54 protein-coding genes (2 of these 54 only partly in view) are annotated in these 55,815 nt (G+C 73.5%); 21 read left to right on the top strand and 33 right to left on the bottom strand.

The annotated features are described in order from the left end of the window. A protein-coding gene (locus tag CK505_RS07915) for an MDR family MFS transporter (protein WP_095650717.1) crosses the window boundary here: on the top strand, nt 1–1,529 show its 3' portion. It extends 163 nt beyond the left edge of the window; 1,529 of the gene's 1,692 nt are visible here — the last part of the coding sequence; its start codon lies off the left edge, out of view; it ends in the stop codon at nt 1,527–1,529. 110 nt (nt 1,530–1,639) lie between these two features. Next, nucleotides 1,640–1,843 (top strand): DUF2945 domain-containing protein, encoded by a 204-nt coding sequence (locus CK505_RS07910; protein WP_095650716.1) that lies wholly within the window; start codon nt 1,640–1,642, stop codon nt 1,841–1,843. A gap of 64 nt (nt 1,844–1,907) precedes the next feature. Here the strand turns inward: CK505_RS07910 and CK505_RS07905 are convergent, their stop codons facing one another. After that, nucleotides 1,908–2,255, bottom strand: a complete 348-nt coding sequence (locus CK505_RS07905) for a hypothetical protein (protein ID WP_017831906.1) — start codon at nt 2,253–2,255, stop codon at nt 1,908–1,910. A 350-nt stretch (nt 2,256–2,605) separates the two neighbouring features. On the opposite strand from CK505_RS07905, the gene CK505_RS07900 reads away from it, so the two are divergent. Next, complete coding sequence (locus tag CK505_RS07900) at nt 2,606–2,797, top strand: hypothetical protein (RefSeq protein WP_035930325.1); 192 nt, start codon at nt 2,606–2,608, stop codon at nt 2,795–2,797. Between the two features lie 15 nt (nt 2,798–2,812). Here CK505_RS07900 and ppgK read toward each other — a convergent pair whose 3' ends face one another. Next, a complete protein-coding gene (gene ppgK, locus CK505_RS07895) occupies nt 2,813–3,673 on the bottom strand; it encodes a polyphosphate--glucose phosphotransferase (RefSeq protein ID WP_017831904.1) in 861 nt (286 codons plus the stop codon). A gap of 230 nt (nt 3,674–3,903) precedes the next feature. Between ppgK and CK505_RS07890 the strand changes: the two genes are divergently transcribed. After that, nucleotides 3,904–5,283, top strand: coding sequence for an MFS transporter (locus tag CK505_RS07890; RefSeq protein WP_095650715.1), 1,380 nt, complete (start codon nt 3,904–3,906; stop codon nt 5,281–5,283). A 106-nt stretch (nt 5,284–5,389) separates the two neighbouring features. Here CK505_RS07890 and CK505_RS07885 read toward each other — a convergent pair whose 3' ends face one another. After that, on the bottom strand, nt 5,390–5,989 hold the full coding sequence (locus tag CK505_RS07885; RefSeq protein ID WP_095650714.1) for an XRE family transcriptional regulator: 600 nt from the start codon (nt 5,987–5,989) through the stop codon (nt 5,390–5,392). 47 nt (nt 5,990–6,036) lie between these two features. Between CK505_RS07885 and CK505_RS07880 the strand changes: the two genes are divergently transcribed. After that, complete coding sequence (locus CK505_RS07880; RefSeq protein ID WP_095650713.1) at nt 6,037–6,894, top strand: trans-aconitate 2-methyltransferase; 858 nt, start codon at nt 6,037–6,039, stop codon at nt 6,892–6,894. Between the two features lie 26 nt (nt 6,895–6,920). After that, entirely contained in the window at nt 6,921–7,889 is a 969-nt protein-coding gene (locus CK505_RS07875) for an NAD(P)/FAD-dependent oxidoreductase (protein WP_095650712.1), read from the top strand. Nucleotides 7,890–7,924: 35 nt separating this feature from the next. Here the strand turns inward: CK505_RS07875 and CK505_RS07870 are convergent, their stop codons facing one another. The 3 genes from CK505_RS07870 to CK505_RS18660 are packed head-to-tail and all read right to left on the bottom strand — an operon-like array spanning nt 7,925 to nt 10,997. Next, nucleotides 7,925–8,710 carry a DeoR/GlpR family DNA-binding transcription regulator gene (locus tag CK505_RS07870; RefSeq protein ID WP_095650711.1) on the bottom strand — a complete coding sequence of 262 codons (786 nt, stop codon included), beginning with the start codon at nt 8,708–8,710 and terminating at the stop codon, nt 7,925–7,927. A 35-nt stretch (nt 8,711–8,745) separates the two neighbouring features. Then, entirely contained in the window at nt 8,746–9,789 is a 1,044-nt protein-coding gene (pdxA, locus tag CK505_RS18665) for a 4-hydroxythreonine-4-phosphate dehydrogenase PdxA (RefSeq protein ID WP_217987535.1), read from the bottom strand. Next, on the bottom strand, nt 9,786–10,997 hold the full coding sequence (locus CK505_RS18660; protein WP_217987534.1) for a four-carbon acid sugar kinase family protein: 1,212 nt from the start codon (nt 10,995–10,997) through the stop codon (nt 9,786–9,788). The genes pdxA and CK505_RS18660 overlap by 4 nt, the downstream gene beginning before the upstream one ends. A 191-nt stretch (nt 10,998–11,188) precedes the next feature. Between CK505_RS18660 and CK505_RS07860 the strand changes: the two genes are divergently transcribed. The 4 genes from CK505_RS07860 to CK505_RS07845 all read left to right on the top strand — a co-directional run bounded on the left by CK505_RS07860 (nt 11,189) and on the right by CK505_RS07845 (nt 15,454). Beyond that, entirely contained in the window at nt 11,189–12,607 is a 1,419-nt protein-coding gene (locus CK505_RS07860; RefSeq protein WP_176475308.1) for an Nramp family divalent metal transporter, read from the top strand. 68 nt (nt 12,608–12,675) lie between these two features. Beyond that, nucleotides 12,676–13,626 (top strand): phosphoglycerate dehydrogenase, encoded by a 951-nt coding sequence (locus CK505_RS07855; protein WP_217987533.1) that lies wholly within the window; start codon nt 12,676–12,678, stop codon nt 13,624–13,626. Nucleotides 13,627–13,673: 47 nt separating this feature from the next. After that, nucleotides 13,674–14,651, top strand: coding sequence for an aldo/keto reductase (locus tag CK505_RS07850; protein WP_095650710.1), 978 nt, complete (start codon nt 13,674–13,676; stop codon nt 14,649–14,651). Nucleotides 14,652–14,686: 35 nt separating this feature from the next. Continuing rightward, on the top strand, nt 14,687–15,454 hold the full coding sequence (locus tag CK505_RS07845) for an HpcH/HpaI aldolase/citrate lyase family protein (protein ID WP_095650709.1): 768 nt from the start codon (nt 14,687–14,689) through the stop codon (nt 15,452–15,454). Nucleotides 15,455–15,534: 80 nt separating this feature from the next. Here the strand turns inward: CK505_RS07845 and CK505_RS07840 are convergent, their stop codons facing one another. From CK505_RS07840 to CK505_RS07830, 3 genes are all read right to left on the bottom strand, one after another. Beyond that, complete coding sequence (locus CK505_RS07840; protein WP_217987532.1) at nt 15,535–16,212, bottom strand: SDR family NAD(P)-dependent oxidoreductase; 678 nt, start codon at nt 16,210–16,212, stop codon at nt 15,535–15,537. Further along, complete coding sequence (locus CK505_RS07835; RefSeq protein WP_095650708.1) at nt 16,209–17,408, bottom strand: exo-alpha-sialidase; 1,200 nt, start codon at nt 17,406–17,408, stop codon at nt 16,209–16,211. Before CK505_RS07835 ends, CK505_RS07840 begins: the two co-directional genes overlap by 4 nt. A gap of 77 nt (nt 17,409–17,485) precedes the next feature. Beyond that, a complete protein-coding gene (locus CK505_RS07830) occupies nt 17,486–18,865 on the bottom strand; it encodes an Nramp family divalent metal transporter (RefSeq protein ID WP_095650707.1) in 1,380 nt (459 codons plus the stop codon). Nucleotides 18,866–19,247: 382 nt separating this feature from the next. Between CK505_RS07830 and CK505_RS07825 the strand changes: the two genes are divergently transcribed. Continuing rightward, nucleotides 19,248–19,961: a TSUP family transporter gene (locus CK505_RS07825; RefSeq protein WP_095650706.1), complete on the top strand. Its 714-nt coding sequence runs from the start codon at nt 19,248–19,250 to the stop codon at nt 19,959–19,961. Nucleotides 19,962–19,988: 27 nt separating this feature from the next. Here CK505_RS07825 and CK505_RS07820 read toward each other — a convergent pair whose 3' ends face one another. Continuing rightward, nucleotides 19,989–20,495, bottom strand: a complete 507-nt coding sequence (locus CK505_RS07820) for an Lrp/AsnC family transcriptional regulator (RefSeq protein ID WP_095650738.1) — start codon at nt 20,493–20,495, stop codon at nt 19,989–19,991. A gap of 115 nt (nt 20,496–20,610) precedes the next feature. On the opposite strand from CK505_RS07820, the gene ald reads away from it, so the two are divergent. Continuing rightward, a complete protein-coding gene (gene ald, locus CK505_RS07815; RefSeq protein ID WP_095650705.1) occupies nt 20,611–21,732 on the top strand; it encodes an alanine dehydrogenase in 1,122 nt (373 codons plus the stop codon). An 86-nt stretch (nt 21,733–21,818) separates the two neighbouring features. Further along, the gene (locus CK505_RS07810) at nt 21,819–22,919 is read left to right on the top strand and encodes an alanine racemase (protein ID WP_095650704.1); all 1,101 of its coding nucleotides are present in this window, start codon (nt 21,819–21,821) and stop codon (nt 22,917–22,919) included. A gap of 82 nt (nt 22,920–23,001) precedes the next feature. Here CK505_RS07810 and CK505_RS07805 read toward each other — a convergent pair whose 3' ends face one another. Both CK505_RS07805 and CK505_RS07800 read right to left on the bottom strand, forming a co-directional pair. Continuing rightward, nucleotides 23,002–24,549 (bottom strand): PTS ascorbate transporter subunit IIC, encoded by a 1,548-nt coding sequence (locus CK505_RS07805; RefSeq protein ID WP_095650703.1) that lies wholly within the window; start codon nt 24,547–24,549, stop codon nt 23,002–23,004. Between the two features lie 14 nt (nt 24,550–24,563). Next, on the bottom strand, nt 24,564–25,385 hold the full coding sequence (locus CK505_RS07800; RefSeq protein WP_095650702.1) for a PTS sugar transporter subunit IIA: 822 nt from the start codon (nt 25,383–25,385) through the stop codon (nt 24,564–24,566). 185 nt (nt 25,386–25,570) lie between these two features. Here CK505_RS07800 and CK505_RS07795 point away from each other — a divergent pair, with 185 nt between their 5' ends. Together CK505_RS07795 and CK505_RS07790 are read left to right on the top strand one after the other, a co-directional pair. Next, nucleotides 25,571–26,785 (top strand): MFS transporter, encoded by a 1,215-nt coding sequence (locus CK505_RS07795; RefSeq protein WP_095650701.1) that lies wholly within the window; start codon nt 25,571–25,573, stop codon nt 26,783–26,785. A 184-nt stretch (nt 26,786–26,969) separates the two neighbouring features. After that, entirely contained in the window at nt 26,970–28,193 is a 1,224-nt protein-coding gene (locus tag CK505_RS07790; protein WP_095650700.1) for a chorismate-binding protein, read from the top strand. 51 nt (nt 28,194–28,244) lie between these two features. Here CK505_RS07790 and CK505_RS07785 read toward each other — a convergent pair whose 3' ends face one another. Further along, nucleotides 28,245–28,784 carry a hypothetical protein gene (locus tag CK505_RS07785; RefSeq protein WP_095650699.1) on the bottom strand — a complete coding sequence of 180 codons (540 nt, stop codon included), beginning with the start codon at nt 28,782–28,784 and terminating at the stop codon, nt 28,245–28,247. A 187-nt stretch (nt 28,785–28,971) separates the two neighbouring features. Then, nucleotides 28,972–29,346, bottom strand: coding sequence for a hypothetical protein (locus tag CK505_RS07780; RefSeq protein ID WP_095650698.1), 375 nt, complete (start codon nt 29,344–29,346; stop codon nt 28,972–28,974). Nucleotides 29,347–29,565: 219 nt separating this feature from the next. Between CK505_RS07780 and CK505_RS07775 the strand changes: the two genes are divergently transcribed. Both CK505_RS07775 and CK505_RS07770 read left to right on the top strand, forming a co-directional pair. After that, complete coding sequence (locus CK505_RS07775) at nt 29,566–30,969, top strand: hemolysin family protein (protein ID WP_229587810.1); 1,404 nt, start codon at nt 29,566–29,568, stop codon at nt 30,967–30,969. Next, nucleotides 30,966–32,012: a hemolysin family protein gene (locus tag CK505_RS07770; RefSeq protein WP_095650697.1), complete on the top strand. Its 1,047-nt coding sequence runs from the start codon at nt 30,966–30,968 to the stop codon at nt 32,010–32,012. The genes CK505_RS07775 and CK505_RS07770 overlap by 4 nt, the downstream gene beginning before the upstream one ends. Here CK505_RS07770 and CK505_RS07765 read toward each other — a convergent pair. Continuing rightward, a complete protein-coding gene (locus CK505_RS07765) occupies nt 32,009–32,332 on the bottom strand; it encodes a hypothetical protein (protein ID WP_095650696.1) in 324 nt (107 codons plus the stop codon). The genes CK505_RS07770 and CK505_RS07765 overlap by 4 nt on opposite strands. 750 nt (nt 32,333–33,082) lie before the next feature. Here CK505_RS07765 and CK505_RS07760 point away from each other — a divergent pair. Then, nucleotides 33,083–34,312 carry a heparan-alpha-glucosaminide N-acetyltransferase domain-containing protein gene (locus CK505_RS07760; protein WP_369680086.1) on the top strand — a complete coding sequence of 410 codons (1,230 nt, stop codon included), beginning with the start codon at nt 33,083–33,085 and terminating at the stop codon, nt 34,310–34,312. Between the two features lie 23 nt (nt 34,313–34,335). Here the strand turns inward: CK505_RS07760 and CK505_RS07755 are convergent, their stop codons facing one another. From CK505_RS07755 to CK505_RS07700, 12 genes are all read right to left on the bottom strand, one after another. Further along, a complete protein-coding gene (locus CK505_RS07755) occupies nt 34,336–35,415 on the bottom strand; it encodes a cell wall metabolism sensor histidine kinase WalK (protein ID WP_095650694.1) in 1,080 nt (359 codons plus the stop codon). Between the two features lie 53 nt (nt 35,416–35,468). Continuing rightward, entirely contained in the window at nt 35,469–36,191 is a 723-nt protein-coding gene (locus CK505_RS07750) for a response regulator transcription factor (RefSeq protein ID WP_095650693.1), read from the bottom strand. Between the two features lie 52 nt (nt 36,192–36,243). Then, nucleotides 36,244–36,609, bottom strand: a complete 366-nt coding sequence (locus CK505_RS07745; RefSeq protein WP_255250914.1) for a helix-turn-helix transcriptional regulator — start codon at nt 36,607–36,609, stop codon at nt 36,244–36,246. After that, the gene (locus tag CK505_RS07740) at nt 36,593–37,849 is read right to left on the bottom strand and encodes an MFS transporter (RefSeq protein WP_095650692.1); all 1,257 of its coding nucleotides are present in this window, start codon (nt 37,847–37,849) and stop codon (nt 36,593–36,595) included. The genes CK505_RS07745 and CK505_RS07740 overlap by 17 nt, the downstream gene beginning before the upstream one ends. 141 nt (nt 37,850–37,990) lie before the next feature. Continuing rightward, entirely contained in the window at nt 37,991–38,998 is a 1,008-nt protein-coding gene (locus CK505_RS07735) for a metal ABC transporter substrate-binding protein (RefSeq protein WP_095650691.1), read from the bottom strand. Between the two features lie 59 nt (nt 38,999–39,057). Next, nucleotides 39,058–39,447 (bottom strand): Fur family transcriptional regulator, encoded by a 390-nt coding sequence (locus CK505_RS07730; protein WP_109222976.1) that lies wholly within the window; start codon nt 39,445–39,447, stop codon nt 39,058–39,060. 2 nt (nt 39,448–39,449) lie between these two features. Next, a complete protein-coding gene (locus tag CK505_RS07725) occupies nt 39,450–40,361 on the bottom strand; it encodes a metal ABC transporter permease (RefSeq protein ID WP_035924571.1) in 912 nt (303 codons plus the stop codon). 2 nt (nt 40,362–40,363) lie between these two features. Next, nucleotides 40,364–41,185 carry a metal ABC transporter ATP-binding protein gene (locus tag CK505_RS07720; RefSeq protein ID WP_017831879.1) on the bottom strand — a complete coding sequence of 274 codons (822 nt, stop codon included), beginning with the start codon at nt 41,183–41,185 and terminating at the stop codon, nt 40,364–40,366. 73 nt (nt 41,186–41,258) lie between these two features. After that, nucleotides 41,259–43,118: an ABC transporter permease subunit gene (locus tag CK505_RS07715; RefSeq protein WP_095650735.1), complete on the bottom strand. Its 1,860-nt coding sequence runs from the start codon at nt 43,116–43,118 to the stop codon at nt 41,259–41,261. Nucleotides 43,119–43,138: 20 nt separating this feature from the next. Beyond that, nucleotides 43,139–44,689 (bottom strand): ABC transporter substrate-binding protein, encoded by a 1,551-nt coding sequence (locus tag CK505_RS07710; protein WP_095650690.1) that lies wholly within the window; start codon nt 44,687–44,689, stop codon nt 43,139–43,141. Beyond that, nucleotides 44,689–45,522 carry an ABC transporter ATP-binding protein gene (locus CK505_RS07705; RefSeq protein ID WP_255250913.1) on the bottom strand — a complete coding sequence of 278 codons (834 nt, stop codon included), beginning with the start codon at nt 45,520–45,522 and terminating at the stop codon, nt 44,689–44,691. The genes CK505_RS07710 and CK505_RS07705 overlap by 1 nt, the downstream gene beginning before the upstream one ends. Beyond that, nucleotides 45,519–46,334 (bottom strand): ATP-binding cassette domain-containing protein, encoded by an 816-nt coding sequence (locus CK505_RS07700; protein ID WP_095650689.1) that lies wholly within the window; start codon nt 46,332–46,334, stop codon nt 45,519–45,521. The genes CK505_RS07705 and CK505_RS07700 overlap by 4 nt, the downstream gene beginning before the upstream one ends. A 133-nt stretch (nt 46,335–46,467) precedes the next feature. On the opposite strand from CK505_RS07700, the gene CK505_RS07695 reads away from it, so the two are divergent. Further along, nucleotides 46,468–46,893 carry a hypothetical protein gene (locus CK505_RS07695; RefSeq protein WP_017831874.1) on the top strand — a complete coding sequence of 142 codons (426 nt, stop codon included), beginning with the start codon at nt 46,468–46,470 and terminating at the stop codon, nt 46,891–46,893. Nucleotides 46,894–47,153: 260 nt separating this feature from the next. Continuing rightward, the gene (locus tag CK505_RS07690; protein ID WP_017831873.1) at nt 47,154–47,561 is read left to right on the top strand and encodes a four-helix bundle copper-binding protein; all 408 of its coding nucleotides are present in this window, start codon (nt 47,154–47,156) and stop codon (nt 47,559–47,561) included. Between the two features lie 88 nt (nt 47,562–47,649). Here the strand turns inward: CK505_RS07690 and CK505_RS07685 are convergent, their stop codons facing one another. The 6 genes from CK505_RS07685 to CK505_RS07660 all read right to left on the bottom strand — a co-directional run bounded on the left by CK505_RS07685 (nt 47,650) and on the right by CK505_RS07660 (nt 54,401). Then, a complete protein-coding gene (locus tag CK505_RS07685) occupies nt 47,650–49,152 on the bottom strand; it encodes a multicopper oxidase family protein (protein WP_095650688.1) in 1,503 nt (500 codons plus the stop codon). Then, entirely contained in the window at nt 49,149–49,424 is a 276-nt protein-coding gene (locus tag CK505_RS07680) for an SHOCT domain-containing protein (protein ID WP_095650687.1), read from the bottom strand. Before CK505_RS07680 ends, CK505_RS07685 begins: the two co-directional genes overlap by 4 nt. Before the next feature lie 79 nt (nt 49,425–49,503). Beyond that, entirely contained in the window at nt 49,504–50,175 is a 672-nt protein-coding gene (locus CK505_RS07675) for a DUF305 domain-containing protein (RefSeq protein WP_017831870.1), read from the bottom strand. Between the two features lie 70 nt (nt 50,176–50,245). Next, nucleotides 50,246–52,459, bottom strand: coding sequence for a heavy metal translocating P-type ATPase (locus tag CK505_RS07670; RefSeq protein ID WP_095650686.1), 2,214 nt, complete (start codon nt 52,457–52,459; stop codon nt 50,246–50,248). Between the two features lie 98 nt (nt 52,460–52,557). Continuing rightward, nucleotides 52,558–53,703, bottom strand: coding sequence for a cell wall metabolism sensor histidine kinase WalK (locus tag CK505_RS07665; RefSeq protein ID WP_095650685.1), 1,146 nt, complete (start codon nt 53,701–53,703; stop codon nt 52,558–52,560). Next, nucleotides 53,700–54,401, bottom strand: a complete 702-nt coding sequence (locus CK505_RS07660; RefSeq protein WP_035924157.1) for a response regulator transcription factor — start codon at nt 54,399–54,401, stop codon at nt 53,700–53,702. The genes CK505_RS07665 and CK505_RS07660 overlap by 4 nt, the downstream gene beginning before the upstream one ends. A gap of 198 nt (nt 54,402–54,599) precedes the next feature. Between CK505_RS07660 and CK505_RS07655 the strand changes: the two genes are divergently transcribed. Continuing rightward, nucleotides 54,600–55,815, top strand: the 5' portion of a protein-coding gene (locus CK505_RS07655; protein WP_255250912.1) for a phenylacetate--CoA ligase family protein. 197 nt of this gene lie beyond the right edge of the window; the window shows 1,216 of its 1,413 coding nt (coding positions 1–1,216); it begins with the start codon at nt 54,600–54,602; the stop codon falls past the right edge of the window.

Raw genomic sequence — 55,815 nt, 5'->3', positions numbered from 1 at the left:
AGATGCTGTGGGTGATCACGGCCTACATCCTGGCCTCGACGATCATGATGCCCGTGTACGGCAAGCTCGGGGACCTGATGGGCCGCAAGCCCCTGCTCCTGGGCGCGATCCTGGTGTTCATGGCCGGCTCCGTGGTCGGCGCGCTCGCCGGCACCATCGAGGTCCTCATCGCGGCTCGCGCGATCCAGGGTCTCGGCGGCGGCGGGCTGATCATCCTCTCCCAGGCCGCGATCGCCGACGTGGTCCCGGCCCGGGAGCGCGGCAGGTACATGGGCGTCATGGGCGGGGTGTTCGCGGTGTCCTCGGTGGCCGGGCCGCTGCTCGGTGGCTTCTTCACCGAGGGGCCCGGCTGGCGCTGGGTCTTCTGGATCAACATCCCGCTCGGGCTGCTCGCGTTGGCCGGGGCCGTCCTGTTCCTCAAGCTGCCCCGGCACAGCGGCCGGCCGCGCCTGGACATCGGCGGCATGGTGCTGCTGGCCGTGGCCACGACCTGCCTGGTCCTGTTCGCCACCTGGGGCGGCGGCAAGTACGCCTGGACCGACCCCGTGATCCTCGGCCTGATCGCCGGGACGCTCGTGACCGCCGCGGCGTTCGTGGCCGTGGAACGGCGCACCGCCGAGCCCATCATCCCGATGCACCTGTTCCGCGAGCGCAACTTTGTCCTCACCACCCTCGCCGGGCTGCTCACCGGCGTGGCGATGTTCGGGGCCCTCGGCTACCTGCCCACCTACCTGCAGATGGTCTTCGGCGTCGACGCCACCCGGTCCGGGCTGCTGATGGTGCCGATGATGGGCACGATGCTCGTCACCTCGGTGCTCGCCGGTCAGGCCGTGAGCCGGACCGGGCGCTACAAGTGGCTGCCGGTGACCGGCAGCGTGATCGTGGCCGCCGCCATGGGGCTGCTCGCCACCCTGACCTCCGAGCAGGGGGTGTGGCACGTGTGCCTCTACATCGCGGTCCTCGGCCTGGGTCTGGGCCTGTCCATGCAGGTGCTCGTGCTGATCGTGCAGAACACCTTCCCCCTGCGCCAGGTCGGCACGGCCACCGCGGCGAACAACTTCTTCCGCCAGATCGGCGCCACCCTCGGCTCGGGAGTGGTCGGCAGCGTCTTCGCGAGCCGGCTGGCCGAGCTGATGGCCGAGCGCGTCCCGGCGGCCGCGCTCGAGGGCGGCGCCGGCGGGGCCAACTCGCTCACCCCCGCCGTGGTCGCGTCCCTGCCGCAGGCGCTGCAGGACCCGATCGTGACCTCCTACAACGACGCCCTGACGCCCATCTACCTGTGGATCATGCCCCTGGGCCTGCTGGCGGCCGCCGTGCTGTGCTTCGTCGCCGAGGAGCCGCTGGCCACCACGATCGAGCAGGACGTCGAGCCGGAGGCCCTCGCCGAGGGCCGCTTCGTGGTCACCGCCGACGAGCCCGCCGCGCCGCGCGTCGACGACGAGGACCGGGACGCCGACGACGACGCGCGGGACGCCCGCGATCCGCGCGAGGACCCGGCCGCTCTCGAGCCGGCCGCCGCGGCGCGCTAGCCGGGACGCGGAGCGCTCCGTAGGCTGAGGACGGCGCACGGCCGGCGGCCCCGGGGCGCACGCGCACCGGACCGGACGAGCTCCGGAACCGACGAGCAGAGGAGCAGCGGATGAGCCTGAACAAGGGCACCAGGGTCACGTGGAACACCCCGCAGGGCAGGACCGAGGGGAAGATCGTCGAGAAGAAGACCGAGGACTTCGAGCTCGACGGACGCACGTACCGCGCGAGCACGGACGATCCGCACTACATCGTGGAGTCCGACAGCTCCGGGGCCCGCGCGACCCACAAGGCGGACGCCCTCACCGAGGCCTAGCCGGAGACCGGCCCCGCCGCGGGCCCGAGGACGGGCGCGGCGGCAGTCGGGCGGGACGCGGCGTTCAGCCGCGGACGCCGGGAGTGCCCCAGACGAACGGGCCGAAGGACGGGCCGGCCGGTTCGAGGTACTCGACGTCGGACGCCGGGACCAGGGCGCCCGGGCTGTACCCGTCAGCCTCGCAGCGCACCAGGACGACCATGCCCAGCTCGACCGGGTCGTAGGGCGCGCACAGCACCATCTCGCCCGCCCGCAGGTTCAGCCCCGCGCGGTCGGTGCGCATCCGGTAGCGCGCCACGTGGGAGACGGTGATGGACGAGATCGGGTCGACCACCGGACCCACGCCGATGCCGGGGAGGACGTCGAGGGGTCCCGTGTCGTCGGGAACAGGGGTCAGTTCGGAAAGGCTCATGGCGGGGATCTCCAGTCGTGCGAGCGCATCGGGAGCTGCAGAAGGTCCCGGTGCCGGGCGGGTGTGCTCGACCACGCTGTCCCTTCCCATGATAGAGAGCCACGTCACACAGGGGAAGAGTCCTTCGCATCGGTCCACGGCCCGCCGGCCGCGGTGCACGAACTTGCAGACGCCGGCGTCCCAGCCGTCGCCGGGCGTCACAGAGTCACAGTTCCCGAGCACGTGACCCCTTTCTGACTTGGGCGGACAGGCGACACAGCCGAGTGTGACGCACGGAACGCCCCGAGGTCTGCGCCGCGGCCCTGCCGCGCGCCTACATTCACTGACATGAGCTACGAGGGGTCGATGCCGTGATCACGATCAACATGAACAACGCCGCGCTCTGCCGGCTGGAGCAGCAGGACCGGGGGCGGCCCGGCGCGCTGCCGGACCGGCGGTCCACCGCCGCGGGCACCGGCCCGCTGGACGCCCGGAAAACCGTCCGGGAGACCACCCTGCGGCCCGAGGCGGCGCCTCCGATGCCGGAGCACACCAGGGGCTGATGCCCCCGATCCGGCTCAGCGGCTGCCGACGAGACCGGACGCCCGCAGGGCGCCGAGGTGGGCCTGGCGGCCGGCGCCGACGATGCCGGCGGCGTTGCGCAGCTGCGCGGGGGCCACGCGGGCGCGCAGCCGCAGGTGCGGCAGGAACTCCTGGTGCCGTTCGCTGATGCCTCCGCCGAGGACGATGAGATCCGGGGAGATCAGGCGCTCGAGGTGGGACAGGTAGCGCTGGAGCCGGTCCGTGTAGGTCGGCCAGTCCAGGGCCTCCTCCATCCGGGCGGAGGCGCCGGCCCAGCCGTCCACGTCCCGGCCGTCCAGCCACACGTGGCCGAACTCGCTGTTGGGGATCAGCTCCCCGTCCAGGAACAGCGCCGAGCCGATCCCGGTGCCCAGCGTGATCACCAGCACCGTCCCGCTCGCGCCCCGGGCGGCGCCGAAGCGCACCTCGGCCAGCCCGGCGGCGTCGGCGTCGTTGAGCACCGCGACCTCGCGCCCCAGTCCGGCGGCGAGCAGCTCCCGGGCGTCCGTGCCGATCCAGGAGTCGTCGAGGTGGGCGGCGGAGCGGGCGATGCCGTGGTCGATGATCGCCGGGACGCCCACGCCGACCCCGGCCAGGGGCCCGCCCGGCCCGGGCGCGCGCTCCAGCTTCTCCAGGACCCCGCGCAGGACGGCCACCACCGCGGCCGGGGTGGCCGGCGCGGGCGTGGGCACCCGGCGCACCGGGCCCACGGTGGTGCCGCGGACCGGGTCCACCACCGCGTACTTGATGGTCGTTCCGCCGATGTCCACCCCGAGGCAGCGGGCGTCGTCGTCGCCCCCGGCGGAGACGGGCGGGACGGTCGGGGGCGTCCGGACGGACGGCAGGGCACAGGTCATCTCACGGTCCTGGATCGAGGCGGGGACGGCGCGCCCTCGAGCGGGCGGCGCCTGTTCGACTGTACAACCGGGCGGGGACGGCAATTATTCGCACCGGCCCCGCCACCCGTCCGGCGCCACCGTCCCGCCCCGGGCGTTCCCTAGAATCGAGGGGTCCCGGTCACCCCGGCGAGCGCCCGCGCCCCGCCCGGCGCCCCGGCGTCCCGCCGCCTCTCGAAGGGCTTCCCCGCATGACCACTCCCACCACCGCCGCGTGGCCCGTCCCGCCGAGGACCACCAACCGGGTGCTGCTCGCCTGCTGGCTCGCGATCCTGGCCGAGGGGTACGACGTCGGCGTGCTCGGCGCCGTGCTGCCCGCCCTCGCGGAGCACCGGGAGTGGGACCTCACCCCGCTGGAGCTCGGCGGCCTCGGCTCCTACGCCCTCGTCGGCATGCTCATCGGGGCCATGGTCATCGGCACGCTCTCGGACCGGATCGGCCGGAGGAGGATGCTGCTGGTCTCGATGGCCATCTTCACCACCATGCAGCTGGGCGCCGCGCTGGCCCCCACCCCGGAGGTCTTCGGGCTCTTCCGGCTGCTCGGCGGCCTGGGCATGGGCGGGATCATCCCGGTGGCCGCGGCCCTGACCATCGAGTACTCGGCACCGCGGCGCCGGTCCTTCAACTACGGCGTGATGTACTCCGGCTACTCCCTCGGCATCCTGGCCGCCGCGCTCGTGGCGATCGTCCTGCTGCCCACACTGGGCTGGCGCTGGGTGGTCGGCGTCGGGTTCCTGCCCGTGGTCCTGCTGCCGCTGGTGGCCAGGCTGCTGCCCGAGTCCCTCGAGTACCTCATGGGCAAGGGCCGCCGCGAGGAGGCCGCCCGCCTGGCCGCGCGGCTGCACGTGACACCGTTCGTCGAGGGCGACTGGACGCCGGTGCGCTCCGAGGAGGCGAAGGCGCGGTCCGTGGGCTGGAAGCAGTCCCTGGCGGCGATGTTCTCCGGCGGCTACCTGACGGCCACGGTGTTCTTCTGGGTCTCCCTGTTCTGCGGCATGGTCCTGGTCTACGGCCTCAACACGTGGCTGCCCTCGATCATGCGCTCGGCCGGCTACGAGCTCGGCCCGGCCCTGACGTTCCTGGTGGTCTTCAGCCTCGCCTCGGCCATCGGCGGTATCGCCCTGGGCCGCGCCGCGGACGCCTACGGCAAGAAGCTGATCCTGGTGGTCTTCTACCTGCTGGGCGGGGCGGGGATCCTGCTGCTCATGTTCCCCAACAGCATCGTGGTCAACTACGTGTTCGTGGCCCTGGCCGGCATCGGCTCGATCTCCACCTCGCTGGTGCTCACCGGCTGGGTCGCCGAGTACTACCCCGCCCACTCCCGTGCCACCGCCACCGGCTGGGCCCTGTCCTTCGCCCGCATCGGCGCGATCTCCGGCCCGCTCATCGGGGGCTGGATCGGCTCGATGGCCCTGCCGTTCCAGTGGAACTTCATCGTCTTCGCCGCCGTGGCCCTGGTCGCGGCCGGGTCCGTGGCGCTGATCCCGCAGTTCCCGGGCCCGGCCGGACCGGTCGCGCGGCGCAGGCGGCCGGGGCGCGCCGCGACGGCACCGGCGGCGCCGGGCCCCTGACCCGAGCGGCCCGCCGTCCGGGCGCCCCGGCCCCGTCCGCACCGCACACGGCCCCGTCCGCACCGCACACGGCCCCGTCCGCACCGCACACGGCCCCGTCCGCACCTCACCCGGCCGGGTCGGGACCGGCCCGGCCGTCCGCGTGCAGGTGGGCGCGCTCGCCGTCGTGGTCGAGCACGGTGAGGATCTCCACCGGTCCGCCCTGCGCCACGATGGCGTGCGGGACCATCGTGGAGAACTGCGCCGCCTGACCGGCCTCGACCACGATGACCCGCTCGCCCAGGTGCAGACGGGCGGTCCCGGAGAGCACGGTGAACCAGTCCCGGCCCGGGTGCACCGCCAGCCGGTCCGGTGCGGGGCGCGGACCCGGCAGGATGCGCATCTTGGCCACGGTCATCCCGTGCAGGGCCCGCTCGGAGGACAGCAGCCACGTGGTCAGCCCCGGCGTGCTGCTGGGCTGCGGGCGGATCACCACGTCCTCGTCCTCGGGGGACTCGACGAGCTGGTCGAGCGAGGTGTCGAGCGCCCGGGCGATGGGCACCAGCTGGTCGAGAGCGATTCTGCGGTGCCCGGTCTCGAGCCGGCTCAGCGTGGACGGGCTGAGGTGGCACCGGGCCGCGAGCGCGTCCAGGGACCAGCCGCGCGCCAGCCGGAGACCGCGAATGCGGCGCCGAATCACAGCGTCCAGGTCGAGTTCTTGCGTCATGGGCAAGAGTGTATGCCTTGAAGGCATTCCCCGCCTACCGTGGAGGCATGACACCGCACGACTCCCCGCACCCGACGGCGGGGCACCACACCCACCCCGAGCAGCACGACGACGACGGACTGGCCGAGCTGCTCGAGCTGGACGCCGAGATCCTGGGCCCGCTGCTGGAGGACGTGCTCGACTGGGTCGCCCAGCACGTCTACGGCACACCGGGCACGGTCGCGGACATCGGCGCAGGCACCGGGCCCGGCAGCCGGCTCCTGGCCCGCCGCTTCCCGTCGGCGCAGATCGTCGCGATCGACCGGGCGGCACCGAGGCTCGAGCGGCTCCGCGCCGCGGCCGGCGCACCGGGCCCGTCCGACCGGATCCGCACGCTGCAGGCCGATCTGGACACCGCCTGGCCCGAGGTCGGGGCGGTCGACCTCGCCTGGGCGGCCTCCTCGCTGCACGAGCTCGCAGCGCCGGACCGGCTGCTGCGCGAGCTCCATGCCGGGATGCGCCCCGGCGGACTCCTGGCGGTCGTGGAGATGGATGCGCTGCCGCGGTTCCTGCCCGAGGACATCGGGATCGGCCGCCCGGGCCTGGAGCGCCGCTGCCACGAGGCCCTAGCCCGCGCGGACTGGAACGCCGTGCCCGACTGGGGACCTCGCCTGGAGGAGGCCGGCTTCCGGCCGGCGGGGCGGCGCCGGTTCGGCGTCGAGGCGCGGCCGGCCCCGCCCGGCACGGGGCGCTGGGCGGATCTCTCGTTGCGCCGCGCCCTCCCGGTCCTCGCCGGCCGGCTGGCCGCCGACGACCTGCTCGCCCTCGAGCACCTGCTCACCGAGGACTCCCCCGGCGCGGTCCTGCACCGGGAGGACCTGGTGCTGCGCGCCGGACGCATCGTCTGGGCGGCGCACCGGGCATGAACCACCAACACGAGAGGAAACAGACCATGAACAGCATTTCCGCGTACGACGTCGTCGTCGTCGGAGGCGGTGCGGCCGGCCTGAGCGCCGCCGTCGCCCTGGCGCGCTCCCTGCGCTCAGTGGTCGTGGTGGACGCGGGCGAACCCCGCAACGCCCCGGCCGGCGGCGCGCACAACCTCCTCGGCCGGGAGGGGATCCCGCCGCTCGAGCTGCTGGCCGCCGGCCGGCGGGAGGCGGAGCAGTACGGGGCGGAGATCCTCCGGGACCGCGCCGTCACCGCCCGGGCGGAGGAGGAGGGGTTCACGGTCGGTCTCGCCGGCGGCGGCGTGCTGCGCGCGCGGCGGCTGCTGCTCGCCACCGGACTGGTCGACGAGCTGCCCGACGTGCCCGGCGTGGCCGAGCTGTGGGGGCGGAGCGTGCTGCACTGCCCCTACTGCCACGGGTGGGAGGTCCGCGGACGGCGCATCGGCGTGCTCGGCGCGGGACCCATGAGCATCCACCAGACGCTGCTGTTCCGGCAGCTCAGCGAGGACGTCACCTTCTTCCCGCACCGGATGCCCGATCCCGGCCCCGAGGCCTGGGAGCAGCTCTCCGCCCTCGGGGTGGGGGTGGTCGAGGGGACCGTGCAACGGCTGCGCTCCGACGGGGACGTGCTGCGCGCCGTGGTCCTCGACGACGGGCGGGAGGTCCCGGTGGACGCCCTGGTCGTGGCGCCCCGGTTCGCGGCCCGGGCCGAGCTGTACGAGCAGCTCGGCGACACCCTGACCGACCACCCGGCCGGGGCGCTCATCGCCACGGGCCCGATGGGCGCCACCGGGATCCCCGGGGTGTGGGCGGCCGGCAACGCCGGCGACCTCTCGGCGATGGTCTCCTCCGCGGCGGGGGCGGGGGTCGGCGCGGCCGCGGCGATCAACGCGGACCTCGTCGCCGAGGAGGCGGCCGCCGCCGTGCGGGCCCGCCTTTCAGGCGCGCCCGGGACGCCCCGGCGCGCCTGAGGGCCCAGGGGGCGGCGCGGGGACGGCCCGCCCGGTCAGTTCCGCGCCGGGTGGGGCTCGACCAGTTCGACGACGACGCCGCGCTCCCGCATCTCCGCCACCTGGTCCGCGGGGGCGTCCGGGGTGGTGACCAGCGTCCAGGGCAGCGGCAGGCTCGCCCACGCGTGGAACGGGCGGAGCCCGATCTTGGCGCCGTGCGCGAGCACGTACACATGCGTGCTGCGCCCGGCCATGATCTCCTTCAGGCGGGTCTGCAGGTGGTCCGCCTCGCAGATCCCGTGCTCGGCCGTCACGGCGTCGGCGCCGAGGAACACGCGGTCGAAGGTCATCCGGTCCAGCCCGAGCTCCGTCAGCGGACCGTAGAAGCTCTGGCTCGTCTCCCGCAGCTGCCCGCCCAGGCAGAACAGCCGGATGCCCGGGCAGCCGTTGAGCTCCTGCAGCGTGTTGATCCCGATGGTGGTGACATCCAGGTCCTGGTGGCCGCGCAGCCGGTGGGCGAGCGCACCGACCGTCGACCCGCCGTCGAGCAGGACGTGCTCCCCGGGGCGGACCCGGGCGGCGGCCCAGCGGGCGAGCGCCTGCTTCTCCTCGTAGGCCTCCCCCACCCGCTGCCGCAGGGACGCCTCCGGGTGCGGGTCGAGGGGCATGGCGCCGCCGTAGGTGCGGGCCAGCCGCCCCTGCTCGTTCAGCAGCGCGAGGTCCCGCCGGATGGTCGAGGCCGTCACCTGGAAGCGGGCCGACAGCTCCTCGACGGAGGCCAGGCCGCTGGTCTTCGCCAGGTCGTAGATCTGCTCGCGCCTGGCCTTCGCCGGCAACGTCATGGGGGGCTCCGCTCGTCCTCGGGAGGCTCGTCCGGTCAGCGGGTCGCCATCTCGGCGGCCTGGTGGAGTGCCTCGACCATGCTACGAGAGTCGGCGATGTTCTTGCCCGCGATGTCGAACGCGGTCCCGTGGTCCACGGAGGTGCGGATGACGGGCAGGCCCACGGTGATGTTGACGCCGGCCTCGATCCCCAGGACCTTCACGGGCCCGTGCCCCTGGTCGTGGTACATGGCCACCACCAGGTCGTAGTCGCCGCGGCCCGCCAGGAAGAACAGGGTGTCGGCGGGCAGCGGGCCCACCGCGTCCACGCCGTGGGCGCGGGCGGCCTCCACACCCGGGGCGATCTTCTGGGCCTCTTCGTCGTAGCCGAACAGGCCGTTCTCCCCGGCGTGGGGGTTGATGGCCGCCACTCCGATCTTCGGCTCAGGAATGCCGGCCCGGACCAGCGCCTCGTGCCCGCGCTCGATCGTGCGCTGCACCAGGCCCGGTTCGATCCTGGCCACGGCGTCGATCAGACCGATGTGGGTGGTGACGTGGATGACCCGCAGCTTCGGGGTGGACAGCATCATGGAGACCTCCTCGGTCTCCGTGAGGGCGGCCAGCAGCTCGGTGTGCCCGGGGTAGAGGTGCCCGCCGGCGTGCAGGGCCTCCTTGTTCAGCGGGGCCGTGCAGATGGCCTGCACCTTCCCGGCCATGGCCAGCTCGGAGGCCACCTTGATGTACTGGTAGGCCGCGTCCCCGGCCACCGGGGACAGCTCGCCCCAGGGGAGGTCCTCGGGCAACAGGCCCAGGTCGATCACGTTGACGGTGCGGCTGTCGAAGACGGCGTCCTCGACGTCCTCGACGGAGCGGATCTCGACGGTCGCGCCGATGCTCCGGGCGGCCGCGCGCAGGCGGGCCGCGTCACCGACGACGACCGGGCGGCACTCGGCGAGGATGGACTCCTCCACGACGGCGGCCACGGTGACCTCGGGACCGATCCCGGCGCCGTCGCCCATGGTGACGGCGACGTAGGGGAGGCTCGAGGCGGAGTCCTGCCGGTGCGGTGCGGTGGCCACGGAGGCGGAGACGGTGCTCATGAGGGGACCTTTCGGGTGGAGTGCTGGAGGGACTGCATGGCGGTGAGGATGTCGAGGAGGCTGGTGGGGGCCCCGTAGCTGCCGGGGCGGGTGGTCACGAGGCGCCCGCCGGCGGTCGTGCTGACCACCGCTCCCGGGTGGGCCTGGACGAGGGGGTGGAGCGTCGTGATGCCGAGCGCGGTCAGCACCGCCTGGGCGGTCTCCCCGCCGCTGAGCACGAGGTGCCGGTCGCCGTGGTGCCGCACCGCCAGGGCGGTGAGCGCCGCCGTCACGTCCCCGGCCCGGGCCGGGTCCACGGGGCCCTCGACGAGCACGGCGAGCGTGCCGTGCTCGTCGACGGGGTGGTCCGCGACCCGGTCCGGCGGGAGCCGGAGCACCGGCACGCCGGCGGCCTCGAGCAGATCGGCCTGCCGGCGCGCGGCGCTGCTGGCGGTGCCGAGGACGAAGAGGGTGTCCCGGCGCGCGGGGCGTGCCGGCGACCCGCCGGCGTGCGGGGTCCCGAGGGGGAGCCGGGCGGCGGCGGCCGCGGCCAGGCCCGCGGCGCCGGCCAGGACGAAGCCCTGCGCGAGGCCGGCGGCGGCGATCCGGTCCAGGTCGGCCGCGGACTCGGCGTCGCACACGGCCACGGCCCCCTCCTCGGCGCTCCGCCGCAGGGCGACCGCCAGGTGCCGGCCGCGCACCGTCGCCAGGTCGAGGTGCCGGGTCCTGGCCGGGGCCAGCTGTTCCGCCACGGTGGCGGCGGGCGGGCGGGCCTCCGCGTGCCACAGCCCGGTCTCGGAGAGAGGGACTCCCTCCACGACCAGCACCCCGTCCCGCACCGTGCGGCCGAGGGCCGGGACGGCCGGGCAGAACAGGACGGGTGCCACGTCCTGCGCCCCCTGCAGCTGCGGGCCGACGGGGCCGCGGAGCAGGGAGTCGAACTTCAGGAACAGCTGCCGGCCCTTGCCCGCGGGAGCGGCGGCCAGGGCCCGGCGCAGCTGCTCCCGGGCGGTTCCCCCCGGGAGGCGGCGGCTGTCCGTGTCCACGACCGTGACGTCGTCGTCCCCGGCGGCGTGCGCCGGCACGGTGAGGTGCACGGTGACCGACCGGGACGGCGAGTCCTGCACGTCGCGCGCATCCTCGGCCGCGGAGCGGTCGGGCAGTCCCGCGAGCAGGGCCGCCACCTCGGCGGCGCCCGACAGGTCGTCGGCCAGGGCGAGCATCCGCATTCCGGCACCTCCTCATCTTCGTTTGTTTGCGTGTTTCACGCTAAGGGAGTTGCGCACTTTGCGCAAGTGTGGAAACGTGACCGACGCGACACCACAACTTCTCGGCTCCGGGACGCGCCAGCACGACGAACGGACCTCACCGGTTGTGGGCATGCGTTGCCGACCCATCCAACACGTCGAGGGAGACTGTTGTGTCCAGCACCACCGAGACCCGCGCGGCGGGCCGACTGAACCTGGCGGATCCGTACGAGCTTCGCCCGGAGGACGTCCGGGAACCACCCCGCACTCTTCGAGGCCGGTCCCGTTACCTCGGCCCCGGACTGATCCTCTCCGCCGCCGTCGTCGGCTCCGGAGAGCTCATCACCACCACCGCACTGGGGGCTCAGGCGGGCTTCGTCCTGCTGTGGTTGGTGATCATCTCCACCGGGGTCAAGGTGTGGGTGCAGATGGAACTGGCTCAGTGGGCCATCCTCTCCGGAAAGACCGCGCTGGAGGGCTACAGTCAGGTCGGTCCGCGCACGCAGCGCGGCAGCTGGATCAACTTCCTGTGGGTGTTGATGGACGTCGCCAAGGTCCTGCAGCGCGGGGGCATCATCGGCGGCGCCGTGGCGGCGGCGTCCATCATGTTCCCCGTCGGCAGCGAACCGTTGGAGATGCCCTCCCTCGTCTTCTGGACCGTCGTCGTCATGGCTTCGGTGATCACACTGCTCATCAGTGGTCGGTACGGCGTGGTGGAGCGAGCAGCATTCGTGGCCGTCGTAATCTTCACGCTCATCACCGTGGCCCTCGCGCTCGGCCTCCCGTTCACCCCGTATGCCTATGGGGGGTCCGAGCTCATGGACGGTCTGAGCTTCTCGCTGCCTGCCGGGGCCCTGGGTTTCGCGGTCGCCATGTTCGGGCTCACCGGGGTGGGCTCCGACGAGATGACCACCTACACCTACTGGTGCCTGGAGAAGGGCTATGCCCGCTGGACCGGCCCTGAGGACGGCACCGAGGAACGCGCTCGCCGCGCCGAGGGGTGGATGAAGGTCATGCGCCTCGACGTGCTCGTCTCCTGGGTCATATGCACACTGTGCACGCTGTCCTTCTACGTGATCGGTGCTGCCGTCCTCCACCCCCAGGGCCTGGTCCCGGCGGGCAACGAGATGATCGCCACCCTCTCCCGCATGTACACGGACACCATGGGCCCGGCCGGGCACTGGATCTTCCTCATCGGCGCGTTCGGTGTCCTCTATTCCACCCTGATCGCCTCGACTGCCTCCGTGCCGCGTCTGTGGACCAACACCCTCGCGATCCTCGGCTTCTTCGACTGGAAGGACGTCGCCCGACGTCGACGGATCATCTCGACGCTCACCGTCGTCATGCCACTGATCTGGGCGGCCAGCTTCCTGGTGATCAAGTCCCCGGTGATCATGGTCATGATCGGGGGCATGGCCTCCGCGGTCTTCCTCGTCGCCGTGGTCATCGCTGTGTGGGTGCTGCGCCGCCAGGTTGATCGGCGCTTCCGCAGCAGCCCGGCTTGGACCGTGCTACTCATGCTAAGCAGCATCGCGATCGCCTCCATCGGCATCTACTCGGGCCTCGAACTCTTCGGCCTCGGCCTGGAGTGACCGACGTGCCCACGATGCGCAGACCGCGCGTCGTAAGAACCCCTGACACAACGGACGAGAGGATCCCCGTGGAGGTCTTGATCACCACGCCCAGCTTCGGCAAGCAGTCCGCAGAGCCGTGGGAGGCGCTGGCCCGGGCCGGCCTGAGCCACCGGTCGCCCTCAGGGGTGCACCCCCTCGACGCGGCACAGCTCTCCCACGAGGTCGCGAGGAGCTCCGCGCTGATCGTCGGCCTCGACACCGTCGACGCCGCGGTCTTCGCCGCTGCTCCTCACCTCAAGGTCGTGGCCAAGCACGGCGTGGGCGTGGACAACATCGACTGTGCAGCGGCCGCGGCGGCCGGCGTCCGTGTGGTCAACGCGCCCGGATCCAACTCCGGCGCGGTGGCGGACCTGACGCTCGGCGCCATGATCGCAGTGGCCCGACGGCTCGTGCCCGCGCACCTGTCGATGCTGGACGGGCGCTGGGACCGGTTCCCCGGCGTGGAGCTGGCCGGGCGCACCCTCGGACTCGTCGGATTCGGCCGCATCGGCCAGGCGGTCGCCAAACGGGCCCATGCCTTCGACATGACCGTGGCCGCCTATGATCCCTATCTTCCCGCAGAAGTGTTCACGACCCACGGTGTGAGCCAGGTCGAGCTGGCCGAGTGCGTGGCAGGTGCGGACTTCCTCAGTCTGCACATGCCCGGCGCCCCTGGTTCGACCGCGCTGCTGGACGCCGTCCTCCTGGGCTCCATGAAGCAGGGCTCCTATCTGATCAACGCCGCGCGCGGCGGACTCGTCGATGAGGCCGTCGTGGCGACCATGCTGACCCAAGGGCATCTCGCGGGAGCCGCACTCGATGCTTTCGCCAGCGAGCCGCTTCTTCGGGACGCCCCCTTGCTCACCGCTCCGAACGTCCTTCTCACGCCGCACATCGGCGCCTACACCGACCGCGCCAATGCCGCCATGGGCACCATGGTGGTGGCAGACATCGCCCGTGTCCTGCACGGCGAGGAACCCCTCAACGCTGTCGTATGACGACATCGACTCCGTCCCGACCCGACCACCCAGGAGAGACCCACACCATGGAGACCGTCCACCTCAACGGCACTGCCACCCCGATGTCCACGCTGGTGCTGGGCACCATGACCTTCGGCGACACCGTGGAGCGGGACGCCGCCGCCGCGATGCTGGACGCCGCCCTGGAGGCCGGCGTCACCGCGGTGGACACCGCCAACGGCTACGCGGGCGGCGCCACGGAGACGATGCTCGGCGACCTGTTGGCCGGCCGCCGCGAGGGGGTCGTGCTCGCCACGAAGGCGGGCATGCCGCACCCCGACGCCGGGGCGCACTCCCCCCTGTCCGAGCGGGGCCTCCGGCTCGCCCTGGAGGGCAGCCTCCGGCGGCTGCGGACCGAGCGCGTGGACCTCTTCTACCTCCACCAGCCGGACCGCCGGGCGAGCCTCGACGAGACCATGCAGACCGTCGCGGCCCTCGTCGAGGAGGGCCGGATCGGCGCCCTGGGGGTCTCCAACTTCGCCGCCTGGCAGATCGCCGAGGTCAACGCGGCGGCCGACCGCAACGGGGCGCCGCGCCCGGTCGTCGCCCAGCAGCTCTACAACCTCCTGGCCCGGCGGATCGAGGAGGAGTACGTCGAGTTCGCCCGGACCACCGGGCTGCACACCATGGTCTACAACCCGCTGGGCGGCGGCCTGCTCACCGGCAGGCACCGCTTCGACGCCGCCCCGGAGGACGGGCGGTTCCAGGGCTCCCGCCTCGCGGAGATGTACAAGGAGAGGTACTGGGACGAGCAGCTCTTCGACGCCGTCGGCCAGCTCTCCCGGATCGCCGACGACGCCGGGATGCCGCTGATCGAGCTGGCGCTGCGCTGGCTGGTCTCCCGTCCCGCCACGGGCTCGCTGCTGCTGGGCGGGTCCAAGCCGCACCAGCTCACCGCGAACCTGGAGGTGCTGGCCCGCGGCCCGCTCGAGGACTCCGTGCTGGAGGCCTGCGACCGGGTCGGCTCGGCCCTGCGCGGCCCGATGCCCGCCTACAACCGCTGAACCCGAACCCACCGGACCGAAAGACAGGCACTCCCGTGAACCACCCCGCACACGACGTCATCCGCAAGGCCAGGAACAAGGAGGTCACGCTCGGCTACTGGTCGGTCCTCGACTCCCCGATCTCCAACGAGCGGCTGGCCATGACCGGCTACGACTACATCGCCCTCGACGGCCAGCACGGCCTGATGGGCTACTCCGGGATCCTGCACAACCTGATGGCGGTCGACGCCGGGCACGGCCCGGCGGGCATCGTCCGGGTCGAGGCCAACAACGCCGCCGTGATCGGCCAGGCCCTCGACGCCGGCGCCCGGGGCGTCATCGTGCCCATGGTGGACACCGCCGAGGAGGCCGCGGCGGCCGTGCGCGCCGCCCGCTACCCCGGGACCGGCACCCGCTCCTACGGCCCCATGCGCTCCGGCCTGCGGGTGGGACCCGTGCCGGCCGAGGCGGACGCGGCGGTCCTGGTGCTCGTGATGATCGAGACCCCGCAGGGCCTGGCGAACGTGGAGGAGATCTGCGCCGTCGAGGGCGTGGACGGGGTCTACATCGGCCCCTCCGACCTGTGCCTGGCCGTCGGCGGGAGGTTCCCCAACGACCCCGAGGTGAAGGACGTCTTCGACGCCGCGATCGACCGCGTGCTCGCCGCGGCCCGGGCGGCCGGCAAGATCCCGGCGATCCACACCCCCGCCGGTGAGATCGCCCGGCAGCGCATCGCGCAGGGCTTCACCTTCGTCACGATCGCCTCGGACCTCACGCACCTCGAGCAGGCGGCCCGGCAGCACCTCGACGCCGCGCGCGGCTGACCGGACGACGAACGGAGGGCCTGCCCCGGATCCCGGGCAGGCCCTCCGTTCGTCGTCGACGCCGTTGGAATCGGCAGTGCCTACAGGGAGGCCCCGCCGCAGACGGTCAGCACCTGACCGGTGAGGGACCTGCCGTGCGGACCCAGCAGGAACCCGGTCAGCGCCGCCACGTCCCGGGGGTCCACCAGCTCGCCGAGCGGCGGCACGGCCGGCGGGACGGCCGCGCGGCCGGGGTCGTGCAGCATGGGGGTGTCGGTGGGGCCGGGGGCGACGACGTTGACGGTGATCCGCCGCGGCGCCAGCTCCATCGCCCAGCTGCGGGACATGCCGACCAGGGCCGCCTTGGTGGCCGCGTACTGGCTCTTGCCGGCCGCCCCGGTGGCGGTCCGGCTGCCGATCAGCACGATCCGGCCCCCGTCCTCGATCCGGTCCGCGAGCGTGTCCACCAGCGCGGAGGCGGCCTCGACGTGGACGGCGAGCATGCCCCGCAGGTCCTCGTCCTGCATCCCGCCCAGCGGCTGGGCCCGCTGGAACCCCGCGGCGTGCACCACCGCACGCAGGGGCCCGACGTCCGCCACCGCGGAGCGCAGCTCCCGGGTCCGGGAGAGGTCGGCGTGCCGCCATGTGAGGTCACCAGTCAGCTCCGGCCGGCGCCGGCTGAGCCCGGTCACCCGCCAGCCGTTCCCCAGCAGCTCCTGGGCGACGGCCCGGCCGATCCCTGAGCTGCACCCGGTGACCAGGGCGTGCGGCGCCCTCACACCCCGGCCCGGTCCAGCTCGAGCCGCACGTACTTGATGGCCTGCCGGTGGTAGGTGTAGGCGATGTGCAGCGCCCCGTCCGGGCCCTGGTGGATGCTGGGGTAGGAGAACTCCCGGTTCAGCCCCTCCCGCGAGTTGTTGGACAGGCAGTACCCGTCCCCCACGTCGAGGTCCCGGAGCACGCTCCAGCTGCGCCCCTCGTCACCGGAGAGGGCGAGGGTTATGGGGGCCCGGGGGGTGCCCCAGAACGCAGTGCGCTCGCCGTCCACCGGGACCGGCTCGACGGCGGCGGCCTGCTCGGGCGCCAGTCCGTCGTCGTCGATCTCGTCGTAGAGGGACAGGCGCCGCTCGGTGGAGGCCTCGGCCCGCCGGTGGTTGTAGATCAGGGCCAGCCGGCCGTCGGCGAGCCGGACGTACTGGATGGAGGAGTTGTTGTTGGGCAGCTCCGTGGGGGTGGGCGCGTCCCACGTCTCGCCGCCGTCCCGGGAGCGGGAGGAGTAGATGGCATCGGCCCAGCGGCTGCGGAACAGCGCCAGCAGCGTGCCGTCGGCGAGCTCCTGGACGTTCATGTGCACGCACCCGGTGCTGTCCGGCAGCAGCACCTGGCGCCAGGTGACCCCGGCGTCGTCGGAGATCATGACCGCGCTGTCGTCGAGGTCCCCCACCCACTTGCGCCCGGGCACCGAGAGGCAGCGGAAGACGGGGATGATCCACCGTCCCGAGGACAGCACCACCGGGGGCTGGCGCACGAAGACGCCCCCGGCCTCGCTCGGCGGGAACAGCGTCTCGACGGGGCCCCAGGTCTCGCCGCTGTCGGAGGAGATCCGGCGCCGCACCTCCGCGGTGTCCTGGTTGCCGGCGTGCTGGGCGGTGTAGAGCAGCCAGAGCTCGCCCTCGGGGGTGGGGAACAGGATCGGGTTCTGCTCGGAACGGGTGGGGTCGTCGGAGAGCTGCCGGGGCGCGGACCACTCCTCGGCGCCCGGGGCGAGGGTGGAGAACCACACGCTGATGTCCGGGACGCCCTCCTGGGTGCCGCCGAACCACACGCAGCCCAGCCGGCCGTCGGGCAGCGTCATCAGGTTGGCCGCGTGGCTCTGCACGGTGGGGGCGGGCAGATAGGCATAGGTGAGGTCGCCCTCGGGGCGCAGCCGCCCGTCGGTGGTGATGGTGTCGTAGGCGCCGGTCGTGGTGCTCATGGCAGGGGGTGTCCTCTTCTGGTCGGTGGAACGGACGCTGGACCTCCCGCGGTGCGAGAGGTCCAGCGGGTGGGGTGCTACTCGCCCGAGAAGGCCGTGGCGAACATGTCCGGGATGTTCATCGCGATCTGGAAACCCACCACGATGGCGATGATCCCCAGGACGGCCAGCAGCGCGGTCTGCCACCACTTGTTCACGGCGTAGTCGGCCATGAACTTCTTGCTGCCGGTCAGGACGAGGATCCCGACGACGATGAACGGCAGGCTCAGCACCGTGGAGACGCTGGTGCCCACGATGTTCAGGGCGATGAGGTTCGGCGCCGCGGGGAGGGAGGCCAGCAGGGGCAGGACGATGAAGCCGATGACCTGGATCTTCTTGAACAGGGGGTCCTGCTCGTCGCGGCCGCCGAGGAACTTCTGGCCGCCCCGGGTGCTGAGGTGGATGCCGTTGACGGCCAGCTGGGCGAAGCCGCGGGACTGGGGCGGGAAGCTGGTCATGGCCGCCAGGAAGATGCACAGCCACAGCAGGATGGGCCCGATGGGACCCACGGCGAGGTTCATCATCTGCGACAGGTCGTGCTCGGTGTTGATCACGAAGCCGGGGTTGTCGCGGGAGAACTCCGCCGCGACGATCCAGAACAGCAGGTTGATCACGAGCAGCGGGGCCATCCCGGCCACGAGGTCCAGCTGCTGGATGCGGCGGTAGCGCGGGCCCACCCAGCCCTTGTCCTTCATGAACCCGGAGTAGAGCATGTTCGGCATGTTGCCGGCGATGGTGCCGATGGTGGCGCTGGCGATCACGATGGGGGCGAAGGCGCTGTCCAGGGAGTTCGGGGGCATCTCGAAGGCCATGCCCCGCACGAAGCCGCCCACGTCGAAGTGGCCGATCTGCACGAGCGCGTAGAGGAAGGCGAGGATCATCGCCACCGAGGCGAAGCGGGCGAAGTACTCCAGGATGACGAAGGACCGCTTGCGGGTGACCATGAACAGGGTCACCCCCATCACCACCAGGGCGCACACGAAGTTGCCCCAGGACCCGCCCCAGCTGCCGCCGGTCAGCTGGTAGAGCCCGATCGCGGAGGCCTTGAGGAAGGTCGCCTGGGTGACGAAGCCGGCGATCAGCACCACCACGGCCATGAAGCCGGGCAACCAGGGCAGGATGCGCTTGAAGCCCTCGAGGATCTGGGTGTCCCCGAACCGGTTCATCAGCGTGTACTTGGCGATCGCGGAGATGATGAAGGTGCGGGCGATCAAGGACAGGATCAGCGTCCACAGCAGTGCGTAGCCGTAGTTGGCCCCCGACACGGAGGAGCTGACCAGGTCCCCGGTGCCCAGGAACGTCATGGCCAGCACCAGGCCCGGCCCGAGCGAGGTCACCAGACCGAGGCCCTTGGGCAGGGCGTGCTGTTCGGGGTAGAGCTGCGCGGGCGAGGGTGCGGCTGGGGTCTTCGTCGACATGGTCGGTCTCCTTGCGAAACGTCACTGCGGGCGGTTCGGGCGCGCCGGGCGGGTGAACTCAGACGGTGCGCCACCAGGACGGGTCGACGTGATGCCGATCACCTGCTTGCGCGATCTGAGTAGGATCCTGGCACAACTGCGTGATGTGCGCAACACGAGACGGGGATTTTTCCGGAGTGTCCGGCGAGCGGCCTCAGCGCCTGCACCCTGCTTGCGCGGCTCAACGCGCACAGTACGCGGCAGGGACCGCGCACTCGTCGGGGCGGCGCACCCGGCAATTCCACACACCCGGGGCGACATGTTGCGCGAAACGCGCAATACTGTGGGGGTGCGCCCGTCTGCACGCAACCTGCGCACTCCCCCCTCGACCGGAAGGTGCCCGATGACCGGCATGGAGCTCGCCCTCGTAGTGCTCGTGGTGACCGTGGCCTCGTGCCTCCAGGGCGCCATCGGTTTCGGCCTCGGCCTGCTCGCCGCTCCGGTCGTCGCCCTGTTCGACCCCTCGCTGCTGCCCGGCTCCCTCATCCTGCTCGCCACGGGGGTCACCGTGCTCGGCGTGGTGCGGGACCGGGGCTCCGTGGATCTCAAGGGCACCGGCTGGGCCCTGCTCGGCCGGGTCCCCGGCACCGCGGCGGGCGCCCTGCTGGTGGCGGCGCTGCCCGCGCAGGCGCTGGCCCTGGCGCTCGCCGGCACCGTCCTGCTGGCCGTGCTGCTGAGCGTGTGCGGCTGGCAGCCCCGCCCGCGCCCCGCGGCGGTCGCCGCGGCCGGTGCGGCGTCGGGTCTCCTCGGAACCGCCACGTCGATCGGCGGCCCGCCCATGGCCCTGGTCTGGCACGGCTCCTCGCGGGCCCGGATGCGGGGCACCATGAGCGCCTTCTTCCTGGTCGGCGCCCTCATGTCCCTGACCGCGCTGACGGCGGTGGGGGCGATCGACCGGCGCACGCTGGTCTTCGCCGGCGTCCTGGCTCCGGCCATGGTGCTGGGCTTCGCGCTCTCCGGACCCGTCAACCGACGGATCGACCGCAGGCTGGTGCGCCGCCTGGGCCTGGGGGCCTCCACGCTCGGCGCGGTCCTCGTCCTGGTGCAGGCCCTCTGAGCGGCGGCGGCACCCCGGGCTCAGGGCTCAGATCTCCACGGACCCCTGGACGTGCTCGAACACCAGGCTGGTCTGTGTGGCCGCCACCGCCTGGTTGGAGGACAGGTGCTCGAGGACGAACTGGCGGATGTGGTCGGTGTCCCGCGCCGTGACGTGGATCAGGAAGTCGTCCGAGCCCGCCAGGAAGAAGAACTGGGACACCTCGGGCACCGACTTCAGCCCCTCACCGAACGCGGACATCAGGTGCCGGGCGCCGGGCCGCAGGCGCACGCTGATGAGGGCCTCGATGGTGCTCCCGAGCGCCCGGGGGTCTACCTCGACCGTGAACCGGCGGATCACGCCCGAGCGCTGCAGACCCTTCATCCGGGCCAGACAGGTGGACGGCGCCACCCCGAGGGCCTCGCTGAGCGCCTGGTTGGTGGCCCGGGAGTTCTCCCGCAGCAGCGCGAGCAGCCGCCGGTCGAGATCGTCCAGCTCGGGGGCCGGGCGCAGATCCTGCGACGGGCGCCGCGTGTCGTGGCTCACATTGTCCATCATTCCGCCACTTCTCGGTCGATTGCCGAAGGATCGGCGAAAAAGCCCACGGACACGGCCGCAAACCGTAGCTTGATTCCACCCAGTCTACGTTTCCTGCGGAAGAAGGACCCCGATGATCGTCTCCGTCCCCCGTGAAGTGAAGAACAACGAGCACCGCGTGGCCATCACCGCCTCCGGGGTCCACGAACTGGTCGCCCACGGCCACCGCGTTCTCGTGGAGGCCGGCGCCGGCACCGGCTCGGGCATCCCCGACGAGGACTACACCGCCGCCGGGGCCGAGCTCGTGGCCGACGCCGACGAGCTGTGGGCCCGCGCCGACCTGGTGCTGAAGGTCAAGGAGCCCGTGGCCTCCGAGTACCACCGGTTCCGGCGGGGCCTGGTGCTGTTCACCTACCTGCACCTGGCCGCCGAGCCCGAGCTCACCGCGGCGCTGCTGGAGTCCGGGGTGACCGCCATCGCCTACGAGACCGTCCAGACCGCCGACCGGCGGCTGCCCCTGCTGGCCCCCATGAGCGAGGTCGCCGGCCGGCTGTCCGTCCAGGCCGGGGCCGCCGCCCTGACCGCCCCCGCCGGGGGCAAGGGCGTGCTGTTGGGCGGGGTGCCGGGGGTGCGCCCGGCCAAGGTCACCGTGATCGGCGCCGGGGTGGCCGGCACCAACGCCGCGGCGATGGCTGTCGGCCTGGGCGCGGAGGTCACCGTCCTGGACGTGAACGTGGACCGCCTGCGCGAGCTCGACGACCGGTACGCCGGCCGGTTGCGCACGGTCGCCTCGAACAGGTTCGAGATCGAGCGCTCGGTGACCGAGGCGGACCTCGTCGTGGGCTCCGTGCTGATCCCCGGCGCCAAGGCCCCGAAGCTGGTCACCAACGAGATGGTCGCCCGGATGAAGCCGGGCAGCGTCCTGGTGGACATCGCCGTGGACCAGGGCGGGTGCTTCGAGGACAGCCGCCCCACCACCCACCAGGACCCGGTCTTCACGGTGCACGACACCGTCTTCTACTGCGTGGCGAACATGCCCGGCGCGGTGCCGAACACCTCGACCTACGCGCTGACCAACGTCACGCTGCGCTACGCCGTGGCCCTGGCCGACCAGGGTGTCACCGCGGCGCTGGCGGCCGACCCCGCCCTGGCCGCCGGGCTCAACACGATGGCCGGGCACGTGACGCACCGCTCGGTCGGCGAGGCCCACGGCCTGGAGGTCGTCGACCGGTCGGAGCTGCTGCCCGCCGCCTGAGCCGCACGCCCGCGCCGGGAGCGTGGGCCCGCAGGTCCTAGCATGGGCAGAGCGCAGCAGATCAGCATCCCGGCACGAGGAGCCCCATGCACCGCATCCCCGACGAGGTCGACACCCCGGACGTCCTGATCGACCGGGACGTGCTCGAGCGCAACATCGCGCGGATGGCCGCGGCCGTGCGCGAGCGGGGCCTGCTGCTGCGCCCGCACGCCAAGACGCACAAGGTCCCGGAGATCGCGGCGCTGCAGCTCGCCGCCGGCGCGGCCGGGCTGACCGTGGCCACGCTCGGGGAGGCCGAGGTCTTCGCCGCGCACGGGGCCGAGGACCTCTTCGTCGCGTACCCGCTGTGGGTCGGCCCGCGCCAGGCGGAGCGCCTGCGCCGGCTGAGCGCCGCGGCCCGGATCAGCGTGGGGGTGGACTCCGCCGAGGCCGCCGCCGTCATGGGCGAGCGGCTGGGGGGCGCGGCGGGGGACGTCGCCGTGGTCGTGGAGATCGACAGCGGCCACCACCGCAGCGGGGTCCGCCCGGAGGACGCCGCGGACGTCGCCCGGGCCGCGGCCCGGGCCGGGCTGCGCGTGGAGGGCGTCTTCACCTTCCCGGGCCACAGCTACGCCCCGGGCATGCCGGTCGAGGCGGCCGCGCAGGAGCAGCAGGCCCTGGACCGGGCGGCCGGGCAGCTGGCTGCCGCGGGCTTCGAGGTGCGGCGCCGCAGCGGCGGCTCCACGCCCAGTGCGCTGCTGACCGACAGCGCCACGGCCACGGAGGTGCGGCCGGGGGTCTACGTCTTCGGCGACGCCCAGCAGCTGGAGCTCGGCCGGTGCGCCCTCGAGGACATCGCCCTCACCGTGGCCGCGACCGTGGTCAGCCGGCACGAGGGCGGCAACGGGGTGCCGCGGCGGACCGTCCTGGACGCCGGCAGCAAGGTCCTCGGCAGCGACCGGCCCGCCTGGGCCACCGGCTGCGGGCGGCTGATGGACCACCCGGACGCCCGGATCACGGCCCTGTCCGAGCACCACGCCACCGTCGTCTGGCCCGAGGACGCCCCGCTGCCCGCCCTCGGCGAGCGCCTGCGCGTCATCCCCAACCACGTGTGCCTGACCATGAACCTCGTCGACGACGTGGCCGTGGTGCGCGAGGGCGCCCTGCTGGAGCGCTGGACCGTGGCCGCGCGGGGCCGCAACTCCTGACCCCGCGGCCCGCCGGGCGCCCGCCGAACGATCCCGGGCACGGCGGATCGGCGCGAGGCTGCGGCGGAGCCGGCCCGGCGGCTCAGCGCGGGGGCGGCGGCGGAGCGGGCGCGCCCTTCGGCGGCGCGATCTTGGGGAACGAGCGGGCGGCCCCCGGGGCCGCCGCGTCCTCGGTCTCCGGGGCGCCCGCGGTCCCGGGCCAGGCGCGGCCGGCGGCCGGGTCCCAGTGGGCGTCGACCACCTTGCGCTGCACCACGATCGCCAGCACCAGCACCCCGAGCCCGATCAGGGAGATGACCACGATGCCGCCGACGGATCCGATCTTGGCGGCGGAGCCCACGGCGATCCCGAACCAGCCGAAGTCGGCGTCGCCGAAGGTGGTGTTCTCCTCCCCGAAGGCGCCCAGGACGGAGAGCAGGAACGCGGGCAGGAACGTGATGATCAGGCCGTTGACGAAGCCGCCGGCGAGGGCCCCGCGACGCCCTCCGGTCGCGTTGCCGTAGACGCCGGCCGCGCCGCCGGTGAAGAAGTGGGGCACCAGCCCCGGCAGGATCAGGGCGAGGCCGATGGCGGGGTTGAGCCAGACGGAGAGGACGAGCAGCCCGATCAGGCCTCCCACGAAGCTGGAGATGAAGCCCAGCAGCACGGCGTTCTGCGCGTAGGGGAAGACGATCGGGGCGTCGAGGGCCGGGATGGCGCCGGGGACGACCTTGGCGGCGATGCCCTGGAAGGCCGGGACGAGCTCGCCCAGGATGGTGCGCACGCCGAAGAGGATGACCGCCACGGCCACGCCGAACTGCAGGCCCTGGGTGATCGACATCATGATGTAGTTGCCGACCCCGGTGGCGCCGCCCTCGAACGCGGTGAAGGCCTCCTCGGTCCCGGCCCGGGCGAGGAAGAGCACGGCGAGGACCACGTACATCAGGGCCATGGACAGGGCGGTGGCCACCATGGAGTCGCGGAGGAAGCGCAGTCCCTCCGGCAGCTTCGTGTCCTCGGTGGACCGGCTCTTCTTCCCCACGACCTGGCCCACGGCGCCGGCGGCGATGTAGCCGGCGGTGCCGAAGTGCCCGATGGCGACGCTGTCGTCGCCGGTGATCCTGCGGGTCCACGGGTGGGCGAGCGCCGGGAGGGAGACCATGAGGATGCCGAGGAGCACGGCGCCCAGCACCACGGTCACCCAGCTGCCGTACCCGGCGGTGGCGAGGATGATGGTCAGCATCGTGGCCATGAACAGCACGTGGTGGCCGGTGAGGAAGACGTAGCGCAGCGGGGTGAAGCGGGCGAGCAGCAGGCTCACGGCGAAGCCGAGGATCATCAGCCACGCGACCTGGGCCCCGTACTCGGCCTGGGCGATCCCGGCGATGGCCTCGTTGGTGGGGATCACGCCCTGAGCGCCGGTGGCGCCCAGGATCATGGCGCCCAGGGGTTCCAGGGAGGCGACGACGAGGGTGGCCCCGGCGCCGATCAGCAGGAAGCCGAGGGTCGCCTTGATGGCGCCGCCGATGATCTGGCCGGTGCTCTTGCGCAGGGCGGCCAGGCCCACGGCGGTGATGATGCCGATGAGGAACGCCGGGACGGCGAGGATCTCGCTGACCAGGAACTCGGGGATGCTGACGAGCCAGTTCACGGGAACACCTGCTTCTAGACGTCGTAGAGCTCACGCAGGGCGGCGTCGAGCTCGGTGGTGCTGGTGAAGTTCTCGATCACCTTCACGGGGACGCCGACGTCCCCGAGGGTGCGGGCGATCTCCCCGGAGGTGAGGATCAGGTCGGCCTCCTTGGCCTTGCCGCGGGCCGAGATGGTGTCGGTCGCCTCGACCGTGAGGTACTTGCCCCACCCCCAGTGGTCGAGCACCTGCTCCAGGGTGTTCTTGAGGAACAGGCTGGTGCCGAGACCGTTGCCGCAGACGGTGAGGATCTTGTTCCGGCTGTCCGCGGCTGTCTCCGCCGCCGTCGCCGCCGGCTCCGCGGCCGGCGCCTCGTCCGTCGTCGACGGTCGTCCCGACGGCGCCGGGGCCTCCTCCGTCAGCACGGCGAGCACCTCCTCCGGGGTCCTCGCCTCGTCCAGGGCGGTCCGGGTCCTCGGCGAGCCCAGCAGCGTGGCCAGCGTCCGCATGGCCTGGAGGTGCTCCTTCTGGTCCTTCGCGGAGAGGGCGACGACGAGGGTCACGGGGTCGTTCGCCGCGTGCCCGAACTCCACCGGCCGGGCCAGCCGGACCCAGGACATCGCGGTGCGGTGGACCGCCTCCGAGGGCCGGGCGTGGGCGAAAGCGAAGCCCGGCGCCACCACGATGTACGGGCCGTTCTCCTCGACGCTGGTGATCATGGCCTGCGTGTACTCGGCACTGATGGCACCCTGGCGCTCGAGAAGTCCACCGGCCAGCGCGATGGCGGCCCGCCAGTCCTCCGCCGGTTCGTCCAGGCAGATCGATCCGAGGTCCAGCAGCCGGCTGAGGTGAGACATACCTGACATGGTATCTCATATCCGCCCGTTTATGTGATCCACATCACATTCATTTTGGCCGATGCATGCGGGAACAGGGGAACCCGTCCCGAGGCCGGGCCCGGATCTGGCAGGCTGACAGGAGCACCTGCCCCGCCGGCAGGAGATCACTGCACCAGATCACCGCACTGTCGGGGAGGACCGAGATGAGCCAGCGCTCCGTGCCCGCGCACGCCCTGCCGTGGGTCGTCGTCGGCATCGTGCTCGTCGCACTGAGCCTGCGCGCCCCGATCATCGCCCCGACCCCGGTGATCACCCAGCTCCAGTCCGACCTCGGGCTCTCGGCGGCGACCGCGGGCCTGCTCACGGGGCTGCCGGTGCTGCTGTTCGCCCTGGCCACCCCGCTGGCCTCGAAGCTCATCGGACGCTTCGGCCCGGAGGCCGCGGTCCTGGTGTGCCTGACCGGGGTACTGGCCGGGACCGTGGTCCGTTCGGCCGGTCCCGCCCCGGTGGTCCTGGCCGGCACCGTGGTCATCGGTGCTGCGATCGCCGTCGGCAACATCGTGGTCCCGGTGATCATCCGCCGCGACGTCCCCTGGCGCCGGATCCCCACGGTCACCGCCGCCTACACCGCCGCCCTCAATCTCGGGTCGATGATCACCGCCCTGGGCACCGCCCCGCTCGCCGCGCTGGTCGGCTGGCGCTGGGCGCTGGCCTCCTGGGGCGTGCTGACGCTGGCGGCCCTGGTGTTCTGGCTGGTCGTGGCGCGCCGCCGGGCCGGCACGCCGCGCACCACCCCCGCCCCGGCCGAACCCGACACGGCCACCGGGGCGCTGCGGCAGGCCCGGGGCACCACGCAGATCCGGCGCATCGGCTGGTGGCTGACACTGACCTTCTGCGGGCAGGCCATCGCCTACTACTCCGTCACCGCCTGGCTGCCCACCCTGCTGGCCGACACCCGCGGGCTGAGCCTGGCGGCCTCCGGGGCCGGGGCCTCCCTGTTCCAGGTCGCCGCCATCGCCGGGGCCCTCGGGGTGCCCCTCCTGGCCGCCCGCGCCCCGGCGTGGGCGCCGGTGGCCGTCATCGGGGCGCTGTGGATCACTCTTCCCGTCGGGCTGCTGATCGCCCCCGAGTACTACCTGGTGTGGTCCGCCGTCGGCGGCGTCGCCCAGGGCGGGGGGTTCACCACGATCTTCTCGATCGTCGCGCGCATCGTCCGGACCGACGCCGAGGCCGCGGCGACCTCCGCCCGCATCCAGGGCAGCGGCTACCTGGCCGCCACCGTCGGCCCGCCGCTGATCGGGGCGTTGAACTCCGGCACCGGCGGGTGGACCGTCCCACTGCTGGTCGTCCTGGGCGCCACCGTGCTGTTCCTGGTCGGGGGGCTCCTGGCGGTCGCGGAGACGCGACGCCGCCGATAGGGGCACCACGAGCAGCCCGCCGCCGGGCACCGGGGACCGCGGGACGGCCGCGCAGCCGAGCACGCGGCCCCGGCTGCCGAATTAGGGCAGAGAAGTGTCAGCTAATCCGTGGACGGACTGCTACAGTCGAGCCACGAACCACTGAGGGTACCCTTACCCGTCCGCTCGACCGAAGGCTCCGCCCATGCTCCGTGGCACGACGCCCCCCGCCGGCACGCCCGTTCCCCTGCCCCGGGACGAGGCAGGGAGCGGCGCACGGGGCCTCGAGGGCGACTTCGCGTTCGCGGGCCGCCACGGGATCCTCCTCGCCCGCCGGGACCGGGAGCTGCCCGCCGGACGGATCACGGACGGCGGCGTGGATCCGGTCCTGGCCCGGCTGGACGAGGTCACTCGCGCGGTGGCCGGCACCCGGGCCGGCGGGGAGGCCCGGCCGGTGCTGTGCGGCACCATCCCCTTCGATCCGGACGAGCCGGCCGACCTGTTCCTCGCCGAGCGGCCCGTGTGGGCGCCCCGCCCCGCGCCCACGGCCCCGGTGCCCCTGGCGCGGCAGCTCGTGCCCGCCGCCCCGGCGCCGGACCCCGACCACCACGAGGCGCTCGCCGAGGCCCTGGACCGCATCGGCCGCGGCGCCGCCCCGCACCTGGTGCTGGCCCGCGCCCTGGACCTGCAGCTCTCCGCACCCGCGGACCTGGACCGGCTGTGGGAGGAGCTGGTGGCCCGCGCCGCCGGCGGCCACGCCTTCCTGGTGCGCCCCCGGGACGGCGGCACGGTCCTCGGTGCGGGCCCGGAGCTGACGGCCGAGGTGCGCCCGACCGGCTTCGCCTCCCACCCCCACACCGGCTGCGCCGCGCGCCACCCCACGGTCTCGGGCGACTCGGCCGCCCAGCAGTCCCTGCTGCGCTCCCCCGCCGCCCGGCGGCGGCACCAGCACGTCGTCGAGCACCAGGCCCGCCGCCTGGCACCGCTCGCCGCGTCCCTGCACGTGCCCGGGCAGCCCAGCGTGCCGGGCACCGACGCCGCCTGGCACCTGGCGACCCGTCTCACCGGCAGGCTGCACCGGGGCACCAGCGCGCTGCACGCCGCGGTGGCGCTGCACCGTGCGGCCGCCGGCGCCCCGGACCGGGAGACCCTGTCCCTGATCCGTGAGCTGGAGCCGCGGCCCCGCGGGGTCTTCGCGGGTCTGGTGGGCTGGACCGACGCCGCCGGGCACGGCCAGTGGGTGCCGGTCCTGCGCAGCGTCCACCTGCACGGCACGCGCGCCCGGCTGCACGCCGCCGCGGAGCTGGACGCCGCCTCCACCGTGGACGGTGCGCTGGCGGAGACGGCGGCGAACTTCGGCACGGTGCGGGCGGCGCTGGCGGCCGCCGGCGCGCCGGCGCGGACCGGCGCGGTCCCGCACGCCGCCTGACCCGTCACACCCGGGGAGCGGCACCGGCCCCCGTCACCGAGGGGTCGGCGGTCAGTCGAGCTCCACCACGGTGACCGGCAGGGGCAGGGACTCGGCGGTGAAGGTGGTCTGCTCGGAGAAGGGCACCCCCGCCTCGTCCCGGCCGAAGCACAGGGCGAGCACCTCCCCCGGCTCGGTGCCGGCCATGAGGGTCCAGTGCTGGCCGGCCGCGTCCACGGCGTGGGCCTGGTGGTCGAGGTCCGCCTCGCCCTCGACGTCGGCGAAGCGGGCCCGGTAGGCCTCCAGCTCCTCGGGGGTCTGGAGCACCCCGGCGGAGACGACCGCCTCCTCGTCGCCGGTGACGGCCGGGGCCACCGGATAGGCGATGCGGAACGGCGGCTCGAGGACCTCCAGCAGCTCCCGGGCGGGCGTGGCGTCGTCGCCGCGCAACCACAGCCGGCCCGTGCCGTCGACGAAGCCCGTGTACTCCTCGTCGTTGGGGTAGAAGCAGAGGAACCCCGAGCCCGGGATGCGCGCGGCCAGCCCGGTGAGGTCCGCGGCGTGCTCCACGGTCAGGAAGCGGGTGAGGGGCTCCAGCAGCAGGGGTTCCACGGGTGATGTCTCCTAGCGGGGCGGCGGGGCGGTGGGACGACGACGGGGCGGTCGCGCCCGGACGCTCTACGCTACGCCGCCGCCGCCCGGTCGTGGGACGACCCCGCTCGGCGCGGCCCCGGGAGCCGTGGTGGAGGCGGAGAGGCTCGCCGGGAGGAAGCGGACCGCGGCACGAGGCGGACGCGGCCTACGGCAGCACCGGCATCAGCAGTCCCAGGAGCACCAGGCCCGCCCCGCAGACCGCCAGCACCCAGACCGGGCGGTGCGGGGTGCTCAGTCTCCACTGCTCGGGGTGCCGGGAGTGGAACCAGACGACCACCTCGGCCCCGTGAGCAGGGACGGGCACCGGCGGGTGGTGCCAGGGCTCCTCGTGGATCTCGTAGCGCGTGGTGTGCCAGCGCAGGCAGTGCGCCTCGTCCCGGAGGATGTGGATCGCCTCGGTCCGGTGCCACCGGGCGTGCAGGCAGCGGATGATCACGGCCGCCGCCACCAGGGCCAGACCGGCGTTGGTCGCGGCGGCGCTGAGCACCTCGAGCAGGGCCGCTCCACTGAGTCCGGTCACGGCCCGAGCCTACTGGCGGGCTGCGCCGGTTCTCATCCGCCTTTCATCTTTCCCAGCCTTCTCCCGGCTGGGATTGCTAGATTTCCTGGTTCCTGCGGCCCTGTTGCTGGACCGCCCTGTGCACGAGTGAGATACGGAGATCATGAGCGCCCACTGCGACGCGCCCTGTGACAGACCCCGGCCTTCGGGCCGTGCAGATGTGACGAGGTGGTGGGGCGGATGGAAGTCCTGTCGATCCTCCTCGGGGTGGCCCTGATCGCCGCCTGCGGGGCCTTCGTGGCCGCCGAGTTCTCGCTGATCACCGTCAACCGCAACGACGTCGAGGCCGCAGCGGCCACGGGTGACCGCCGTTCGGGCGGGGTGCTGCGGGCGATGAAGACCCTGTCCACGCAGCTCTCCGGAGCGCAGCTGGGCATCACCGTGACGAACCTGGGCATCGGCTTCCTGGCCGAGCCGGCCATCGCCGCCCTGATCGTGGGCCCGCTCACCGACGCCGGGCTGTCCCCGGTGGCGGCCCGCTCCACCTCCATCGTGCTGGCGCTGGTGCTGGCGACCGGCCTGACCATGATCTTCGGGGAGCTGGTGCCCAAGAACCTGGCCATCTCCAAGCCGCTGGCCACCGCGCGTGCGGTGAGCGGGTTCCAGCGCGGTTTCACCAGAGCTCTGGCCTGGCCGATCCGGCTGTTCAACGGCAACGCCAACCGCATCGTGCGCGCCCTCGGGGTGGAGCCGCAGGAGGAGCTGGCCTCGACCCGCTCCCCCGAGGAGCTCGCCGGGCTGGTGCGCCACTCCGCCGAGCGGGGGGCGCTGGCCGCGGCCACCGCCGAGCTGGTCGAGCGCTCCTTCGCCTTCGGCGACCGCCGCGCCCACGACGTGATGACCCCCCGGGGTCAGATGACCACCCTGGCCCCGGACGCGTCCGTGCACGAGCTGCTGGCCGCGGCCAAGGCCTCGGGGCACTCCCGCTTCCCCGTCCTCGACGCGGACGAGGGCGCGGTCCTGGGCCAGGTGCACGTGCGCCACGGCCTGGCCGTGCCCTACCGCGAGCGGAACGCCGTTACCGTGGGAACGGTCATGGACGAGGTGACCTTCGTCCCGGACACGGTGGAGCTGGACGAGCTGATGGACACCCTGCGCGCCGGGGGCCTGCAGATGGCGGTGCTGATCGACGAGTTCGGCGACACCGCCGGGCTGGTCACCCTGGAGGACCTGGTCGAGGAGCTCGTCGGAGAGGTGCGCGACGAGCACGACCCCGAGCCGGAGCCCGTCACGGTGGAGCCGGACGGGTCCTGGGACCTCTCCGCGGCGCTGCGCCCGGACGAGGCGGCCGAGCACCTCGGCGCGGCGGTCCCCGAGCACGAGGACTACGAGACCCTCGCCGGGCTCGTGACCCTGCACCTGGGCCGACTGGCCGAGGTCGGGGACCGGGTCACGGTGGCGGCCGCCCCCGCGCCCGGTGAACCGGAGGCCACGATCACCTTCGAGGTCACCGCGCTGGACGTCCACCGCATCACCGCGGTGCACGCCCGCGTCCACCGCCCCGGTGACGGGACGGCACCCGAGGACGGCGCGGAGGACCGCGCCGTGGAAGTGCCCGCCCACCAGAAGGAGTCCGTCCGATGAGCGAGGTCACCGGCCTGATCCTGACCGTGGTGCTCCTGGGCGCCAACGCGTTCTTCGTCGGCGCGGAGTTCGCCCTGATCTCCGCCCGCCGCACCATCATCGAGCCCAGGGCGCTGTCCGGGTCCTGGGCCGCGAAGGTGACCCTGGGGGCCATGGAGAACGTCTCGCTGATGATGGCCGGCGCACAGCTGGGCATCACCATCTGCTCCCTGGCCCTGGGCTACATCAGCGAACCGGCCATCGCCCACCTGCTGGAGGTGCCCTTCGCCGCGATCGGCGTCCCGGAGGCCTTCGTGCACCCGATCGCCTTCGCGATCGCCCTGTCCCTGGTGACCTACCTGCACGTGGTGTTCGGGGAGATGGTGCCCAAGAACATCGCCCTGGCCGGGCCGGAGCGCATGGCGATGGTCCTGGCCCCCGTCCTGGTGGGCATCGTCACCGCCCTGCGCCCGCTGCTGTGGCTGCTCAACGGCGTCGCCAACGTGATCCTGCGGCTGCTGAAGGTGGAGCCCAAGGACGAGGTCACCTCGGTGTTCACCCGTGACGAGGTCGCGGCCCTGGTCGAGGAGTCCCGCCACGGCGGTCTGCTGGAGGCCAACGACGAGCGGCTGCTGCTCGGGGCCCTGACCTTCGAGCAGCGCAGCGTGACCGGGATCGTGATCCCGCTGGACGGGGTCACCACCCTGCCCGCCGGGGTCACCCCCGCCCAGGCCGAGACGGTGGCCTCCGGCGGGTTCTCCCGGTTCCCCATCTTCGACGTCTTCGGGGAGCTCGCCGGGTACGTGCACATCAAGGACCTGATCGAGATCGACGAGGACGCCCGGGACACCCCGATCGACCCGTCCCTGATCCGCGCGCTGCCCACGATCGACCGGGACATGCCCCTGCGCCGGGCCCTGGCCCTGATGCAGAACTCCGGGGCCCACCTCGGCCTCGTGCTCGACGAGCGCGGCAGGACCGAGGGCATCGTCACCCTGGAGGACATGCTCGAGGAGCTCGTCGGGCAGATCCGCGACGACAGCCGCACGCTCCGGGTCGGCTAGGGCCCGCGGGTCGGGACCTCCTGTTTCCGTCGGCGCTCGTGCCTCGCCGCCAGCCAGAGGGCGGCGAGCATAACGCCGAGGACGTCGGCGAAGCCGAGGATCGCCGCCCAGGGCATCGTGATGTCACCGCCCTGCAGATTGTTGTAGAGCGATCCCAGGGGCACCAGCAGCGGCCACAGGACGACGACGTTGCGCGCCACGGCGAAGGCGACCGCGTAGACCACCCCGAGCCCGAGGAGGAACAGCATCTCGGAACCGCCCATGCCGTACCCGACGTGGTAGGCGGCGTACAGCAGGGCGGACCCGCCGATGCCGGCCACGGATCCAGGTGGTGTAGACGACCGGGCCCACCACGCCGAGCAGCATCCCGGCGGCGAAGCACAGGAACAGGCCCAGGGTGTTCTGCTGGGTGTACACCCGGAAAGCGAGCCAGAACAGGGCCACGACCCCGAGGTAGAGCCCGGCCACCACGGCCAGGTCCAGCCGGTCCACGTGCAGAGCCCAGCGGGGGCGGGGGCCGGGGACGGCGAGCAGCAGGGCCAGGGCCGCCGCCGGGACGGCGATCCCGTAGAGGACCTGGTTGCCGACGCCGAGCAACAACAGGGCGGCCACGAGGAAGACCGGCCACACCACGCGGTGGCGGGAGCCCCTGTCCGTGTTCATCGCCGGGTCCTCGACGCGGCGGTCTGCGCGGGCCGACCCCGCACGGGCCGGGAGGGTCCCCGGCCTGGGGCAGTCACATTAGTCCCCGCCGGTGACCGGCGCCTACCCCCCCTGGACGTCCCCTGGGATCTGTGACGTGAACACGGCGACGGTCCTGTTGACGGCCTTCGACCGGGAGGGTCTCGATCCGCATCAAGCCGCTGCCGGTCCCGGCCGCCGTCGGGCCCAGCACAGCGGGACACCCGCGAAGTCTTGACGGAATCTTGAGGATCCCGCGAGGTGGGCGTCGAACGTGGACGAGACCCTGAAGTCAGATCGGCCCCGGACACCCCGGGGCCATGGACGCGGTCCCGACGGGCCGCACACTGCGACCGGCCCGGGAAGGGCCGGCTTGATCAGGGGGAGTCATGAGCGCGATGTCACGAGCGGAGAAAACCGATCCAGGGGGACTCGACGATGCACTGATCCGGCCCACGCGCCGGCTGGTTGGGATCGATGCGGCGAGGGGGCTGGCGCTGATCGGGTTGATGGCCATCCACATCCTGCCCTCCTGGAACGAGGAGACCGGGGAGGCCAGCTTCACCTGGCGGGTGTTCTCCGGGGACTCCGCGGCCCTGTTCGCCCTGCTGGCCGGGGTCGGGCTGGCTCTGACCTCCGGGGGACGCCACCCGCACGAGGGAAAGGCGATGACCGCCGACCGGATCGGGCTGGCCGTGCGTGCGGTGCTGATCGCGATCGTGGGGCTGTGGATCGGCGCCCTGATGCCCGAGGACCCGCCGGCCTACAGCATCTTGCTCTACTACGGGGTGTTCTTCCTGCTGGCGATCCCGTTCCTGCACGCGGGGCCGAAGGTACTCTTCGCCTCCGCGGCGGTCTTCGGGGTGGTGTCCCCGCTGCTGATGCAGGGCCTTCTCGACCAGCTGCCCGCCTGGAGCTCCTACAACCCGACGCTGAGCACTCTCGTCACCGAGCCCGGGGCCACGGCCTCCCAGCTGCTGCTGACCGGGTCCTACCCGGCTCTGCCGTACATGACGTACCTGCTGGTGGGGATGGGGCTGGGCCGGTTGAACCTGCGCAAGCAGGAGGTCCAGATCCGGCTGCTGGTGACCGGCATCGGGATCGCGATCTTCGCCCGGGCCACCTCCTACTTCCTGCTCTACGCCTTCGGCGGCTACCAGCGGCTGCTGGAGGCCTCCTCCTTTGGTGAGGAGGAACTGGCTGAGGTCCTGATCTGGGGACCGGACTCCCTGCCGACCTCCACGGTGTGGTGGCTGGCGATCGCCACCCCGCACACCAACACCCCGCTGGCCATCGCGGCCAGCCTCGGCGTCAGCCTGGCCGTGCTCGGGGCGCTGCTGCTGATCGCCCGCAAGGCCGAGGCGTGGCTGCTGCCGCTGGCCGCGATGGGGGTCATGACCTTGACCCTGTACACCGCTCACCTGGTGGCCCTGTCGTTTGAGGCTCACTACGACCAGCCCTATCTCTGGTACGTCATCCACCTGGTGGTCGCGGCCCTGTTCGCGGTGGCCTGGCACCGGGCCTTGGGCCAGGGACCGCTGGAACGGGTGATCGGGCTGTCCGTGAAGGGCACCCGCCGGGCAGTGCTCCACAGCGGCCCCGGCACCCCGGACCGGTAGCCGCCACTGGCCCCTCCTGAGGCTCAGTCGGTGAGCCGGGGGCGAGGCAGACTGATGCGGAAGCTGGCTCCGCGTCCGGGGCCTGCACTGGTGGCTTCCAGGGTCCCGCCCTGAGCCTCGACCAGGGCCTTGCTGATCGCCAGGCCCAGCCCCGAGCCTCCGCGGTGGGCCTCCCGGCCGGTGTTCGCGCGGTAGAAGCGCTCGAAGACGTGCGGAAGATTCTCGTCGCTGATGCCCTCCCCCGAATCGGTGACCGTGTAGGTGACCGCCTCGGGGGTGTGGTCGGTGCGCAGGACGATGGTGCCCCCGGGCGGGGTGTGGCGCAGGGCGTTCTCCAGCAGGTTGCTCAGCACCTGGCCCATCCGCTCCGGATCCAACGGCACTTCCGTCACCTCCATACCTGTGCTCACCGAGGTGATCGATACACCTTTGCCGATCACGTCAGGCTCGATCGCCGCGACCGCCTGGGCCGCCAGGTGCTGCGGGTCCTGGGGGGTGAGCTGGAGGCGCGTCATGCCCTCCTCGGCGGCGGTGAGCTGACGGATGTCGCGGGCCAGCCGCTCCAGGCGGGCGATCTGGGCGGAGAGGATCCCGATGGTGTGCTCGTCGAGGGCGACCACCCCGTCCTCGATGCCCTCCAGGTGTCCTTTGAGACTGGCCAGCGGGGTGCGCATCTCGTGGGCGAGATCAGCGAGCATCTGGCGCCGGGTGGTGTCCACCGCGCTGAGCTTGGCGGCCATCTCGTTGAAGGAGGAGGCCAGGGAGTCGAACTCCGGGCCCAGCTTCGCCGAGGTCACCCGCACCTCGTAGTTGCCCGCCGCGACCTCACCCGCCGCCGTGCTGAAAGCGGCCAGGGACCGTCTGATGGTGCGGTAGAGGTAGTAGGTGAGCATCCCGGCGATGTAGAGCGCCGGCAGCCCCCCGATGGCCAGGGCTGTGAGGCTCACCGAGCGGAAGGCGTCCTCCAGGTGCACCAGCCCCTCGGCCTCGTCGGCGTGCCCGACGTCGATGAGCTCCTGGTAGAACATGTTCGGCCCGATCAGCACCGCGGTCACGACCACGATGAGCAGCCCGATCAGCAGCACCGCGGTCTGGGCCAGCATCAGCCGAACGGTCAGCGGCCCCCAGGGACGGGTACGGTTCGAGACCATGGTGCTCATCGCCCGGTGCCCATCCGGTAGCCGACCCCGCGGATGGTGTGGATGAACCTCGGGGAGGCGGCCGTATCGGCCAGCTTCTTGCGGATCCGCCCGATGTGCACGTCCACCAGGTGCGCGTCCCCGGTCCAGGCGGTGTCCCAGACCGTCTCCACCAGCTGCCGGCGCGAGAGCACCAGATTCGGGTGGGCGGCGAGGGCCGCCAGCAGATCGAACTCGATCCGGGTCAACAGGACCGGTTCCCCGGCCAGGTGCACCTCCCGGGCGGCTTCGTCCACCACCAGGTCCCCGATCACCAGACCCTGGTCCTGGCCCGCCGGCTCCGCGGGCGCCGGGACGGGGCGGGTGCGCACCCGGCGCAGCATGGCCTGCACCCGGGCCACGAGCTCGCGCGGGCTGAACGGCTTGGTCACGTAGTCGTCGGCTCCCACCGACAGGCCCACGATCTTGTCGACCTCGTCGTCGCGGGCGGTGAGCATCAGCACGTGGCAGTCCGAGAAGGTCCGCACCTGACGGCACACCTCGATCCCGTCGATCCCCGGCAGCCCCAGGTCGAGCACCAGCACGTCCGGCGCGTACTCCCGCACCGCGGCGACCGCCTCCGTGCCGTCGTGGCGCACCGCGACGTCCAGCCCCGCCTTGCGCAGATAGCCCGCGACCAGCTGCGCGAGGTCGACCTCGTCGTCGACCACCAGGACGCGGCCCGTAGGCGGTGGGGGCATGTCGGCTCCTTCGGCAGGGCCGCCCGTCCAGGACCGGGCGGCGGGGCACGGATCAGTCGTGGACGGGTTCGCCGGTGATCCGGTGGTCGGCGTGGTTGAAGATCTCGCGGATCAGGCGGACCAGGTGCCCGTCGGGCACGGAGTAGATCACGTGCCGGCCGTCCTTGTGCGTCTCGACCATCCCGGACAGCCGCAGCTTGGCCAGGTGCTGGCTCACCACGGTGCGGGGCGCCCCCGTGGCTCGGGTGAGCTCCGTGACGCTGCGGGGTCCGTGGGTCAGCAGCCACAGCAGGTGGAGGCGTGTCGGCTCGGCCAGCATCCGCAGCGTCGTGCTCGCGGCCGCCAGGTGCTCCGGGCCCGGATCCACCTCGTGACGCAGGGACGCGGCGCCCGCGCTGGTCTCAGTCGTGGTGTTCACGGTTCCCATCCTCCCCCACCACGATGGTGCACGGCGGGTGCCGCGGCCAGGAGACGGCCGCGGCACCGGCCCCGAGGGCGGCGACCACCGTCAGCACGGCCGCCGACCAGCCCAGCCCCGAGGAGGCGCCGATCCACCCGGCCACCGGATAGGTGAGGATGAAGCAGGCGTGGGAGAGGGAGAACTGGGCCGTGAAAACGTACGGCCGGGTGGCCTCGTCCGCGGCGTCGCGCAGCAGGCGGGCCGAGGGCGTGAGCACCGCCGAGGTGGCCGCGCCCAGCAGCGCCCACAGGCCCAGCAGCGCCCACCACCCGGTGTCCGCACCGGCCCGGAAGGACAGGATCGTGGTGGCCAGCATCACCGGCGGGATGGTGCCCGCGCCGGTGAGCATCACCAGCCGGTTGCCGAACCGCTCCAGCGCCGCGGGAGCGCACAGCGCCACCACCATGGACCCGATGCCGAAGGCCGCCAGGGCGACCGCCAGGTCCGTCTCGGGACGCCCCAACACCTCACGGACGTAGACCACCGTGTTCACCAGCACCAGGGCGGTCGGGGCTGCCACCGCGAGGTCCAGGGCCAGCAGGGAGCGCAGGTGCGGGCTGCTCCAGAAGATCCGCACCCCCAGAGTGGTCCGGTACCACACGGACCCCTGCTCTCCGGGCCCGGCCGCCCCTGCCGGCAGCGCTGCGGCGAGCACCAGCACAGCGGAGACCACGAAACCTCCGGCGGTGCCCAGGAACAGGTCGTGGTAGGTGAGCACGCTCAGCGCCACCGCGGCCAGTGCCGGGCTGACCAGCGCCTCCAGGTCGTACGCCAGCCGCGAGAGGGACAGGGCGCTCGTGTAGTCCCGCTCCCGCGGCAGCACGGCCGGGATCACCGACTGGAACGCCGGGGTGAAGGTCGCCGAGGCCGCCTGCAGCACGAACACCACCGCGTAGACCTGCCACACCTCGCTGATCAGCGGCAGGCACAGGGCCATCGCCGCCCGGACGATGTCGGCGCCGATCAGGACCGGCTTCACGGGCAGACGGGCCACCACGGCGTTGACCACGGGGGCCACCCCCACGTAGGCGATCATCTTGATCGCCAGTGCCGTGCCCAGCACCGCCCCGGCGCGGGCTCCGGCCAGGTCGAAGGCCAGCAGTCCCAGTGCCACGGTCAGCAGACCGGTGCCGAGCAGCGCCACCACCTGGGCGGTGAACAGCCGCCGATAGACCCTGTTCCCCAGAACGGTCAGCATGGGACCCCTTTGCGTGCACACGTGCGCTGATATGCACGTCTACGGTAGCAGGGGCCGATCGCTCATGACCGCCCGTCGCACGGAGGGCCGGTGGGCCGGGGCACGGGGCGGACCGGGCCGCCCCTGCTCCTGCTCCTGCTCCTAGGCGCAGTCCAGCGCGGTGCGCAGCGCCTCGAGGTTGTCGCGCATGACCTGCTGGTAGTCGGCGCTCTCGTCGGACTGGTTCTCCACCGGGTCCAGGACCGCCGTCTCGATCCCGTGCTCGGCCGCCAGGGTCTCGGCGACCTTCGGGTTGACCAGGGACTCCGAGAACACGGTGGTGACGCCCTCGGCCTCGACCACCTTGCCGATCTCGGCCAGCCGGGCCGGGGAGGGCTCGGTGTCGGGGTCGAGCCCGGAGATGGCCACCTGCTCGAGGTCGTACTTGTCCGCCAGGTACCCGTAGGCGTCGTGGGAGACCACGATGGTGTCCCGCTCACAGGTGGCCAGCCCCTCGGTGAACTCCTCGTCCAGGGCGGCCAGCTCCTCGGCCAGCTCCTCGGCGTTGGACTCGTAGGCCGCGGCGTTGTCCGGGTCGACCTCGGCCAGCTCGTGGGCGACCTCCGTGGCCACCGCGGCGAGCCGGTCCGGGTCCAGCCAGAAGTGCGGGTCCTCCCCCTCGTGGCCGTGCCCGTCGTCACCGGCGGGCTCCTCGGCGGGCTTCTCCTCGCTGTGCGCCTCTCCGCTGTAGGACGCCTCGGCCGCCTCGTGCTCCTCGGCGGAGTGGGCCTCCTCGCCCTCCACCCCGGCGTGCACCGCGTCGAGGGCGTGCTCGGGGGCGGCCTGGGCCACGGCGTCGTCGACCGCCGGCTGGAACCCGGACAGGTACACCACGGCGTCCGCGGTGCGCAGTCCGTCGACGGCGGCGGGGGACAGCTCCAGGTCGTGCGGCTCGGCACCGGCGGGGGTCAACGACTCCACCTGCACGAGGTCCCCGCCGACGCGCTCAGTGACGTACTGCAGCGGGTAGAAGGAGGCCTGCACGCTCAGAGTCTCCCCGGCGTCACCCGCGGTGGCGGTCGACGGGTCACCCGAGCCGGAGGCGCAGGAGGACAGGGCGAGAGCGGCGGTCAGGGACAGCGGGACGACGAGGGCACGCGACAGGGTCATGAGAACAATTCTCAGTCAATCTGAGAATCATTGTCAAAACAGCCGCGATGGGCCGACCCTCAGACGTCGTGCCGGCACGCCTCGCAGGTCCCGTGGAGTTCGATGGCGTGGGAGACCTCGGTGAACCCGTGCCGGCGGGCGGTCTGGGCGGCCCACCGCTCGACGGCGGTCTCGGCCACCTCCACGGTGCGGCCGCAGCGGCGGCACACCAGGTGGTGGTGGTGCTCGGTGCGCCGGCACCGGCGGTACCGGGTCTCCCCGCCGGGGGCGGCGAGGGCGTCGACCTCCCCGGCCTCGGCCAGGGCGCCGAGGTTGCGGTAGACGGTGGCGAGGGAGACGGACTCCCCCTGTTCCCCCAGCAGGGCGTGGAGCTGCTGGGCGGAGCGGAACTCCGGGGTCCGTTCGAGCAGCTCGGCCAGGGCGGAGCGCTGCCGGGTGGTCCGGGACACGGTCACGCTCCTCGCAGCTGGAGGTCGTCCTCGACGTCGTGGAGGCGATCCGGCGCGCCGTGGCGCCGGGCGCGCCCCAGGAGGGGGCGGAGGAGCAGCGCCAGCACGTAGCAGGCGATGGCCAGCACCACGATCGTGGCCCCGGGGGACAGCGGGTGGAAGTAGGTGATGGACAGGCCGGTGACGCAGACCCCGACCCCGACGGCCATGGCCGTCCCCATGGTCCCGGCGAAGGAGCGGGTGACCAGCTGGGCCACGGCCACCGGGACGATCATCACGGCGGAGACCAGGAGGACGCCGACCACGCGCATCGACACGGAGACGGTCAGGGCGGCCATGACGGCCACCATGATGTTCAGCGCCCGCACCGGCAGACCGGTGGCGAGGGCGAACTCCTCGTCGTGGCACAGGGAGAACAGCGCCGGGCGCAGTCCGAGCCCGAGGCCGAGGACCACCGCGGCCAGCCCGGCGGTGAGCCAGACGTCCAGGGGGGTGACGGTGGCGATGGACCCGAAGAGGTAGCCGGTGAGGTTCGCCGACGTGCCGCCGGCCAGCCCGATCAGCAGCACGCCACCGGCGATGCCGCCGTAGAACAGCAGGGCCAGCGCCACGTCGCCGCTGGTGCGCCCCTTGGTGCGCATCACCTCGATGAGCACCGCGCCGATGACCGCGGCGACCACCGCCCCGGGCACGGCGAGGGCGTCGTGCGGGGTGAGTCCGGCCGCCGAGCCGGCCAGCCAGCCCATAGCAACCCCGGTCAGGGCGACGTGGCCGATGCCGTCGCCAAGCAGCGCCAGGCGCCGCTGGACCAGGTAGGTGCCGATCACCGGCGCGGAGACGCCCACGAGGGCGGCGATCAGCAGGCCGCGCTGCATCAGCGGACTGGCCAGCATGGCGGCGAGGGTCTCGATCATGGTCACTGGGGCTTTCCGTGGAGATCGGGGGCGGTCGGGACGGCGGAGTGCTCGTCCCCGTGGGGGTGCAGGTGCTCGTGATCGGGGGCGTCGTGCCCGGGGGCCGGCAGCGGAGGGCTGCCGTCGTGGACGATGCGCCCGTGGCGCAGCACCACGGCGCGGTCCAGCAGGGGGGCCAGCTCGCCCAGCTCGTGGAGCACCACCAGGAGCGTGGTGCCGTCGGCCTGCAGCTGCGCCAGGATGCGGGCCATGGCCTCCTTGGAGACCTGGTCCACCCCGGACAGGGGCTCGTCCAGCAGCAGCAGCCGGGGCCGCCGCACCAGCGCCCGGGCGATCAGCACCCGCTGCTGCTGGCCGCCGGAGAAGATCGCCACGCTCTCGCCCGCCCGGTCGGCCAGTCCCACCTGCTCCAGGGCGTCGAGGCACGCGCGCCGGGCCCCGGGGCCGGGGCGGAGGCGCCGGCGTCCCGTCAGCCCCGAGGCCACGACCTCGAGCGCGGTGGCCGGCACCCCGGCGCCGACGCCGACGCGCTGGGGGACGTAGCCGATGCGCGACCACGGCACGGCCCGGCGCGCGCCGGTGACGTCGGCGCCGAACAGCCGGGCCTCGCCGGAGTCGACGGGCACGATGCCGAGCAGGGACTTGATGAGGGTCGACTTCCCGGAGCCGTTGCCGCCCATCAGGGCCACGGCCTCGCCCTCGGCCACGGCGAGGTCCACCCCGCGCAGCACCGGAGTGGCGCCCAGGACCACGGTGAGGTCCTCCGTGCGGATCGCCGAGCGGTCCGCGGGGGCCGGTGCCTCCGGCGTGGATCGAAGTTTCATGAGAGCCATTCTCAAGAAAATGAGAACGATGGTCAATTCGGCACGGTTCCGCGGCGGACCGGTGCCTCCGGGATCAGCGCCGCGCCGGCTGCACGGCGGACCGCACGGCGTCCTCCCCGCGGCGCGGAACGGACAGCGCGGCAGGAGACGCCGTGGCGGCAGGTCCCGTCTCGGCAGGTCCCGCCTCGGCAGGCCCCCGCCCAGGACGGGCCGTCCGCCGCGCGACGTCGGCGCTGGAGACGGAGACCGTCAGGACGGAGGCGAGCACCAGGGCACCCGCGGGCCCGAGCACGGTCCAGGGGGCGCGCTCGACGTAGCCGATGCCCTCGGTCAGCAGCAGCCCCCACTCCGGGGCCGGCGGCTGCTGCCCCAGGCCCAGGAAGCCGAGGCCGGCAATGGCCAGGGCGGTGCCGGGCAGGCGCAGGACCGCGTGCCGGGTCACCTCCGGCAGCAGGGTGGGCAGGACGGTCCCGGCCAGGATGCGGGTCCGGCCCACCCCGAGCAGGGGCAGCACCCGGACGTAGGGCCGGGCCGAGATCTCGGCCACGAGGGCGGCGGTGTGGGCGGCCAGCGGTGCCCAGCTCACCAGGATGACGGCCAGGGCGGCCCCGGCCGCGGAGGGGCCGGCCACCGCCACGACGAGGATGCCGGCGATGATCGGCGGTGCCGCGTTGGTGACCTCGACGGGCCCGGTGGACCACGTCCCGGTCATCCCGACGGCCAGACCGATGACCAGGCAGGCAGCGACCACGACCAGGGCCAGGCCCAGGGTGTCCAGGGCGCCGTGGCCCACGCGGGCCAGGACGTCGCGGCCGGACGCGTCGGCCCCCAGCGGGAGCGCCCAGGCGGGCGCCTCGAGCCGCCCGTGGGCGGAGGCGTAGGGGTCCCGGAGCAGTCCGGCGACGACGAGTCCCAGCAGCAGGGCCCCCGAGACGGCCGGCACCGTCCACCACGCCCGGCGCCGCCCCGAGGGCGGCCCCGGGACGGGCAGGTCCCCGGAGCGGGCGGCCGGCCCCAGCAGCGCCCGGCGGGCCAGGGCGGCCAGCGCCCCGCACAGTGCGGCGAGCACGAGCAGGAGCAGGATCCCCGCCTGCAGAGCGGGGATGTCCTGGGCCGCCGCGGCCCCGAGCAGGGTCCGGCCCAGGCCGGGGATCGCGAAGACCTCCTCGACCGGCACCGCCCCGCCGGTGAGTCCGACGACGACGAGGGCGATCTGCCCGATCACCCCGGGCAGGGACCGGTGCAGCGCCGCGAGCGCGATCCGCGGCCGGGAGTGCCCGGCCACGGCCCAGGTGTGCACCCAGCGCTCGGTGAAGGCGCCGGCCAGGGCGGTCGAGAGCAGCCGGCCGATCAGCCCGCCCCCGGGCAGGCCGAGCGCCAGGGCCGGGAGCACCACGTGCTCGGGCCCCTGCCATCCATAGGGCGGGAGCCAGCCCGCCCAGACGGCCACGACGATCAGCAGCACCGCCGCCAGCAGGAACTCCGGCAGCGCGGTCAGCGCGGCGGCCGCCGCCCCGGCCCCGCGGGCGGGGCGCCCGGCGAGCCCGCTGCGGACGGTGGGCACACAGGTCAGGGCGGCCACGAGCAGGGCGACGAGCAGGGCCGCGCCCATCAGCGTCAGGGACACCCCCATGGCCTCCAGGACGCCGGGCAGGACCGGACGCCCGCTGATCCAGGACGTGCCGAGGTCCCCGGTGAGCACCCCGGACGCCCACTCGGCGAAGACGGCGATCGGGCCGCCGTCCAGGCCCAGCTCGGCGCGGATCTGGGCCAGCACCTCCGGGGTGGCCGGCCGGTCCGCGTAGCGGGCGCGCAGCACCGTGTACTCCGGGCTGCTGCCCGAGAGCCACGGCAGGGCCCCGATCAGCACGACGACGGCGGCGAAGGCCGCGGCGCGGGAGATCAGGGCCGCCGCCCCTCCCCGTCCCCTCACCCGGCCCTTCACACGGCCCGTCACTCGGAGACGGCGGTCTCGGCCGTGATCAGCTCGCGCTCGCGCGGATCGCGGACCGCGCCCTCCACGCCGCTCTGCTCACCCTGGATGACGCGCTCGTGCAGCATCGGGATCGCCGCGTCCTCGGCCAGGATCGCCGCTTCGGCGGCCATGATCGCCTCCTGGCGCTCCTCGCCGGGAGCGGCCTGCTCCGCGGCGGTCAGGGCGTCGTCGACGGTCCCTGAGCAGAACCGGGAGAGGTTGAACGAGCCCTCGCAGCCGAAGTCGCTGACCATGTAGGCCACGGGGTCGCCCGAGTCGAGCACCGTGGCGCGGGAGAGGATGAAGGCGTCGAAGTCGCCGTCCAGGGCGTCGGCCTCGATGTACTGGTACTCGCGCACCTCGAGCTCGACCTCGAAGCCGGCGGCCTCGAGCTGCTGCTGGAGCTGGACGGCGACCTCGGGCAGCTCGGCCCGGTCGGTGAAGGTGCCGATGGTGATCGTCCGCCCGGCCGGGTCCCCGGCCTCGGCGCGGTCGGCCAGCGCCTCGCGGTAGGCGTCGGCGTCCCGCTCCTCCGCGGCGTAGGGGATCGCCGGGCCCAGCAGTCCCGCGGCCACGTCGGCCCGGCCCTCGTAGACCCCGTCCACGATGCGCCGCGGGTCCAGGGCCTCCCGGGCGGCGGCGCGCAGGGCGGGGTCGGCGAACGGCCCGTCCTCGGTGTTGAGGTAGAGCGTGTTGGTCCGCGGCATCGGCACTTCCTCGAGGAGGTCCTCCTCGACCTGGGCGGCCTGGCCCACGGGCACGGCCTCGACGACGTCGGCCTCGCCGGTGCGCAACGCGGCGGCCCGGGTGGCGCCGTCGGGCACGAAGGACACGTCGATGCCGGCCGCCGCCGCGGCGCCGGCCCAGTGGTCGTCGTAGCGCTCCAGGGTGGCCCCGGAGGTGCCGTCCACGGCGGTGAGCTCGAACGGACCCGTGCCGTGACCCACCGGGGTCACGGCGGTGCCCTCGTAGGCGGCCGGGGCCAGGACCGACAGCTGCGGGCTGGACAGCCGCTGCGGGACCAGCGGGTCTGTCCCGGCGGTGGTGACCCGCACGGTGTCGCCCTCGGCCGCCACGCTCATCTCCACCCCGTCGAGGATGCGCGGGGCCGGCTCCGCCTCCACCGCCCGGGCCAGGGAGGCGGCGGCGTTCTCCGCGGTGAGCTCGGTGCCGTCGTGGAAGGTGACGCCGTCCCGGATCGTGAAGGACCAGGTGGTGTCGTCGAGCTGCTCCCACTCGGTGGCCAGCATCGGCTGGGCTTCCCCGGCCTCGTCCAGCCGGACCAGCGTCTCGGCGGTGGACCAGCGGGAGAGCTTGAAGGCGTCGTCGCTCAGCGGGGACAGCCCCGAGCGCGGCGGCTGCAGCATGGCGAGCTCGATCCGGCCGTCGGTCGAGCCGCCGGCTCCCCCGGTGGAGGAGGTGCCGGAGCCCTCGGCGAAGCAGCCGGTGAGCAGCAGCAGGCTGACCGCGGCGAGGCCGAGGCCGGTGCGACGAGCGGCGGGACGGGGAGCGGAGGGGCGGGGTGGCATCAGGAGGCCCTTTCGGCGTGGTGATCGGTGGTGGGTGACAGGGATGGTGCGGCCGCCGGCTCAGGGGCCAGGTGCGGAACCGCATCCACCAGCTCCTGCGTGGTCGGGTGGCGCGGCGCCTCGAGCAGCCGGTCGACGGGGCCCTCCTCCACCACCTGCCCGCGGTCGAGCACCAGCGCGCGGTGGCACAGGAAGCGGACCGCGGTGAGGTCGTGGGAGACGAACAGCAGCCCCAGTCCTTCCTGGACGTGCTGCTCCCTGAGCAGGTCCAGCACCTGGTGGCGCAGCGGCAGGTCGAGGCCGCTGACCGCCTCGTCGGCCAGGAGGATCCGCGGCCGGGTCACCAGGGCCCGGGCGATCGCCACGCGCTGGGCCTGACCGCCGGAGAGCTCGTGGGCGCGCCGGTCCAGGTGCTCGGCGCCCAGGCCGACCCGTTCCAGGGCGTCCCGGACCATTCGGGCGTGGTCGCCCGCGATGCGGAAGCGGCGCAGCGGTTCCCGCAGCTGGCGTTCGACGCTGCGCCGCGGGTCCAGGCTGGACGCGGGGTCCTGCGGGACGTACTGCACGGCCTGCCTGGCCCGCCGGAGCTGCTGCCGGCCGGTCAGGGGAACGCCGTCGAAGAGGATCTCGCCCCGGTCTGGGCGCTCGACGCCCAGCAGCAGGGACAGCAGCGTGGACTTGCCCGATCCGGAGGGGCCGACCAGGCCCAGCGACTCCCCATCGCGCACCGCGAGGTCGACGCCGCGCACCGCGGCCACGGCGCCGGAGCGCGTGCCGTAGCTCCTGGTGAGCCCGACACCGTGCAGTACGGCGGGTTCCGCCGCCCGGCTCACGAGGCCACGCCCAGCGAGGCGGCAACCGGCGGAGCCGCAGCGGAACGGAGACCGGTGCGGGCGGCCTCGACCAGGGCCGCCGTGAAGGGCGCCTGCGGCGATCCGACCACCTGCTGGATCGGACCGGACTCGACGACCCGTCCCCGGTCCAGGACGACGACGTCGTCGCACAGGTCGGCGGCGACCGCCAGGTCGTGGGTGACGAACAGCAGCCCGCCGCGGCCTGCGCCGGTGCACCGGCGCAGGGCCTCGACCACGTGGCGCTGGCTGATCATGTCCAGCGCCGTGGTCGGCTCGTCGGCCACCAGCAGGTCCGGTGCGGCGGCCATGGCGAGCGCCAGGCACACCCGCTGCCGCTGCCCGCCCGACAGCTGGGAGGGGTGGGCCCGCAGGATCCGCGCCGGGTCCTCGAAGCCGACCTCGCGGAGCAGATCCGCCACGACCCGGCCGGCGGCCGCCGCACCGAGCCGGCGCCGGCGGGCCACGGCGGGCAGCAGCTGCCGGTCCAGGCGCACCACGGGGTTCAGCGCGGCCTGGGAGTCCTGGAAGACCGCGGCCATTCCCGGACGCCGCCCGGGAGCTTGCCGCCACGGCAGCTCACGGCCGGCGGCGCGCAGGGAGCCCTGCACGCCGAAGTGGTGTCCGAGCAGACCCAGCAGGGCCAGGACCGTCAGGGACTTCCCCGAGCCCGAGGCGCCGAGCAGGGCCACCCGCCGACCCGGGGGCACCTGGAAGCCCACACCCTGCAGCAGCGGCCGTCCGGCCAGGGCCACGTCGAGCCCCCGCACGTCCACTCCGGTCGCACCGCGCATGCTTCCCCCTTGCCAAAACCGGTCTCAACGAGTTCTTATGGTAATGAGTTTCATTCTCAACAACAAAACCGGCGGCAGCGCGTTTAGGAGCCGCCGGCCCGCCACCTCGTTCGCCGACCCAGGAGGGCACCCGATGACCCGCAAGAGCGCCCCGCGCAGGACCAGCACCGACGCCAGCGGTCCCCTGGTCGCGGTCTGCCAGGGTCACCGGTGCGCCGGCCTGCGCCGGATGACCGGGACCGCCGAGCAGGCGGAGGACCTCCAGGAGGTGGTCAGGGGCACGGCCGGGGCCGTCCTGATCTCGTCCCCGTGCCTGGGCCGGTGCGAGATGGCCGCGCTGGTCGCCGTCGCACGGCGGGACGGGCCCAGCGGGCACGTGGGTCCCACCGTGTGGCTGAGCGGGCTGGAGGACGTCCAGCGGGCGGAGGCGCTGAACCGCTGGGTCGCCTCCGGCGGTCCGCAGCGGATCCACCAGCCCGAGCACGGCGCACCGCCGTCCTTGCGGGACGCCGTGAGCGGCTTCGGCCCCCCGCCCGCCGTGTCCCGCCGCACCCGCTGAGCCGTCAGCGCGGCGGAGGCGGGACGCTCGGCTCGGCGAGGCCGGAGCACGCGCCGGAGACGGAGAGACAGCCCCGGCGTGACCGGCAGCGGCGGCCGGCGCCGACCGGTTCGTCCGCCCCCTCCGTGGCCGGGGGTTTCTTCACGGAATCTTCAACGCCCAGGACTTCACGACGCCGGATCGGCAGTTTACTGTCGGTTGCACGGCGGTCCGGTTCCGACCGGTCCGCACCACGGCAGGACGGACGAAGGAGCGAGACCATGACCCACGTGACCTCGATGCTCGAGACCTACCCGAAGGACCTGGGGAACATCGACCGGCAGAAGCTGGCCGAGTGCATCGCGGCGTGCTTCGAGTGCGCCCAGACCTGCACCGCCTGCGCCGACGCCTGCCTGGCCGAGGACATGGTCGCGGAGCTGACCGAGTGCATCCGCAAGAACCTCGACTGCGCCGACGTCTGCGCCGCCACCGGCAAGGCACTCTCCCGTCAGACCGGCAACAACGCCGAGGTCGGCCGGGCCCTGCTCGAGGCGTGCCGCACCGCGTGCAAGGCCTGCGGGGACGAATGCGCCGAGCACGCCGAGATGCACGAGCACTGCAAGGTCTGCGCCGAGGCCTGCCGCCGCTGCGAGCAGGCCTGCGCCGACCTCCTCACCTCGATGGGCTGAGCCCGGCGGGGCGCCGGTCCGGGCGCGGCGCGGATCCGCGCACCGGGCTTCCCCACTCTCGCCGGGCCTCAGCGGGCCTCAGCGGACCTCAGCGGGCCTCGAGGGTGCCCATCATGCCGAGGTCCTCGTGGTCGAGGATGTGGCAGTGGTAGACGCTGCGGCCGGCGAAGTCGTCGAAGGCCACCCGGACCGTCACCTCCCCGAAGGCCGGGACGTTGACCACGTCCTGCCACCGCGGTCCGGAGACCTCCTGGCCCGCCTCGGCCACGACCTGCATCGGCCACACGTGCAGGTGCACCGGGTGGTCCATGGGGCTGGAGTTGGTCAGGGTCCACTCCTCCACGGTGCCCACCCGGACCCGCTGGTCGGTGCGCCCGGCGTCGAACTCCCGGCCGTCGATCGTGAAGGACATCATCTGCCCGGGGCCGCGCATGCCGCCCATCATCCCGCCCATGCCCATGCCCATGCCCATGCCCATGGCGAAGTCCAGGGTGCGCCGGGCCTCGACCGGCTCCTCGCGCAGGTCCCGCGGCGCCGGCCCCGCGGGCACGGGCCCGGCCTGCTCGACCGGGTCCCCGGCGACCTCCAGGGTGAGCAGCTCGACCGGACCGCCGGAGCCGGGACGGTCCCCGCCCGGGCCCGTCATGCCGTTCATCATCCCGTCCATGCTGCCGCGGTCCACCGGGGTGGCCACCAGGGTGGAGGTGCCAGCCCGGGCGTCCACCAGCAGCTCCACCCGGTTGCCCGGCGCCAGGGTCACGTCGGTGACCTCGAGCGCCTCGGGCAGCCGGCCGACGTCACGGCCGGAGAGCCGCAGGTCCTGCCCGTCCAGGCTCAAGCGCAGGAACCGGGACGGGCAGGCGTTGACGACCCGCCACAGTTCCCGCTCCCCGGGTGCCGCGGTGGCCCCGGGACGGACCTGACCGTTGACCAGCACGCTCTGTCCCTCCCGGCCCATCATCTGCTCCGGCGGGGAGACCTCGGCGAGGTTGCCGGAGGCGTCCAGGGTGAGGTCGGAGATCACCAGCACCCGCTCCCGGGCCACCGGGACGGGGTCGGGGTCCTCGACCACGATGGCCCCGTAGAGCCCGGCGGCGAGCTGGTCGGCCACGTGCCCGTGGTGGTGCGGGTGGTACCAGTAGGTGCCCGGCGTGTGGTCGTCCGGGAGGGCGAACTCGTAGTCGAAGGAGTCCCCGGGGGCGATGCTCACGAAGGGGTTGTCCCCGTTGCCCTCTGGGGAGACGTGCAGACCGTGCACGTGCAGGTTCGTCGGGTCGTCCAGGCCGTTGGTCATCGCCACCCGGAGCGTGTCGCCGGGGCGGACCCGCAGGGTGGGCCCGGGCAGGGAGCCGTTGAACGCCTGCACGTGCGCGGTGCGCGCCCCGATCCGCACCCGGGCGGGGGCGGCTTCCAGGGCCAGGTCCAGGGCCCCGTCCCGGCTGGACAGCACCTCGGGCTGCAGCAGCTCCCGGCCGCCGCCGAGGGCCTCGCCCCCGCCGCCGGTCCACCACAGCCCGGCCCCGCCCACGGCCGCGGTGCCGGCGCCGGCCGCGCCCAGGGCCAGCAGCTGCCGGCGGGTCAGCGGGCTCACCGGTCGCCCTCCTCCAGGGTCCGCAGCCGCTCCCGGTACTCCTCGGTGCTGATCTCCCCGCGGGCGTAGCGCTCCTCGAGGATCTCCCGGGACCGGCGCGGACCCGCGCCCGTCGGCGGCGGGGCGCTACCGCCCTGCCGGGTCCCGCCGCCCGAGTTCCCGGTGAGCAGCTTCACGAGCACGACGACCAGCACCACTGTGCCCACGATCAGCAGGAGCCAGAAGATCCACATCCAGCCCATGCCCCCTCCCATGCCGTCGCCCCACATCATCGCGGTCCTCCTTCATCGATCGGTTCGTTGCTTCCTGCAGAGCGCCGCACGAGTGCGACGACGCCGGTCACCGGGGCGGTCAGGAACCGTCCGGCAGCTCCTGGAGCATCTGCTCCATCTCGGCGATCTCCGCCTCCTGGTCTGCGACCACCTGGCGGGCGAGCTCGACGGCCTGCGGGTTCTGCCCCTGCTCGACCTGGTCCTGGGCCATCTCGACCGCGCCCTCGTGGTGGACGGTCATCTGCTCCAGGTACAGCTGGGCGGCCCCGGCGCCCTGGGCGTCCTCGAGGGCGGACATGTCCTCCTCGCTCATCATCCCGCTCATGCCCGCCCCGGAGCCGTGGTCCATGCCGTCCATGTCCTCGGCGTCGGCCAGGGGCTCGGCCTCCCAGGCGGTGAGCATGTCGTTCATGCGCTCGATCTCCGGGCCCTGGGCGTCGATGACTCTCTGGGCGAACTCGGCGACCTCGGCCGGGACGTCGTCCTTGGCCAGCAGCATCTCGCTCATCTCCACGGCCTGCTCGTGGTGCGGGAGCATCATCTGGGCGAACATCACGTCCGCGTCGTTGTGCTCGGCGGCGATCGGCTCGCCGGAGGCCGCACCGGTGCTGGTGGCCGCAGGGGCGGAGGCCGCGGGGGCAGCGGTCTCCGCGTCCGTGCCGGCGCCCTCCTGGGCGCCGCTGGTGCCGCAGCCGGCCAGGGCGAGGGCCGAGGCCAGGGCGAGGGTGGTGAGGGTGGTGGAACGCTTCACGGTGGGTGTCCTTCTCTTCGGTTCGGGGGTTCGGGGGTTCGGGGGTTCGGTCTCGGGGGGTCGGGGTGGTTCAGCGGGCGGGGACGGTGCCGGCCTGCTCGGGGGCCCGGCGGTCCTCGGTGCCGACGGCGGCCAGATGGGCCGGGGCGAGGTCGAGGCGGCGCAGCAGCTGGGCGTTGAGCGCCACCACGATGGTGGACGCCGACATCAGCACCGCGCCCACGGCCGGGGACAGCACGATCCCGATCGGGGCGAGCACCCCGGCGGCCAGTGGCACGGCGACGACGTTGTAGCCGGTGGCCCAGACCAGGTTCTGGATCATCTTCCGGTAGCTGGCCCGCGACAGCTCGATCATCGACAGCACGGACCGGGGGTCGTTGCCGGCCAGGACCACCCCGGCCGACTCCATGGCCACGTCGGTGCCGGCGCCGATGGCGATGCCGACCTCGGCCCGGGCCAGGGCGGGGGCGTCGTTGACGCCGTCGCCGACCATCGCCACGGTCATCCCCCGGGACTGGAGCTCGACGACCTTGGTGTCCTTGTCCTGCGGGAGGACCTCGGCGAAGACCTCGTCGATGCCGAGCTCGGCGCCCACGGCCTCGGCGACCTGGCGGGCGTCGCCGGTGATCATCGCCACGCGCACCCCCCTGTCCTGCAGGGCGGCCACGGCGGCGCGGGACTCGGGGCGGACCTTGTCCTCCAGGGCCAGGGCACCGATGACCGCTCCGTCCCGGAGGACGTGGAGCACCCCGGCGCCGCGCGCCACCCACTCACGGGTGGTACCGGCGATCGTCGCCGGCGTGGACAGGCCGAGCTCGCGCAGCATGTTGGGTCCGCCGACCGTGATCTCGGCGCCGTCCACCGTGGCGCGGACGCCGCGGCCGGTGGCCGACCGGAGGTCGGTGCCGCGCAGGCCCAGCCACTGCGCCTCGGGGTCCTGGGCGGCCGCGGTGACGATGGCGCGGGCCACGGGGTGCTCGCTGTCGGCCTCGGCCGCCGCCGCCAGCGCCAGGAGCTCGCCCTTCGAGGTGCCGGGGACCGGGACCGCGCCGGTGACCGCGTGCGCGCCCTCGGTGAGGGTGCCGGTCTTGTCGAAGAGCACCACGTCGATGGTGCGCATCCGCTCCAGGGCCAGCCGGTCCTTGATCAGCACCCCGGCCTTCGCCGCGCGCTCGGTGGAGATGGCGATGACCAGCGGGATCGCCAGGCCCAGGGCGTGGGGGCAGGCGATGACCAGCACGGTCACGGTCCGGATCACCGCGTCGTCCGGACTGCCCAGCAGCGTCCAGGCGACGGCGGTGAGGATGCCGGCGGCCAGGGCGAACCAGAACAGCAGCGCGGCGGCACGGTCGGCCAGGGCCTGGGCCCGGGAGGAGGACTCCTGGGCGGCCGCGACCATCCGCTGGATCCCGGCCAGGGCGGTGTCGGCGCCGACGGCCTCCACCCGCACGCGCACGGTGGTGTCGGTGGCCACGGTCCCGGCGACCACCGTGTCGCCGGGTGCCCGGCTGACGGCCTTGGACTCGCCGGTGATCATGGACTCGTCGAACTCGGCCGTCCCCGCGACGATCTCCCCGTCGGCCGGGACCCGGGCCCCGGGACGGATGAGCACGACGTCGCCCACGGCCAGCTCGGCGACGGGCACGGTGACGGTGTCGCCGTCGACGACCTTCTCGGCCTCGTCGGGCAGCAGCGCGGCCAGGGCGTCCAGGGCGGAGGACGCCGCGCCGAGGGCGCGCATCTCCATCCAGTGGCCCAGCAGCATGATGACCACCAGCAGGGCCAGCTCCCACCAGAAGTCGAGGTCGAACCCGCCGATCCCCAGGGTGGTGACCCAGGAGGCGACGAAGGCGACGGTGATGGCCATGGCGATCAGCAGCATCATCCCCGGCTGCCGGCTCTTCAGCTCGGTGAGTCCGCCCTTCAGGAACGGCGCCCCGCCGTAGACGAAGATGACGGTGCCCAGCACGGGAGGGACCCAGGTGGAGCCCGGGAACCCGGGAACGGAGTAGCCCAGCAGGTGCCCGACCATCGGGCTGAAGACCACCACGGGGACCGCCAGCACGAGACTGAGCCAGAACTTGTTCCGGAACATCGCCGTGGAGTGCCCGGCGTGCTCGCCGTGGGTGTGGACCTGGTGGTCCTCGTCCACCGCCGAGTGGGCGTGCTCGTGCGGCATGGCCTGTCCGTGGGTGCCGGCATCGGCGTGCTGCTCGTGGCCGTGGGCGTCCGCGGGCTGCTCCGGGGCGGCGGGGCGGCCGTGGTCCTGGTGCGGGGAGCGCATGATCTTCCTCCTGCGAGAACTGGTGTCCGCTCGGTGGGGACCGAGGTGGGCCTGCTCCTCCTAGGTATATACCCCTAGGGGGTATAAGGCAAGGTGTGTCATCGGGTGATCCCGGCCGGCTCCGGCCCCGCCCGCTGACGGGAGGGCAGCTCCACGGTGAAGGCCGTCCCGGCCCCGGGCCCGGGGGACGTGACGGTCAGCGTCCCGCCGTGGGCCTCGACCAGGGCCCGGGAGATGGTCAGGCCGATCCCGGAGCCGCCGTGGTCGCGGTCCCGGGCGCTGTCCCCGCGCCAGAAGCGCTCGAACACCCGGGACAGGTGCTCGGCGGCGATGCCGTCGCCGGTGTCGGCAACGGTGACGGCCACCTGCCCCGGATCCCGCCGGACGACGCCGAGGGAGACCTGCCCGCCGGGCGGTGTGTGGCGCAGGGCGTTGGTGAGCAGGTTGCCCAGCACCTGCCCCATCCGCTGCCGGTCCACGTCCACCACCCCGGCGTCGTCGTCGACGTCCAGGACGAGCCGCACGCCCTTGGCGGCGTACGCCTCCCGGTGGGCCTCCGCGGCGGAGCGGGCCAGGTCGCTGGCCGGCTGCGAGGCGCGGTCCAGGTCGATCCGGCCCTCCTCGGCCCGGGAGACGTCGTGGATGTCCTCGACCAGCCGGGTGAGGCGTCCGAGCTGGTCGGTCACGAGCTCGCCGGTGGCCTCGTCCCACTGCGCCACCCCGTCCTGCAGCGCCTCGCAGTAGACGGTGAGCACCGAGATCGGGGTGCGCATCTCGTGGGCGAGGTCCGAGAGCATCCGCCGCCGGAGCTCCTCGGTGCGCTCCAGCCGCTCGGCCATGGTGTTGAACGAGGCCGCCACGGCGTCCACCTCGACGCCGGCGCCGAGGGCCGGGACCCGGGTGTCGTAGCGGCCGCGGGACACGCCCCGCGCCGCCTCGGTGAGCGCGGCGAGGGGCCGCCGGAGGCGGCGGGTGAAGAGCCAGGTCACCGCCGCGGCGCAGATCACGGCGGTGCCCAGGGCCACGCCCAGGACGATGAGGCCGGCGTCCCGGTAGGCCCGCTCCACGTGGAGCAGCTCGGGGGAGTTCTCGGCGTGCCCGGCCATGATCAGGTGCTCGTGGAAGATCGCGGGTCCGGCCAGGGAGGCGACCGTCACGGCGGCGAGGATGCCGGCGGCCACCACGATGGCCTGGGCCAGGAAGAACCGGGAGGCCAGGCCGCGGGGGTGTCGTCGCCGGGTCACCGGGCCACCATCCGGTAGCCGACCCCGCGCACGGTGTCGACGAAGGCGGCCTGGTCCTCCCCGAGCTTCCGGCGCAGGTGCCCGATGTGCACGTCCACGATCCGCTCGTCGCCCACCCAGGACGGGCCCCACACGGTGTCGATGAGCCGGCGGCGGGTCAGCGCCTCGTGCGGCCGGGCCGTCAGGGCGGCCAGCAGCTCGAACTCGGTGCGGGTCAGCGCCACCGCCTCCCCGCCCACGCGTGCCTCGTGGGCCGCGAGGTCGACGGTCAGCTCGCCGAACTCCCGGGCGGGCTCGACCGGGGCCACCGTGGTGCGGGGCCGGCGCAGCACCGCGGCCACCCGGGCGACGAGCTCGCGGACGCTGAAGGGCTTCGTGATGTAGTCGTCGGCCCCGGCCGCCAGCCCGGCCAGCTTGTCCTCCTCGTCCCCGCGGGCCGTGAGCATCAGCACGTAGCACTCGGAGAAGCCCCGGATCCTGCGGCACACCTCGATGCCGTCCATCCCCGGCAGCCCCAGGTCCAGCACCACCACGTCCGGGCTCCGGTCGCGGGCGGCCTCCACGGCGTCGGGGCCGGTGTGGACGGTGGCGACCTCGTAGCCGCCGCGGGTCAGGTAGGTGGCGACCATCTGCGCCAGGGGCTTCTCGTCGTCCACCACCAGCACTCGCCCGGCCGCCGCGTCAGTGCCAGGATTCATGACTTCAGTGTCCTCCCCCGCCGCGGGGCGGCGGCGCCCGGGGGCGGTCCGCACGGGAATCTTCGCCAAACCTTCACGGAGCACGCCGCGGGACGGTGCGCCCCGGCCGCCTGCCGCCCGTCCGGGGAACCGGTGACCGATTCCGTCACCTGTCCGGCGACCCTGTCTCCCCCGGCGCCGGATTCCTAGAGTCGTGCCATGGGGACACGACGGAGCGCGGCGGCGGGCGCCCGGGGGGCCAGCGCGACCTGGGTGTGGTGGGACGCCCGCCGGGCCCACCGGACGGGTCCGGAGGCGCTCCGCCGGCGGCAGCGGGAGCGGCTGGCCGAGCTCGTGGCCTTCGCGCGGGAGCACTCCGCCTACTACCGGCGGCTCTACCAGGGGCTGCCGGAGCAGGTCGAGGACGTCACCTCCCTGCCGGTGACGGACAAGCGGCAGCTGATGGCCCACTTCGACGAGGTCGCCACGGACCCGGCCGTGACCCTGGCGGCGGTCCAGGAGTTCGTGGCGGACCCGGCCAGGATCGGGGAGCGGTTCGCCGGGAGGTACCTGGTGGCCACCACCGCCGGCACCACCGGCACCCGGGGTCTCTTCGTGCTCGACGACCGGTACCGGGCGGTGACCTCGGGGATGATGGCCCGGCTGTCCGCGGGCTGGCTGTCCGGGCGGGACCTGGTGCGGCTCACGGTGCACGGGGGCCGGTTCGCCGCGGTCGTGGCCACCGGCGGGCACTTCCTGGCCGTGGCCACCAGCACCCGGGAGATGCGGGAGCGACCGCGGCGCCACCGCCGGCTCAGGATCCTCTCGATCCACCGGCCGCTGCCCGAGCTGGTGGCCGAGCTCAACGCCTTCGGCCCGCTCATGCTCGGCGCCTACGCCAGTGTGCTGCGCCTGCTGGCCTCCGAGCAGGAGGCCGGGCGGCTGCGCCTGCGCCCGGTGCTGGTGCTCAGCACCGCCGAGGGTCTGCCGCCGGACGAGCGCACCCGGATCGAGCGGGCCTTCGGGGCGCCCGTGCGGGAGGTCTACGGGTGCACGGAGATCGGCTACGCGGCCTCGAGCTGCGCCCGGGGCTGGCTGCACCTGGTCGAGGACTGGGTCGTCCTCGAACCGGTCGACGCCGAGCACCGTCCCGTCCCGCCCGGGACCGTCTCGCACACGGTGCTGATGACGAACCTGGCCAACCGGGTCCAACCGATCATCCGCTACGACGTCGGCGACCGGGTCCTGATGAAGCCGGACCCGTGCGGCTGCGGGAACCCGGCCCCGGCCCTGCGGGTGCAGGGCCGGGCCTCGGACGTCCTCGCCTTCCCCGACGACGACGGGCGGGGCCTGGTCGCGGTGCCCCCGCTCGCGCTGGGGACCGTCATCGACCGCGTCCCGGGCGTGGAGCTGTTCCAGGTCGTGCAGACCGCCC

Origin of the sequence: Kocuria sp. WN036 (genome assembly GCF_002287015.1) — a bacterium.
Classification (GTDB): domain Bacteria; phylum Actinomycetota; class Actinomycetes; order Actinomycetales; family Micrococcaceae; genus Kocuria; species Kocuria rosea.
Note: the sequence above shows the minus strand (reverse complement) of the source record. Positions and strands in the feature narration are given on the sequence as shown.

Excerpts from the sequence above, each read along its gene's own strand:
- CK505_RS07800 (WP_095650702.1), bottom strand. The coding sequence starts at position 25,385 with ATGTCTCACCTCAGCCGGCTGCTGGACCTCGGATCGATCTGCCTGGAC.
- CK505_RS07870 (WP_095650711.1), bottom strand. The coding sequence starts at position 8,710 with ATGACGTTGCCGGCGAAGGCCAGGCGCGAGCAGATCTACGACCTGGCG.
- CK505_RS07905 (WP_017831906.1), bottom strand. The coding sequence starts at position 2,255 with ATGAGCCTTTCCGAACTGACCCCTGTTCCCGACGACACGGGACCCCTC.
- CK505_RS07830 (WP_095650707.1), bottom strand. The coding sequence starts at position 18,865 with ATGTCGACGAAGACCCCAGCCGCACCCTCGCCCGCGCAGCTCTACCCC.
- CK505_RS07795 (WP_095650701.1), top strand. The coding sequence starts at position 25,571 with ATGAGCCAGCGCTCCGTGCCCGCGCACGCCCTGCCGTGGGTCGTCGTC.
- CK505_RS07670 (WP_095650686.1), bottom strand. The coding sequence starts at position 52,459 with ATGCGCTCCCCGCACCAGGACCACGGCCGCCCCGCCGCCCCGGAGCAG.
- CK505_RS07850 (WP_095650710.1), top strand. The coding sequence starts at position 13,674 with ATGGAGACCGTCCACCTCAACGGCACTGCCACCCCGATGTCCACGCTG.
- CK505_RS07885 (WP_095650714.1), bottom strand. The coding sequence starts at position 5,989 with ATGACGCAAGAACTCGACCTGGACGCTGTGATTCGGCGCCGCATTCGC.
- CK505_RS07810 (WP_095650704.1), top strand. The coding sequence starts at position 21,819 with ATGCACCGCATCCCCGACGAGGTCGACACCCCGGACGTCCTGATCGAC.
- CK505_RS07725 (WP_035924571.1), bottom strand. The coding sequence starts at position 40,361 with ATGATCGAGACCCTCGCCGCCATGCTGGCCAGTCCGCTGATGCAGCGC.
- CK505_RS07820 (WP_095650738.1), bottom strand. The coding sequence starts at position 20,495 with ATGGACAATGTGAGCCACGACACGCGGCGCCCGTCGCAGGATCTGCGC.
- CK505_RS07910 (WP_095650716.1), top strand. The coding sequence starts at position 1,640 with ATGAGCCTGAACAAGGGCACCAGGGTCACGTGGAACACCCCGCAGGGC.
- CK505_RS07710 (WP_095650690.1), bottom strand. The coding sequence starts at position 44,689 with ATGCCACCCCGCCCCTCCGCTCCCCGTCCCGCCGCTCGTCGCACCGGC.
- CK505_RS07755 (WP_095650694.1), bottom strand. The coding sequence starts at position 35,415 with ATGCTGGCCCAGACCGCGGTGCTGCTGATCGGGCTGCTCATCGTGGTC.
- CK505_RS07835 (WP_095650708.1), bottom strand. The coding sequence starts at position 17,408 with ATGAGCACCACGACCGGCGCCTACGACACCATCACCACCGACGGGCGG.
- CK505_RS07890 (WP_095650715.1), top strand. The coding sequence starts at position 3,904 with ATGACCACTCCCACCACCGCCGCGTGGCCCGTCCCGCCGAGGACCACC.
- ppgK (WP_017831904.1), bottom strand. The coding sequence starts at position 3,673 with ATGACCTGTGCCCTGCCGTCCGTCCGGACGCCCCCGACCGTCCCGCCC.
- CK505_RS07695 (WP_017831874.1), top strand. The coding sequence starts at position 46,468 with ATGACCCGCAAGAGCGCCCCGCGCAGGACCAGCACCGACGCCAGCGGT.
- CK505_RS18660 (WP_217987534.1), bottom strand. The coding sequence starts at position 10,997 with ATGCGGATGCTCGCCCTGGCCGACGACCTGTCGGGCGCCGCCGAGGTG.
- CK505_RS07680 (WP_095650687.1), bottom strand. The coding sequence starts at position 49,424 with ATGATGTGGGGCGACGGCATGGGAGGGGGCATGGGCTGGATGTGGATC.
- CK505_RS07775 (WP_229587810.1), top strand. The coding sequence starts at position 29,566 with ATGGAAGTCCTGTCGATCCTCCTCGGGGTGGCCCTGATCGCCGCCTGC.
- CK505_RS07880 (WP_095650713.1), top strand. The coding sequence starts at position 6,037 with ATGACACCGCACGACTCCCCGCACCCGACGGCGGGGCACCACACCCAC.
- CK505_RS07660 (WP_035924157.1), bottom strand. The coding sequence starts at position 54,401 with ATGAATCCTGGCACTGACGCGGCGGCCGGGCGAGTGCTGGTGGTGGAC.
- CK505_RS07720 (WP_017831879.1), bottom strand. The coding sequence starts at position 41,185 with ATGAAACTTCGATCCACGCCGGAGGCACCGGCCCCCGCGGACCGCTCG.
- CK505_RS07760 (WP_369680086.1), top strand. The coding sequence starts at position 33,083 with ATGAGCGCGATGTCACGAGCGGAGAAAACCGATCCAGGGGGACTCGAC.
- CK505_RS07690 (WP_017831873.1), top strand. The coding sequence starts at position 47,154 with ATGACCCACGTGACCTCGATGCTCGAGACCTACCCGAAGGACCTGGGG.
- CK505_RS07740 (WP_095650692.1), bottom strand. The coding sequence starts at position 37,849 with ATGCTGACCGTTCTGGGGAACAGGGTCTATCGGCGGCTGTTCACCGCC.
- ald (WP_095650705.1), top strand. The coding sequence starts at position 20,611 with ATGATCGTCTCCGTCCCCCGTGAAGTGAAGAACAACGAGCACCGCGTG.
- CK505_RS07825 (WP_095650706.1), top strand. The coding sequence starts at position 19,248 with ATGACCGGCATGGAGCTCGCCCTCGTAGTGCTCGTGGTGACCGTGGCC.
- CK505_RS07875 (WP_095650712.1), top strand. The coding sequence starts at position 6,921 with ATGAACAGCATTTCCGCGTACGACGTCGTCGTCGTCGGAGGCGGTGCG.
- pdxA (WP_217987535.1), bottom strand. The coding sequence starts at position 9,789 with ATGAGCACCGTCTCCGCCTCCGTGGCCACCGCACCGCACCGGCAGGAC.
- CK505_RS07790 (WP_095650700.1), top strand. The coding sequence starts at position 26,970 with ATGCTCCGTGGCACGACGCCCCCCGCCGGCACGCCCGTTCCCCTGCCC.
- CK505_RS07735 (WP_095650691.1), bottom strand. The coding sequence starts at position 38,998 with ATGACCCTGTCGCGTGCCCTCGTCGTCCCGCTGTCCCTGACCGCCGCT.
- CK505_RS07770 (WP_095650697.1), top strand. The coding sequence starts at position 30,966 with ATGAGCGAGGTCACCGGCCTGATCCTGACCGTGGTGCTCCTGGGCGCC.
- CK505_RS07750 (WP_095650693.1), bottom strand. The coding sequence starts at position 36,191 with ATGCCCCCACCGCCTACGGGCCGCGTCCTGGTGGTCGACGACGAGGTC.
- CK505_RS07700 (WP_095650689.1), bottom strand. The coding sequence starts at position 46,334 with ATGCGCGGTGCGACCGGAGTGGACGTGCGGGGGCTCGACGTGGCCCTG.